A 57,671-nucleotide genomic window follows, 5' to 3' on the forward strand; every position below is an offset into this window, starting at 1 on the left:
GGTGCAGGAGGTGTCGTCGCCCTCGGCGGGGATGAGCGGGGCCTCATCGAAGGCGCGGCCCGTGTGGGGATCGGAGCACAGGTGGTTATCCATGGTCTCCACGGTGCCTTCGACCTGTGGATGATTGAGGGCGTAGGTCGTGGAAAAGTCCGGGCTGGTGTGCTCAGTGAGCGCGCTGGTGGGGCGGAGGATGAATAGTCCCGCGAGGGTTGCGAGGGCCGTGATGGCAAGAAATCCTAGGAGCCCCGTGCGCCACGGGCTGAGATTAGTCATGCCTACTATTGTGAATGAGTTTCATAATAAAGAAAAGTATTGCTGACGCGATCAACAAGTTATCCACAGGCTGGCGGCGGCGCCGTTGTGCGGTGCGGGTGGGGCGTTTAGCGTTGCTGGCATGAACCTTGTGGAAGCGCATCTTCGCAGCCAGGCGGCGGGCATCGAGCTCGTCGCCGGCGTTGCGGGGTTCAGCTTCGAGCAGCTGCGGGCGTGGGGTCCGGAGTCTGTGGCGCGTTCTTTGCTGGCGCTTTTCGACGTCTACTTTGCCTCCACCGCCTTCACCCGCAAACAGGCGCGTGCGGTTGCGGCCGCCCGTGCCAATGGGCACGACCTTCCCACGTTGCTTCTCATTGAACGCTTCGCGGGAAGGCTGAAGAAACAGCGCCAGGCGTGGGATCTGCGCATTGAGCTGTGCGGAATCACTGGCGATGAGAAGGCCGTGGCCCGCTATGCGCGCAAGCGCATTCGCGAGCTCAGCCCGCCGACCACGCCGAAGCCGGGCGTGACAATTCGCCGGGGTAAGGAGCTGTCCAAGCTCACGCTCACAGCCCCGGCCGCGCTCATCGAGGACTTGCGCCCTAACTTCGATGAGGACGATCCGGTAGGTTCCTTCACCGCCGCGTTCCGCGAGGGGCGCCTCGCCCGCCCCGTGGCCCAGACCCTCGCCGTCATGGAGCTTCCCGAGTACGCCACAATCTTGGGCCGCTTGGGCGACCCGTCCACCCCGCGCCCCGACTCCGCCGCGCCCGCTGCTGACGGCACGCCTCCTACCCAGCCCGCCACCACATCTACCCTGCGCCCCGACTCCACGGGTGCCATGCCTCCCACCAAGTCCGCCGCCGCGTCTAGTGCTTCTGACGAGCCTGCCAGCGATGAGACATTCGGGCACGACATCAGCGACCCCGCGGCGCCGGACCTCGGGGATATCGTGATTCAGCTCTCCAACGGCGCGAAAATCACCGGCCAAGAGCTCATCGAGCGGGAGCTCGCCGAAGAAGGCCTCGTCATGCTTGTCGACCGCGTCAAAGGCCCCGTGGAACTCCACCGCACCCAGCGCGTTGCCTCGGAAAAGCAGCGCATCATGGCCAGCGGTGAGCAACCTACCTGTGCCTGGGACCGGTGCCTGTGCGGCGCCGATTACTCTCAGATACACCACATCACAGAATGGCGAAAAGGCGGCGAAACGAACCCCGAAAACCTCACCCCGCTGTGCAAGTACCACAACGCCATCAATGGCTTGCCGGGTCGGGGCCGCATCGTGCGCGAAGACGGCAAAATTAAATGGGTGCCGGCTGGGCCCCGCGATCCGCGGGAACCGGCGCATCCGCACCGCGCGCCGCGCGCCCAGCGCATCCGCGAAAACCGTCAAGAAACAGTAAGCACCGTTGCGAGCCCTAGCACAAGCCGTCGCGCCCAGACCGCAAAGCCGGCCGAATCACGGACATCCACACGTTCCGAGCCGGGAAGCCCCGCCCCGCCGGACTGATAACACCGGCCGGTGAGGGATTCTGCATGCACGTTTGTGTTGTGCTTTCTTTGCGCCGTGGGCCCTATCGCGCGAAGTTCAGGTATCGGCTGTGCTACTGGCGGTAGCTCACCAGGAAGTTGCCGAGTCGCTCAATCGCGTTCTCCAGCTGCGAGGCCCACGGCAGCGTGACCACGCGGAAATGATCCGGCGTGGGCCAGTTAAAGCCGGTGCCTTGCACCATGAGGATTTTCTCGGCGCGCAGGATGTCGAGCATGAGCTTCGAGTCATCGTGAATCTCATAGACCTCTGGGTCCAAGCGCGGGAAGCAGTACAGCGCGCCCATCGGTTTCACCACGGACACGCCGGGAATCTCGTTGAGCTTCTCGTAGGCAATGTTGCGCTGTTTGAGCAAGCGCCCGCCCTCACCGGTGAGTTCATAAATGGACTGTCTTCCGCCCAGCGCGACCTGAATCGCGTGCTGCGCCGGCACATTCGGGCACAGGCGCGTGCCCGCCAACAAATCCAAGCCCTCGATGAAACCACGCGCATGGGACTTCGGGCCTGTCAGCACCATCCAACCGGCACGGTAGCCGGCCACGCGGTAGGCCTTCGACAAGCCGTTAAACGTAATCGTCAGCAAATCCGGCGCCAGCGAGGCAATCGAAATGTGCTTCGCACCGTCATACAGAATGCGGTCATAAATCTCATCCGCCAGAATCAGCAGGTTATACTCGCGCGCCACATCCACGATTTTCTGCAGGGTCTCACGCGAGTACACGGCACCCGTCGGGTTATTCGGATTAATGACCACAATGGCCTTGGTCTTCTCCGTTACTTTCGCGCGAATATCTTCAATGGACGGATTCCAATCATCCTCCTCATCGCACAAATAGTGCACCGGCGTGCCACCCGCCAGCGACGTCGCCGCCGTCCACAGGGGGTAGTCAGGGGCGGGGATGAGAACCTCGTCGCCGTCGTCAAGCAGCGCCTGTGTCACCATCGAAATCAGCTCGGAGACGCCGTTGCCCAAGTACACGTCATTGACGTCGAAGCTGGGGAAATCCTCCAGCTCATAGCGGGTCACAATCGCGCGCCGCGCCGGGATAATACCCTTCGACGTGGAGTAGCCCTGCGAGGTCGGCAGCGCCGCAATCATGTCGCGCATGATGACATCCGGCGCATCGAAACCAAACACCGCCGGGTTGCCGGTGTTGAGCTTCAGAATGCTGTGCCCGTCGAGCTCCATGCGCTCGGCTTCCGTGGAAACCTCGCCGCGAATATCGTAGGCAACGCCCTGTAGTTTGGTGGATTGATCAAAAATCCGGTTGTGAGTCATGCCGGATATGTTACTTCTGGTTCCACTCTTTCAGCTTGCGTTTGGCAAGATTCATCGCATCCCCGGTAATTTCACTTGCTTGGCGACGCCTCTCCGCCCACTGCGCCTGCTCCAACGCCCGCATCTGTGCGCGTTCTTCAGCGCCGGCGGCCTTGAGCTCGCGCATGCGCTGGCGCTCAATCTGCCGCGCGGAGGGCTGGTGCCAGGACTCGGGGCCCACCTTGGCCACGTACAGCATGATCCACAACGCGGGGATGAGGAAAAGCAGGCCGGTGCCGGTGAGTGCGGCGGTGGCCCCGGACAGGGTGGCGAAGGATGCGATCGCTCCGAACAGTAGCCCGAGGGAGCCAACCAATGCGGTGGCCAAGCGGGGTTTCCGGGTTGACTGGTAGGCGCGCGCGACGTCGCCCTGGGAGTAAATCTTCAGCTCGCTGCTGGCCTTGGTGGGGATATCCATGAAGACTTCTGCCAGCTCGCGGCGGGTAGTGGCGCGCATGACGGCGTCGGTGCGGTCCTCAAACTCATCCATGGTCAGGCGGCCTTCACCCAAGGCCTGGGCGAGGTCGTTGACGGCGTCGGTCCGTTCGGCGTCGGAAAGCCGCATGCTGAAGGGATTAGTCACGCCCTATATTCTAGCAGCCCTATTCTTCCGCCTTGGCGGGCTCTTTTCCGCGCACGAGGCTGGAGAGGAACGGGAAGATTGCAACGGTGAGTGCGCCGCCGGCGATGAAGATGGAGGCCATTTCACTATCGACGATGCCCGAACCCACCGCAAGCGTCATCACCGCCACGATGATGGGCAGGCCGGTCGCCGCGTAAAGGGCCACCTGGATGCGCTCGCGGGTGGTTTCGACGTCGGAGCCGGTCTGGTGGATGTTCTCGCGCAGGAACACCGGCAGGCCGCGGGTGACCAAGATGAGCAGCGGAATGCCGAGGACCTTGAGGGGTTCGTCCACGATGACTTTCCAGTCAATCGCCATGCCAGAGACCACGAAGAAGACGGGGATGAGCATGGAATAAAAAACGACGTCGAGGCGGTTCTCCAAGCCCTTATGGAACTCATCGGGAATGATGCGGTTGAGGATGATGCCCGTCGCGAAGGCGCCTAGGACAATGTCGAGTTCGAATACCGCCGTCACCGCCATGAGGATGGCCAGCATCAGGATGATGAGGCGCATGATGGTCTGATTGGTGGAGCCCGCCCCGGAGATGAAAGCGTCCTTGAACCACGGCATGAGGGTAGTAATGGCGAAGGGCATGACGGCGACGGCCACGGCAATGCCGATGAAGGCGAGAAGAATCAGCATCGTTGTCCACGTGGAGCGTGTTCCCAGCAGGAGTGCCATCGCGGTAATGGGCGCGACCTCACCGATTGCGCCGTGGATAACCACGGAATCGCCTACTCGCGTGCCCAGGAGCTTGTCCTGTTTGAGCATCGGCGTGATGGTGCCCAGGGCGGTGGAGGTCAAAGCGATGGCCATGACGATGGCGCCGGGGATGTCGTCCATGAGGAAATAGGCGCCGACGCCACACGCCACCACGCAGAGGAGCCACGTGGATAACCCTGTGGCGGCTTCCTTCGATTTCAGGGCGGCGAGGTCAATTTCGAAACCTGCAAGCAGGAAAAGCGCACCAACGCCAAGCTCCTTGAGCATCCCGATGCCGGGGTCCTCGTGGGCCAGGCCCAACATCGACGGGCCGATGAGCATGCCGAAGAAAATAAGCAGCGCCACGGCCGGCATCTTCTTGCCAAGCGCATGGGACACCAACGGCGCCAGCAGCGCCACCGCCATAATCCATGCGAAGGACACCAGCGAGTCGGTGTAATTATTTTCGCCCGAGGCGAGGACGTAGGTCACGTCAGATTGCATGGAGTAGAGCGTACCTGTGCGAAACCAGGCATGCCTAGCTCACGCGGCGCTGCTGTGGTTGACGTCGCACTAGTCTTTGCTTTCCGACGCCCCCTCTTCCGACACGCCTGGCGCCTCCGGAGCCTTCGGCACGGCGCCCGCGTTTGGTGCACTCGGTGCTGTTGGTGCAGGCGGTGCCTTCGGCACCGAAGGAGTATCCGTGGGTGCTTGCGGTGCGTTTGGTGCAGCGGGGGCACTGGGAACGCTCGACGCTGGTGCCGCCGGTGCACCGGGAGCGCTTGGCGTTGTTGCAGCCTTGGGTGCCGCCGGTGCAGTCGGTACAGCTGCAGCGTTTGGCGACGATGGTGCACCGGGCGCCTGGGGTGCGGCTGGTGCCTGCGGTACAGAGGCTGCGTTCGGTGTCGGAGTGTGTGCAGATGGAGCTGCGGGTGCGTCTGGCACGGACGGTGCGGTAGGTGCTTTGGGAGCACTCGGCGCTGTAGGAGCGGTTGGAGCTCCTGCGACATGTGGCGCAGCTGGGGCCTGCGGTGGACTGGGAGCTGTTGGAGCAGATGGACTCTGTGGTGCACTGGGAGCAGAGGGCGCTTGTGGCGCAGATGGAGTCGAGGGTGCTGCAGGCGTGTTCGGCGCGCTGGGGGCAGTCGGCGTTGATGGTGCCTGCGGTGCAGCGGATGGAGCCGTTGGCGCGCTCGGCGCGGCAGGGGACGTTGGCACTGCCTGTGGTGCGCTGGGCGCGGCAGGTGCTTGCGGTGCGCTCGGCGCAGACGGAGCTGCGGGCGCGCTGGGGGCAGTCGGAGGTGTCGGCGCCGCAGACGTACTTGGTGCAGCGGTGGGGGCCTGCGGAGAGCTTGTTGGGGCAGATTCCGCAGCGAGTGTTTCCGGGGAAGGTGCGGTGGAATCTTCCACGGGCAGGCGGCGGGGAGTGTCGAGGAAGGCCTTCTCGCGCGGGGCGGGAAGGTCGCCGGAGGGGGCAATGGCGTCGCGAAGCATGAGCGCCACATCGCTGACCTGTGTCTGCGGCGCGATGGACTTCACACCACCCGTCAGCATGACATTGCAGAACGGGCAGCCCGTCGCAATCTGCTCGGCACCGGTCGCCACGGCCTGCTCCGAGCGGAACTCGTTAACTCGCTTGCCCTGGTTTTCTTCCATGAACATGCGCGCGCCACCGGCACCGCAGCAGAAGGCCTCGTCGCGGTTGTGGTCCATCTCCGCCAGCGTTGCGCCGGTCGCCTCGACGAGTTCACGCGGCGGGTCGAAGACCTTGTTGTGGCGGCCCAGGAAGCACGGGTCGTGATACGTGACGGGTCGGCGGTTCTCCGGGGAACGCGGCACCGGCACGAGCAGCTTCTCCCGCACCAAACGGTTGAGCAGCTGCGTGTGGTGCAGCACATCAAAGTGGCCGTCGAAATCGGGATACTCGTTGCGGATCGTGTTGAAGCAGTGCGGGCACGTCGTGATGATTTTGCGCTGGCCTTTGGGGACGCCGGCGAAGGCGTCGTTAAGCGTGGCAACATTCTGCTCCGCCATCACCTGGAACAGGAACTCATTGCCAGCACGGCGCGCCGGGTCACCGGTACAGGTCTCGCCCGTGGCCAGCACACCGAACTTCACGCCCGCAGTGTGCAGCATGTCCACCACCGCGCGCGTCGTGGCGCGGCCCTTGTCGTCGTACGCACCCGCGCAACCGACCCAGAACAGGTACTCCAGGTCCGAGAAATCAGTGGCGTCCTCGCCGATGATCGGCACCTCAATGCCGTCGGCACGCGCCTCATCGATCCACGCGCGGCGCTCCGAAGCGTTGCGCCCCCACGGGTTGCCCTTCGTCTCCATGTTCTTAAACAGCCCGGTCAGCTCCGACGGGAAGTCGGACTCCGCCAGCACCTTGAAGCGACGCAGGTCCGCCACGTGGTCGATGTGTTCGATATCCACCGGGCACTGGTCAACGCAAGCACCGCAGTTGGTGCAGGACCACAGGACGTCATCATCAATCGTGCCCGCCATCGCCAGCACGTTGAGCCCCTCATGCGGGTTGTAATTATCCAGCGCGCTCTGGCGCAGGTCCATCATGAGCTTCTTCGGGCTCAGCGGCTTCTCGGTGTTCCATGCGGGGCACAGGTCCTGGCAGCGGCCGCATTCGGTGCAGGAGGAGGCGTCGAGAAGCATCTTCCAGCTTCCCGGTTCGAGGTCCTCCAAGTCCGGCGTGGGGAGAGCGCCCAGCGCCTTCTCGCCGTCGGCGTTGCGCTGGAAGAAGATGTTGAAGAACGCCAGGAAGCGGTGCCACATCACGCCCCACTGGAAATAGTGGGCGATGCACGCGATGAACACCAGGCCCGTCAGCAGCTTCACCAGGGCAAAGAATTGCACCATGCTTGGCGGCGCCGGCAGCACCCCCGCCACACGCATCGTCAAGAAATCAGCCCACGGGGAGCCACCGCCGTACGTGGCGATGGCGGCGGCCTTGACGGCGAGCATGCCGAGGCCTTCGAGGAAGACGATGGCCTCCACCAGGCGTGCCGGGAAGACCTGCGAGTTGTAGAAGCGGCTGCCGCGATCGGTGTGGCCGAGTTTCAGGCGCACGCCGATGAGGAAGCAAATGCCGAGCACGGTGCCGATGGCGAGGACCTCTTCGATGAAGTGGTACACCGGCCAGTCGCTGAGCCACGGCCAGCCCTTATCGGGCGCGAAGGTTTGAATATAGGCCTCGAACCACACGATGGCGCCAAAGAGGAAGCCCACCATGACGAGCCAGTGCGCGGCGTTGACCAGCGGGCGGCCTTTGAAGTGGGTATGGCCGAAGACTTCGATGAGCACGCGACCAAGGCGCGCCAGGGGCCGGTCGGTACGGTTCAGCTGCGTGGGCCCGCCGGAGCGGATAAACCGAAACAGCGCCGTGAGGCGGTAGAAAAAGTACAGCCACACCGGGATCGATGCGGCGATGGCAACCCAGCCGAACATGCGCGCTCCTTTAATTGCTGCTGTGCGTGCCTCCTACCTTAAATCCCCCGGCCCCAAATCAGTGAGTCAGCATTCAGCTATCATCTTGAGGGCTAAGAATTCAGGAGGCGTTGTGGGCAGAATCAATGTTCCGAAGGCCGCGGTGGGCCTCGTTGCGGGCTTCGCAGCATTCGGAGTGGCCGGAGTTGCGGTTGCGCAGGGCGGTCTGACGGCGAATCTGGCGCTCTCGGGTACGTTCTTCAACGTCAACATTCGTCACTTGGAAGGCGATGGCTTTTCCTTGTTTGTGGATAGCGACAAGAAGGGCGAGGAGGATGTTCCCACCGCGCGGCTGAAGATGGAACACGCCGTGGCCTCGGATTTGTGTCTTTATGTCACCACTGACCTGCCTGCGGTGGGGGAGTCCACGCTCGCGCTCAAGGCGAAGGGCGATAACAGTGTGGAGGCCACTGGTCTCCTCGTTGGTGCGTCGAATATCGAGGGCTCGCTGGTCATGCAGGACGCGAACGTGGGCATCGACGCCAGCCAGCTGTCCCAGTCGGCCGACCCGGGGACGTGGGGCCTCTATGCCAAGCAGGTTTCGCTGACTGCCGACGACGTGCGCGCCACCTCCATCGGCGCGAAGACGCTATCCGCAAAGAATGTGGGCGTCTCTGTGGAGCGGGGCCGCGGCAATGTCTGCTGATCACGCTAGGGATTCCGACGCAGCACTGCATGGAGCAGAAGCGCCGGATTCTCTCGATGTTGACCAGGCTGTAGCTCCCGCGGCAGCCACAGGCGGGGCGTGGGGGCGGTTTAAGACGTGGCGCGCCGGGCGGCCGTTTATTCCGGGGCTGCTGCTCATTCTTTCGGGCATCGTCATCGCTATGCCGGCCTACTTCACGGTGCAGATCTCGGACCTGCTCGTCATGATTTCTACCGTGTCGGGTGTGTCCACCCTGCTTATCGGGGCGTTGCTGGTCATGTTTGGCCTTGGCGCGTGGTTCCGTCCCACCACTGCGACGTACCTGGGGGTACTGGGCATCATCGTGGCGGTCATTGCGCTTCCCACCTCCAACTTGGGAGGCTTTCTCATCGGTTCGCTACTCGGCATCATCGGCGGCGCGCTGACCTTGGCCTGGGAGCCTAGCGATGGCTAAGCTCCGTCGTTTGCGTTGGCATCAGAGCGTGGTTCGCCCTGCGCGCGTGAAGGTCGGGGTAGCCGTGCTCAGCGCGCAGATCCTGGTGAGCAGCGCGGGACCAGTCGGGGCGCAGGTTGCCCCAGCGCAGCCTTATTTTTCCACCGTGCGAGCGGACGAGGTGACTCTGACGGGGAACGTGAAAGCCACATTGGGTACGATGCCCGCCCGAGACGGCGAGGTGCGCGTTATCGAGCTCACCGGCGAGCGCCTTGCCGTGCGCAACCTTGCCATCACGCTGCCGGGCAACGCCGGCGATGGGCTGCTCACCACCGGCGGGGCCATAACGACGGTGGAGCCCGCGCGCATCGTGGCGACGTCCCTGACCTCCACGCCCACCGTCGAAGGCGCGCGCACCGTGCCCGTCACGGCAGACCTCACCGGCGGTGACATTCATGCCGTCCTCGACCAGCTCGGTATACCCCAGCCGAATCCTGTCCCAGACGCCGAGCTTCCCGACGCCCTCATGGAACACCTCTCCCTCACCGACGTCACCCTCGAGTTAGCAAACCTCACGGGTGACACGTTCTCGGCCCCGATAATGTCCGTGACGGTCGACTAGCGTTAGTCCTCGCGGAACTGGTGGAGGCGCCAGTAGGCGCCTTGGGCGTCGAGAAGCTCGGCGTGGGTGCCTTGTTCGACGATGCGGCCTTCTTCCATGACGATGATGAGGTCGGCGTCGCGAATCGTGGACAGGCGGTGCGCGATGATGAAGGACGTGCGGTCCGCGCGCAGCGCATTCATGGCCTGCTGAACGAGCACCTCGGTGCGGGTATCCACTGACGAGGTGGCCTCGTCGAGGATGAGCAGCGCCGGCTGGGCCAGGAAAGCGCGCGCGATGGTGATGAGCTGGCGCTCGCCGGCGGAAATCGCGCCGCCATCCTGGTCAATCTTGGTGTCATAGCCATCGGGGAGGGAATGGACGAAGCGGTCCACGTAGGTGGCCTTCGCGGCGGCGATGACCTCCTCGTCGGTGGCGTCGAGGCGGCCGTACCGAATGTTGTCCATGATGGTGCCCTCAAAGACCACGGCGTCCTGCAGCACCATGCCCACCTGGGAGCGCAGCTCGCGGCGCGAGATCTGCGCGGTGTCCACACCGTCGAGGCGGATGGTGCCCGAATCGATGTCGTAAAAGCGCATGATGAGGTTGACCAGCGTGGTCTTGCCAGCACCCGTGGGGCCGACAATGGCCGCGGTCTGGCCGGGCTCCACGCGCAGGTTGAGGTCCTGGATGAGCGGCTTGTCGGGGTCATAGGAGAAGTCGACGTCGTCGAACTCCATGAGCCCCTTCGCACGCCCACCCAAGCGGGAGGTGGACTCCTCGGCGGGCTCTTCCTCGGCGTCGAGGAATTCGAAGACGCGCTCTGCCGAGGCCACGCCCGACTGCACCTGCTGCATCATGCCGCCCAGCTGGCCCAGCGGCTGGTTGAACTCGCGCGAGTACTGGATGAAGGCCTGCGCGCCGCCCAACGTCAGCGTGCCGGAGGCCACCTTCAACGCACCCAGCACCGCGATGACCACGTAGGACAGGTAGGAGATGAACTGCATGATCGGCATCATCATGCCCGCCAGGAACTGCGCCAGCGAGGCGGAGCGGAACAGCTCCTCGTTGCGCTTATCAAAATCCTCCGTCATGGAATCGATACGTCCGAAGACAGTCGCCAGATCGTGGCCGGAAAAGGCTTCCTCGACCTGTCCGTTGAGATCACCGGTGGCTTTCCACTGCGCCTTGAACTGCTTCTGCGCGCGCGAGCCAATCACCGCGATGACCACCGCGGTCAGCGGCAGCGCCAGCAGCGCCACGAGCGCTAGCTGCCAGGACACGGTGAACATCATGACCGTGATCCCGATGACCATGAGCAGGTTGTAGAACAGCTGCGAAATGGCCTGCTGCAGGGCGGACTGGATGTTGTCGGCGTCGTTGGTGGTGCGCGAGAGGAGGTCGCCGCGCGACTGCGTATCGAAGTAGTTCAGCGGCAGTGCGTTGAGTTTGGCCTCGATGCTCTCGCGGAGGTCGAAGACGATCTTCATGACCATGGAGTTGAGCAAGTAGCCCTGCCACCACTGGAAGAGCGAAGACACCACGTACATCGCAATCACGATGCCAATAATCGTGCCCAACGTGGAGAAGTCGATGCCGAAGCCCGGGTTCAAGTCCATGGCTGAGGCCATGTCGGCGAACTTATCCTGCCCGCCCGCGCGCAACGCCTCGATGGCCTGCTCCTTGCTCATCCCAGCGGGCAGCTGGCGGGAAATGACGCCGGAGAAAATGACGTCGGTGGCCTTGCCCATCACCTTCGGCGCGGCCACGGCGAGGAACACACAGATGATGTTCATCGCCGCAATCGCAAACAGCTGCACCTTAAACGGCGCAAGCAGACCAAAGAGGCGCTTGGCGGAGGGCCAGAAGTTCTTGGCCTTGCGCGGGGCGTTCTCGCCGGTCTTCTCCTCGATCTCGGCAGTGGTGTCTTCACTCAACGTAGCGTTATCCTGCTCAGCCATTTATGCCACCTCCGAGGTCTTCTGGGATTCCACAATCTCGCGGTACGTCTCGGAGGACTCGAGCAACTCCCCGTGCGTGCCGCGGGCTACGACGCGCCCGGCGTCCATGACCAAAATCTGGTCGGCATCCACAATCGAGCTCACGCGCTGCGCCACGATGATGGTCGTTGCCTTGGCGGTGTACTCGCGCATTCCGGAGCGCACCGCGGCATCCGTCAGTACGTCGAGCGCGGAGAAGGAATCATCAAAGAGATACACCAACGGGCGGGCGACGAGCATGCGCGCGATGGACAGGCGTTGGCGCTGGCCGCCGGAGACGTTGGTGCCGCCCTGCGCGATGTGCATGTCGAGGTCCTCAACAAAGTCAGCTTGCGCCACGCGCAGCGCGTTCCACAGCTCCTCGTCGGTGGCCTCCGGCGCACCCAGGCGCAGGTTGGAGGCCACGGTGCCGCTAAACAGGTAGGGCTTCTGCGGGACGAGTCCTACACGCTTGACGACGTCCTTCCGCGCCATGTCGGCGATATCGGTGCCGTCGAGAAGCACTCGGCCCTCGGTGGGGAGGTAGAGGCGCGGGATGAGGGAGAGCGCGGTGGTCTTGCCGGAACCGGTCGCGCCGATAAGCGCGGTGGTGGTGCCGGGGGTGGCGGTGAAGGAGACGTCGTGAAGCACGGGCGCCTCGGCGCCGGCGTACTGGAAGGAAACGTTGTCGAATTCGACGACGCCCTCGGAGCGCTCCGGGGTGTGGGGCTGGTCCGGCTCGGTGATGGAGGGCTCGTGCTCGAGGACGTCGGTGATGCGGCGCGCGCAGATGACCGCACGCGGGAGGATCATCGCCATGAAGGTGCCCATCATGACCGCGGCGAGGATCTGCAGCAGGTACTGCAGGAAGGCGGTCAGTGAGCCGACCTCCACGAGGCCCTCGTCCACGCGGTGGCCGCCGAACCAGAGGACCGCGCCCGTGGCCACGTTGAGGATGACGGTGATGATGGGGAACATGAGGATGAACAGCTGGCCCACCTTGAGGGAGAGCTCCGTGAGGTCGCGGTTGGCGGTGCGGAAGCGCTCGGCTTCGTGCTCCTCGCGGGTGAAGGCGCGGACGACGCGGATGCCGGCGATTTGTTCGCGCAGGGTGCCGTTCATGACGTCGAGCTTGCCTTGCCAGGCGCGGAAGAGCGGCATGAGCCGGACGATGATGAGGGAGATGGCGGCGAGCAGCACGATGACGGAGACCGCGACGAGCCAGGACATGCCGGCGTCTTCGCGGATGGCCATGATGACGCCGCCGATGGACATGATCGGTGCGGTGACCATGAAGTTGAGCATCATCATGTAGACCATCTGGATCTGCTGGACGTCGTTGGTGCCGCGGGTGATGAGGGTGGCGGTGCCGAAGTTGCTCATGTCCTCGGCGGAATAGCGGGTGACGCGGCGGAAGATGTCGGAGCGCAGGTCGCGGCCCAGACCCATGGCGGTGCGGGAGCCGAACCAGATGGCGGCGATGGCGGTGAGGACTTGGACGAAGGCCACGATGAGCATGATGCCGCCGGTGCGCCAGATGTAGTCGATGTCTACTTGGGCCACGCCCCGGTCGATGATCTTCGCGTTGAGCGAAGGCAGGTAAAGCGTTGCCGCGGTGGATAGCGCCTGGAGGAGCAGCACCGCGATGACGTAGCCGGTGTACGGCTTGGAGCGGGATAAAAGGATGCGAACGAGTTCCATGTGCCAGCGTTTCGTGCGTGTTGGCGGCCGCGCCGGGCCGCTGGAGAGCATTGACCGCGCAAGTCTATCCCGCTAGACGCGAGCGCGTCTAGCGTGGGTATCGGCAGCAGGCTTCCCTTATGGCTGCGCGAGCGACTAGCTCGCGCGCTCGCGCGCCCGCGCGCTAGAAGCAGACCGGCGCGCGCTGCGCCTGTGCCGTCACGGCGGCCCAATCCTCGACGTCGTCGATGGGGCGGCAGAGGCCTTCCCATGTCGTGATGGCCACGCCGCGGGCCATGAGCTCCAACAAAACCAGGTGGCGGTCGCCGGAAGCGGAGAGCTGGTTGAGGTCCGTGTGGTTGATGTCCGCGTCCGGTCCAGAGCCCACGCGGACGTTGCCGATGAGTCGCAGGCGCGGCGTCGTCCCCTTAGGGCACGGCGAGGCGGCGGATTCCGCGCCGGACAGTCCCGCGAAACGGCGCAGCAAACCAAACGGCGCGGGGCGCTCGCAGTAGAGGTCCACGCACAACCCGGCTTTGATGAGCCGCTCGGCGGTGGAGAGTGCTGCGGGGCCGTCCCCGACGATGGCAACACGCTGCATGAGAACCCCTTCAGTTCGCTAGAAGTAGACTATCCAGTCTGTAAATCTAGTCCGCTCGGTTCATTCTGGCTAATTTTTATTCTTCCTAGTACCCAAGCTCACAGCCCTCGCACCCCTCTGTGGGGCTGCGCACAAGCCCAGCTGCCTTTAATGTGAGGAGCCATGACCGAATCAACTAACTTGCTGGACCGCGGCGACTACCGCGACCCCAGCATTAGCCCCGAAGGCACCCGCGACACCGCGCCGCTCGAGCCTGCCGTGGCCCAGCGCAACCAGGAACTCGTCGACGAGTGGGCCGATAAGCTCTACGATGCCTCCGCCGAAACGATTACTGAGTGGGCCGCCGAGCACGCGCCGGGCCGGCTTGCCGTCACGATGTCCATGGAAAACACCGTGCTGGCCGAGCTCGCGCACCGCGCCCACTTAGACGCCGACCTGCTCTTTATCGACACCGGCTGGCACTTTCCGGAGACGCTTCAGGTGGCGGGGGACGTCGCCAAGCGCTATGCGGACCTTCCCTTGGTGCGGGTCCTGCCGATTCTGAGCCCCGAGGAGCAGGACAAGATTTACGGCCCGCGCCTGTATGCGCGCGATGTGGCGGCGTATAACCGCATGCGCAAGGTGGAACCGCTCAACATGGCGATGGACCCGTACGTCGGGTGGGTCACCGGCCTGCGCCGCGCCGATTCCGAGCACCGCGCCACCGCGCCGGCGCTGAGCTTGGACCGCACCGGCCGGCTGAAGATTTCCCCGATTATTACCTGGGACCTCGACGACACCGACGCTTATATCAAGGAACACGATCTCATCATCCACCCCCTCACCCTGCAGGGCTACCGCTCCATCGGCTGCGCGCCGTTGACCTTCCCGGTAGGCGAGGGCGAGGATGCGCGCTCCGGGCGCGTTTTCGCTGACGGCAAGACAGAATGCGGGTTGCACGAATAATGACTCTTTCACCACACCTTAAAGACTTAGAGAACGAATCCCTCCACATCCTGCGCGAAGTCGCCGGGCAATTCGACAAGGTAGGCCTGCTCTTTTCCGGCGGCAAGGACTCCGTCGTCGTCTTCGAGCTCGCCCGCCGCGCCTTTGCGCCCGCTACCGTTCCCTTCGAGCTGATCCACGTCGATACCGGCCACAACTTCCCGGAGGTCATCGACTTCCGCGATCAGCTCGTCGCCGAGACTGGCGCGCGCCTGCACGTCGCCCACGTCCAGGATTGGATCGACCGCGGCGACCTCCAGGAGCGCCCCGATGGCACCCGCAACCCGCTGCAGTCCGTGCCGCTGGTGGAGACCATCGCCGAGCGCGGTTACGACGCCGTCCTGGGTGGCGCGCGCCGCGACGAGGAACGCGCCCGCGCCAAGGAGCGCATCTTCTCCATCCGCGATTCCTTCGGCGGCTGGGACCCGCGCCGCCAGCGCCCAGAGCTGTGGGATCTTTACAACGGCGGCAAGATGGCCGGCGAAAACGTCCGCGTCTTCCCCATCTCCAACTGGACCGAGTCCGATATTTGGGAGTACATCGGTGCGCGCAACCTGCAGCTTCCCTCCATCTACTACTCGCACCAGCGCGAGGTATTTAACCGCAACGGCATGTGGCTGACCCCAGGTGAGTGGGGCGGCCCGCGCGAGGATGAGCCGCTGGAGACCCGCACCGTGCGCTACCGCACCGTGGGGGATATGTCCTGCACCGGTGCCGTGGAATCCACCGCCGCCTCGCCCGATGAGGTGCTCGCGGAAATCTCCATTTCCACCCTGTCCGAGCGCGGCGCCACCCGCGCCGATGACAAATTGTCCGAGTCCGCCATGGAGGACCGCAAGAAGGAAGGCTACTTCTGATGACGACTACCCTTGCGCCGAATGTTGGCGCGCTCAAGCAGCGCGATACCCTGCGCCTGTGCACCGCCGGCTCCGTTGATGACGGCAAGTCCACCTTCGTGGGCCGCCTGCTCTACGACACCAAGTCCGTGCTCGCGGACCAGGTGGAATCCATGGAGCGTTCTTCTGCCGACCGCGGCTTCGATGGCATGGACCTGTCGCTGCTTGTCGACGGTCTCCGTGCCGAGCGCGAGCAGGGCATCACCATCGACGTGGCCTACCGTTACTTCGCCACCGACAAGCGCACTTTCATCCTCGCCGATACCCCGGGCCACGTGCAGTACACGCGCAACACGGTCACCGGCATGTCCACGTCCCAGGTGGTGGTGCTGCTTGTCGACGCCCGCAATGGCGTCGTCGAGCAAACCCGCCGCCACCTCAACGTTGCCGCGCTTTTGGGCGTGCGCCACGTGATTCTGGGTGTGAACAAAATCGACCTGGTGGACTACGACGAGGCCACCTTCCGCGCGATTGAGGCGGAGTTCAACGAGGTCGCCGCGCGCCTGGGCATTACGGATTCGGTGGTCATCCCGATTTCTGCGCTCAAGGGCGATAACGTGGTGGAACGCTCCACCAACATGGATTGGTATGAGGGCCCGACGGTCCTCGAAACGCTCGAGACCGTCCCCGTGGCCACCGGCCGCGCCGATGACCTGGACCTGCGTTTCCCCATCCAATACGTCATCCGTGAGCACACCACTGACTACCGCGGCTATGCCGGCCGCGTGAAGGCCGGGCACGTGGCGGTGGGGGATGAGGTGACCCTGCCGGGCGGGCGGACCTCGACGGTCACCGCGATCGATACCACCGATGGCCCGCTTGGATCCGATGAGGCGGCGCGCGCCGGCGATTCCGTGGTTCTGCGGCTGGCCGACGAGATCGACCTGGCCCGCGGTGACCTCATCGCTGGCACTCAGCGCCCGGAGGAGGTGCGCGAGTTCGCCGCCACCGCGGTGGTCTTGACGGAAAAAGAGCTGCGCGCGGGACAGATGGTGAAGCTGCGCTATGGCACCGCGCTGGTCAAGGCCCGCGTGGCCTCGGTCGATCGGGTGCTGGATTTGGATGGCGTGGCCGATGTTGAGGCCCCGGAATCCGCAGCACTCAACGACATTGCTTTCATCACCATCCAAACCCAAGCGGAGCTTCCCGTGGAGAACTACGCCGCCCGCGGCGCGGTGGGCAATTTTCTGCTCATCGATCAGTCGAGCGGCAACACGCTGGCCGCGGGCTTTGTGGGCCAGCGGCTGCGCTAACGGTTGCGTTGCGGCGGCCGAACCGCCGCACTTAGCTTCCCGGCGGGACGTCGCCAGACATGATGACCTTCTGCTGGCCGTCGTCCCAACGGAAGCCCGCATTCGTTTCGCCGGTGTGCCCCGCATTAGATTCGCCCTCGCGCGGCCAGTGGTAGGTCACGGCGATTTCGTTCCCGCTGACCTGCTCTACGGTAGGGAAGAAGCCATAGGGCTCAGCGGTGGCGGTGCCCAAGTACTCGCCCTTGTGGAAGAGCATGATGTGATAGGGCGAGGAGGACGTTCCGCGCTCGATGCTGATGGTCTGCCAGCTCAGCTCCGCGCAGGGATCGAACTGCGAGAAATCCACCAGCGTCCAGTTGTTGTCATTCCACGGTGGAACCGTGCCAATGCCTGATTCATAGGCCGCGTGGGCGTCGATATCCTGGCAGGATTCCGCATCGTCTGTAGGGGACTCGGCGGGCAACGTCGGCGAGGCACCCGCGGCCGGCGACGATGCAGCGGGGCCCTCGGCGCCCTCTGCGTTATCCGGAGTGCTATCCGTTGCGCTGCTCTGCACGGAATTGAACATCGGCGAGTCCGCAGAATCCTGCGCCGCGTTGTCCTGGGAACAGGCGGCCAGCGGGAGGCAGATAAGGGCAGCGCCGATGAAGGCGGACCTAAACATTGATGTTCCTTTCCTAGTGTGTGCGCCTCATATAGGGCGCACGACTAGCTCTATCTTATCTAGCCCATCGGCGGAACATCGCCGCTCATGATGACTTTGTGCTGGGCCTCGTCCCAACGGAAGCCGGCGTGTGTCTCTCCCGTCGGCGCGGCATTGGCATCGCCCTCTTGTAGCCAGTGATAGGTTACGGAAATCTCGTTGCCATTGACCCGCTCCACGCTGGGGAAGAAGCCATAGGGCTCGGCGGTGGCGGTGCCGATGTACTCGCCGTAGTGGAAGAGCATGATGTGGTGCGGCGAGGAGGCCGTTGCACCTTCGATGGAAATGGTCTGCCAGCTCAGCTCCGCGCATGGATCGAAGTGGGAGGAATCAACCAGAGCCCAGTTGTGGCCATTCCACTGCGGGACTTGGGCGATGTTGTCGTTGAAAGCCGCGTGTGCGTTTCCTGCCTCGCAGACTACGGGGCTGGCTTGGGCTTCTTCGGGGCTGCTGCAGGCGATAAGGGGGAAGCACAGCAGTGCGGTTGCGGCGAATACTCGTGGGGTGAACATGGTGTTCTCCTTTCTGAGGTCTCGGTGTGGTTCCAGACCCTACAAGTGGCCGCAACGCTCAGAACAGAGATGTGGAGAGCATTCCTCGGGCCACCGGGTAGTCTCGCAGGCATGGAGAATCTTTCTGGTCGTACCTTGTTCGTCGCCGCCGTGGACGCTGAAGCCGCGCATGTGCCTCAGGGAGCGCCGCTGCTCATCACGGGTATTGGTACGGTGCCCGCCGCCATCGAGCTGACGGCGGTTTTGGCCTCAGCGCAGCAGCTGCCGGAGCGCGTCATCAATATCGGTACCGCGGGCGCGCTTCGCGACGATCTCGCTGGCGTCTTCGAGATCTCGCACGTTCGCAAGCACGACTTCCACTTGGAGGTGCTCAGCGACGTCTCTCGTTATCTCCTCCCCGAGGTCATTGAATTAGAGACCTCCGGAAAGCTGCCCACTGAGACTCTGGCGACGGGCGATTCCTTCATCTCGGACACCCCTACCCGCACGCGCCTTGCCCAAGATTCCGCGCTGTGCGACATGGAGGGCTACGCCATCGCCGCGGTGTGCCGAAAGTTCGGTGTGCCGTGCACGTTGCTCAAGCAGGTATCGGATACCGCGAATGAGGAATCCTACGGCTCGTGGGCTTCGGTGCTCGATCGCGCCGCGGAGGAGCTGGCCGTCGCTTTTGGCACGGTAACCGCGGACTAGGCCCTCGACACGGAAACTGCCCTAGCTGACAGAGTTATGCCCCGCCATTGAAGCGGGAGCACTGGTTTTGGCAGATAGGGCAGTTATACGGCCAGGGAGAGCCATGAAAGCTGCGCTGCAGCTTTGGCTAGCGGGCGCTGCTGGCTTCCAGCTTCTCGTAGAGCTCCATGACGGTGTCGTGGCCCTCTGACGTAGAAATCTTGATGTTCTTGGCTTCGATTTCGCCGGCGCGCAGGCTGGCCATTTCCTGGTGGTAGCGGAAAACCACGGCAATGGTGGCCGCCACCGGGACGGCCAGGAAAGCGCCGATGATGCCCGCCAGGGCGGAACCCACGGTCACGGAGAGCAGCACCATTGCTGCGTGCAGTCCCATGGCCTTGGACTGCAGCATCGGCTGGAGCACGTTGCCCTCCACCTGCTGGACAATGATGATGAGGGCAAGTGCCAAGAGGGCCTTGGTGAGGCCATCTGAAACCAGCGCGATGATGACGGCCAAAGCACCCGCAGTGACCGCACCGATGACTGGGATGAAGCTGGCGAAGAAGGTCACCACGCCGATGACGAGAGCCAGCGGAACCTGGAGGACCCAGAGGCCGAGGCCGATGAGGAGGCCGTCGACAGCCGCGACGGCTGCTTGTGCCTGAATGAAGCCGGACAGCGTATTCCACACGCGAGTCAGCAGCTCAGTGGCGTGCCAGCCCGCGGAGTAGCCGGAGTAGGTGCGCAGCCACGGCAGGAACTTATCGCCGTCCTTGAGGATGAAGAAGGCGACGAAGAGCATGATGGCGAGCGCCATGGCGATGGAGCTGGCCATCGATACACCGGAAATCACCCCGGTGGCGATGTTGGAAGCTTGGCCCTTGAGGAAAGCCATGGCGTCATCCAACACTTCCTGGACCTTCGCTGCATCAATCTCAATGGGCAGGTCCTTGGCCATATCGACGAGCTTGTTCAAGCCGCCCTCAGCTTGGCTGACCAGGGACGCACCCTGAGAGGAGACCACTGGGGCCATTGCTGCGAACACGCCGCCGATGATGGCCAAAAAGCCCAGCAGCGTGGTGATGGCGGCCAGCGCGCGGGGGAACTTGTGCGCGCGCAACCAGTTGGTCACGGGGAAGAGCACCGTGCACACCAGGATGGCCAGGATGACCGGCAGCAGGCCTACCCAGATGAACTTCAGCAGGTAGCCGGCTAGGCCGACGCCCGCCACCACGATGATGAAGATCAAGCACACCTTGGCCAGGGAGATGGCGTCGCGCCCGAGGACGCGGGACTTGTCATCGGTCTTTGACACCGGGAGGGCGGCTTCTTCGCTGATGGGCTTCGCAGCAGCGGACTGTTCTGCGGCTTCAGAAGCCGCAGTGGACGCCGCCGCGTCAGAGGCCGTGGAGGGCTGGGGGTCGGTGCCCGGGCGGGCACCGTCACCATTGTTGTTTCTCATGCGCTCCATCTTCTCATATGAGCGCAGAAACGAGCTATGCGCGGATGCTGCTTACCTGGCGGATGATGCCAAAGCGGTGCATCGTCACCGAGACCGCCTGCTCGAGGAGGAAGGGCAGAAGCTCGCGGCGGCCATCGGCCAACACCGGCTGGTCCAAGACCACGGAGTTGGATTCCACCGCTGCCTCAAAGAGGCCCGGCTCCACGGAACCAACGACGCGCACGCGGCCCGACTCCAGGCGAGCGACCTCACGGGCGAAGGTTTCTGCTTCCACGGCGTCGACCTTAAAGCCCAGTCCACGCAGCTCCGCAGCCTTCTCCGGGGCGGCGCTGAAGCGCACCGGGGAGTCGGTGCGGGTGGCGGCGAGGGCGAGGCGGGAGACGTCGCGAAGCGCGGCGTCCGAGGCGATGCGCACCTGCAGCGGGGTCAGCACCGGGCGGTAGCGGAAGACGTTGGCCTCGCAGACCAGGCCGGAGCGGTCGTGCTTGCGGCCGAACTCCTGCTGCCAGGCCAGTTCGTCGAGCTCTGCTGCGCGCCACAGCCAGGCGGTGTCCTCCTCCGAGAGATCGAGGTCACCGAAGGCACGCAGCTGGGCCGCCACCGGCTGCGAGATATCCACGTCGAAGGGGCGCAGCGGGCCCTCGGACCAGGTGCCGAACTGCGCGACATAGTTCGGGCCGCCGGCCTTGGCACCCGGGCCCATGACGGATTGCTTCCAGCCGCCGAAGGACTGGCGTTGCACAATCGCGCCGGTAATACCGCGGTTGACGTAGGCGTTGCCCACCTCCACGCGCTCGAGCCAGTAATCGATCTCATCGTTATCCAGCGTGTGGATGCCGCCGGTGAGGCCGTAGCCGGTGGAGTTCTGCCACTCGATGGCCTCCTCCAGGGTCTCCGCGTGCATGATGCCAAGCACCGGGCCGAAGCACTCGTTGACGTGGAACCAGGAGCCGGGGCGCACGTTATCGCGAATACCCGGCGACCACAGGGTGCCTTCCTCGTTGAGCTTCTTCGGCTTCACCAGCCACTTTTCACCCGGCTCCAGCTGGGTCAGGCCGCGCAGCAGCTTCTCGCCCGGGGCTTCGGCCAGGCCGTTCATCGTCGTCGTGATGTCGTAGCCGGGGCCGGTGATGAGGGTCTCGACGGCGTCGACAAGCTGGGAGCGCAGGCGCTGCGACTCGCCGGCCGCGCCCACAAAGATAACCAGGGAGGACGCCGAGCACTTCTGGCCGGAGTGGCCGAAGGCGGAGAGGTACAGGTCCTGAATGGCCAGGTCCGGGTCCGCGGACGGGGTGATGATGAGCGCGTTCTTGCCGGAGGTCTCCGCCATGATGTTGAGCTCCGGCTTCCAGGAGCGGAAGAGCTTGCCGGTATCGGAAGCGCCTGTGAGGATGACGGCGTCGACGTCGCCGTGGGAGACCAGAGCGCGGCCGGCATCACCCTCGTCGGTGAAGACGAGCTGGACCAGATCCGGGTCGAGGCCTTGTGCCTCGAGGCCGGCGCGGAAGGCGTCCACGACGAGCTTCGCACAGTGCACGACCTGCGGCGCAGGCTTAATGATGACGGCGGAACCCGCAGCCAGGGCGGCCGCGATGCCGCCGGTGGGGATGGCCACCGGGAAGTTCCACGGCGGGGTCACCACGGTCACGCGGTAGGGCGTGAACTCGGCGGCGTAGTTCTCCAGCAGGCGCGCGGACTGCGCGTAGTAGGTGCAGAAGTCGATGGCCTCGGAGATTTCCGGGTCGGTCTGCGTGACAGTCTTATTGGCCTCGTAGGCGGCCACGGAGATGAACTCGCCGCGGCGGTTGGCCAGCACATCGGCCACGGCCTCGAGCGCGCGGGCGCGGTCCTCGGCAGGACGGGAGCCCCACTCGGCGCCGAGCTCAGCGGCGCGGGCCACGTGCTTGTCGACGACCCCCGTATCCGTCACCTCGTCCACCCCGTGCTCGCCCGGGTCGCTGGCCAGCGCCTTAAGCGCCCACTCGCGGTTAGCCTCCAGGGCTGGGTCGGTGTCCGGCTCGTTGGCGAAGCGCCCGGTGCGCGGTGCCTGGCGGCCGGCTGCCTGCTCGGCCTCCTCCAGGCGGTTTTGGGTGCGGCGCGGGCCGGCGAAGGTATCCCAGCGCTGCGCGACGGCCTCGCGGAAGACCTCCTCCTGGTCCTTCAGCGCCTGCTCCTCCGGGGCGAAGAGGGCGTAGAGGAAGTTCTGCGGAGCGGAGTTCTCCTCCAAGCGGCGCACCAGGTAGGAGACGGCGACGTCGAAGTCCTCCATGTGCACCACCGGGGTGTAGAGGATCTGGCGGCCCTCGAAGGCCTCGCGGACCGCGGTCTGCTGGGCCGGGGACATGCCTTGGAGCATCTCGGAATCCATCATGCGCATCACGCCGCGCTTGGTGCCCAGCTTGTAGGCAAACGCCGCGGTGTAGAGGTTGTGGGTGGCCACGCCGATGCGCACGCAATCGGCGAACTCGGGGCGCAGGATGTAGTCGAGCAGGCGGTAGTAGTTGGCGTCCACCTCATCCTTGGTGGCATAGGGCGCTGCCGGCCAGCCGTGGATCTCGCCCTGGACGTGCTCCATGGAAAGGTTTGCGCCCTTGACGATGCGAATCTTGATGTGGGAGCCGCCCTCGGCCACGCGCTGCTTAGCGAACTCGGCGAGGTGCGTCAGAGCGTCGAAGGTATCCGGCAGGTAGGCCTGCAGCACGATGCCGGCCTCGAGGTTGATGAACTCCGGCTCGCTGAGCAGCTCGGTGAACAGGCGCACGGTGAGGTGGAGGTCGTGGTATTCCTCCATATCCAGGTTGATGAAGACCTTGTCCGGGCGGCGCGCGGCGGCCTCGTACAGCGGGCGCAGGCGCTCCTTGAGGCGGACCAAGGAACCCTCGATATCCCAGGGGTTGAGCTGGGCCACCATGGAGGAAGCCTTGACGGACACGTAGGTCACGCGCGGGTTCTTGATGAGCTTGAGGGTGCGCTCAGCGCGGGAGCGCGCTTCCGCATCACCCAGCACGGCCTCGCCGAGGAGGTTGAGGTTGAGTTGCTCGCCGGACTCGGCGGCCTTGTCCAGGGTCTTGTTCAGGGCATCGCTCTCAGCGTCGAGGACCAGGTGGCCGACCATCTGGCGCATGCGCATGCGGGCCAGCGGCATGACCAGGTTGGGCAGGATCGGGCCGAAGAAGCCACCCAGGCCCACCAGCGATCCGTTGATGAGGCCGAGGAAGGAAGCATCGTAGGTGGTGGTGACGGACTTCAGTGCGTGGGCGGCTACCTTGTCATCTTCGGGGCGCATGACGCGGTCGACGAAGTCCATGGTGAAGGCCACTCCGTCCGGGTTGCGCAATAAGTCAGCGAGCTGTTCTGTGGCCGGATCCTGTTCGTCGGCAGTGGAGGCGAGCCAGGAGTGGGCTTGGGCCGCGGCGGCGTCGATCAGCGCGGCGTCGATGTCGGTGGATTCGGGCACGGGGGTATGAGCATCGTTAGTCATGGATTACAACCTTTATGGGTCTCAAGGCACACTGGTACAGCCTTATGGAATGCGGAAAGAACACAAACTATCGAGTCCAGCAGTTGCTCAAGCTCTGTGCGGCGCTGATTAGCCTGTCCAGTTTGTGTGATAAGAGGGCTTACTTAACGTTGGCGTGCACAACTGGAGGCCGGTCGGAAGAACGACGCTGTCTAATGAAGTAAGCATTCATATGTGACCACCCTTCTTGCGTGGGGAAACGGCCAAGCGGTGGCTTGGCCGGGCCAGCGAAAAATAGGCGCCTTTAACATGGTCCGCCACACAGTGGGTGCAGACATGTAACCCATCTCGCTTATATGAAAGCTAGCCCCTTATGTTGGGGTGAGTCAATCCCACAGGTGTTGTTTTGAGGGGAGGTTGCTACCCCCGTGTTAGTGACTGAGATACTCCGTGAGATCTGTCGCGATCTTCTGTGCGCCCATTGGACCTAGGCCGAGTGCCCACGTATCGTCGCTGACCTCGATAGCATGGCCGTCTTTAACCGCTGGAAGCTGCTGGAACGCCGCAGTGGAAATGGCGGTGTCTTGGCCGGTGGCGGAGGGATCTCCGTAGCTGCAGTAGAAGATGTAGTCGGCGTCCGCTTGGTCAATGTTCTCCGGTGAGATTTCTGCAGCGAGCTCTTCGATGTCCTGGTTGGCGGGGCGGGCGAGGCCGGCGTCATCAAGCACCGTTCCAATGAGTGAAAGGCGCCCGTAGAGGCGTACTTTGCCCGGCATGAAGCGCAGAATGGTGACGGTGGTGTCTTCGCTAGCTGGCCCGTCCTTAATGACCTTCTTTACTTCTTCGATCTTCTTGTCGTAGTCGGCCATGACTTGTTCGGTGCGCTCTTCCTCGCCGAGGGCTTCACCGATCAGGTGGAAGTTTTCTTTCCAAGTGTACCCAGGGCGAATCGAGAAAACGGTAGGCGCGATGGAGCTGAATTGGTCATAATACTTATCCATGCGCAGCTGCGAGCCGATGATGAGGTCCGGTTGTAGTGAGGCGATCTTTTCCATATTGACTTCGTTGATCGTGCCTACCGTTTCGATGTCACTTGCTTTGTCGGCCATGTAATCGGGGACGGGGTTCTGACCCTTAGACGTGGTCATGCCGACTGGCTTCATGCCAAGGGCAAGGACGGAGTCGAGCTCGCCGCTTTCGAGAACGACTACTCGTTGAGGCTTCTCTTTGAGCTCGGTCGTACCACGGGCATGTGTGACGGTGCGGGGGAACTGGCCGGGAGCTGCATCGCTGCCAAAGGATTGGGTCTTCTCTCTGGCTCCAGCAAAGCCCTCGCCACCAGTTGCCACGGAGTCATTTCCTGCGGCGGAGTTGGATTTTCCTGTTTCCTTCTCTGCTGGAGAGGATGAGCTGGACCCGCCGGTGTTTGAATCGGCGTTTTCGAGGCTGGCGCAACCGGTGAGAGCTAGCGCTGCGGTAAGGCCAACAGCGGTAAGGCGGAGGAGTGGGATGTGAGACGCGATTTTCTTTCGAGTAGTCATAAAAGGTAGCCTAACCTAAATTAGGTCAAGCTAAGGAAACGTGAGCGTATGAAGGTGTTTGGGTGGTGTTGGTGATTGAGCAGGGGGTGCACACCGGAAAGGGAAATACTCGGCGTCTTGGTCGGGTAGTAGTTGCTGGCCTTGCCATTCTCTGTATCGGCGTGGGGCTGTCGCTGGCGTTGGGGGCGCGCAGCATTCCTTTCAGTGACGTGTTGGCCGCCCTTCGAGGTCAGCCTGGTATAGCTTCCTCGATCGTGTGGGAGAGGCGGCTTCCCCGTACTCTCGTGGCCGTTTGTGCGGGCTGTGCTTTGGCTCTCGCTGGTGCAGTTCTGCAGATTATGACGCGCAACCCTTTGGCAGATACCGGAGTTTTCGGGATTAACGTAGGCGCCAGCTTGGCCGCGGCCATTGCTCTGGGCTGGTGGGGGTGGCAATCACCTTTTGCTTTTTCGCTCGCAGCCATCATCGGTGCGGCAGTGACCATGCTGCTGGTCACCGCGGTAGGGCGTGGCAGAGCTGGCGATGTTGATCCGCTGAGACTGATTCTTGCAGGTGTAGCCATCGGGGCGGTATGTGAAGGGCTTTCCTCCGCTCTCATCCTGGTAGATCCGCACTCTTTTGCACGTATCCGCGCGTGGGTGACGGGCTCTGTTGACGTGGCCTCGTGGACACCGGTGGCGATTACAGCCGGCGGGTTAGCAGTTGGTGTGGTGCTGCTGATTGCCTTTGCGCGCCATTTGCCGCCCCTTGCTCTGGGGGATGACGTTGCGGCGGGTCTCGGTATCAACCTCAAACTGACTCGTTTGGGACTTGTCGCGGCGGTAACAGTGTTGGCTGCTACCGCTACCGCAGCGGCGGGGGTGATTGTATTTGTCGGATTAGTCATCCCGCATGTTGTCAGGCTGTGCGGGATATATGAAGAACGGGCACAGCTTGTCGCCGCTGCCGTGGTGGGGCCTTTGTTTTTGTTGGGAGCCGATATTGTGGGGCGCTACCTCACTGCTGCTGAGTTGCCGGCTGGCGTCACGGTGTCGCTCATTGGTGCCCCAGTATTGATTGCGCTGTCCCATCGCGCTGGAAGGAGGCTGTGATTGTGAGCGTGAGAAGTGTTTTGTCCTTTACGGGCATTGTGATCGTCGCGCTGGCTATTGCTGCCTATTCGCTCTTCTCGCCTGGTGCCGGGCAAGAAAGCGCAGCGTTGTGGTCCGTGGCTACGAATCCCAATAGCACTGACTTTGCGGCCACCGTCGTGTGGCAATGGCGTGCTCCGCGGGTGGTTGCTGCGATTGTCGTAGGAATGTGTTTGGGCATAGCGGGCGCCATCTTTCAGATCCTTACTCACAATCCTCTGGGGTCGCCCGACATCATCGGGTTTAATACCGGTGCCTATACCGGTGTCATCGCGGTTTCCTTGGCGGGCTTTAGCTCCGCGTTCAACATTGCGCTAGGCGCATTGGTGGGTGGGGCTCTCACTGCGTTACTCATCATGGGGCTTTCATTTGCAGGAAGGCTTACGGGAGCAAGACTGATTGTGGTGGGGATTGGAGTGACGTTCTTTCTTTCAGCAATAAACAAGTGGTTGATTCTTAGCGGTGAGTTGGAGCAATCCTTAGGCGCGGCGACTTGGGCTGCTGGAACATTGAATGCTGTGTCCTGGGCACGAGTTATTCCATTGGGGGTGCTGGGAGGCGCGGCGTGCGTCGCTGGGTTGCTGCTGCGTGGCTGGTGCGACGCGCTTGCCCTGGGGGATAGCGCGGCGAGTGCGTTGGGGTTGAACGTGAGTCGTGCACGTGTGGTGATGGTTCTGGTTGGCACAGTTCTTGTCGCTGTATCGACGGCGATAGCGGGTCCAATCTCATTTATCGCCCTCGCGGCCCCGCATATGGCTCGGTTGCTCTCGCGTCCAGACAGGACACCGGTGTTGCTCTCTGGAGTCCTCGGTGCTCTTTTCTTGCTCGCTGCCGACTTAGCAGGGCAGCGACTGTTTTTCCCAATTACTCTGCCTGCCGGTCTTATTACGGTGTGCGCCGGTGGCATCTATCTGGCGGGTCTGCTGCTGTGGCAATCCCGAGCTGCCGGAATGAAAGGTCAGTAAAGTGAACCAGCAAAAAGTATGTGACGGTGCGCCGAGCGTGCGGGCTGAGGGGGTGAGCATGTCCTACGGGAGGACTGCCCCGCTAATTCTCGACTCGGTGGATGTGTCTTTTCCGGCCGGGAAATTCACTGCCATTATCGGTCCCAATGGTTGTGGAAAATCCACTTTGGTCAAGGTGTTGGCGCGGTTGGAAACACCGAACGCGGGCGCGGTGCGCATTGGCGAACAAGATGCAGCCGCATTCTCTCGGCGAAGCTACGCTCGGCGCGTCGCCGTGATGTCGCAGCAATCCATAGCTCCCGAAGGGATCAATGTCAGGGAACTGGTCGCGCGCGGGCGCTTCGCCCACCAAGGATTTATGGGGTGGAGGAGTCGGGAGGACGAGCGTGCTGTTAGTCGCGCGCTAGCAAAGGTAGGCCTTGAAGAACTGGAGACGGCCGAGGTAGCGGCGTTGTCTGGTGGTCAGCGTCAGCGTGCTTGGCTGGCTATGGCCCTCGCCCAGGAAACGCCTGTGCTCTTCTTGGATGAGCCAACGAGCGCTCTTGACATCGGATACCAGCATTCCTTCATGCGGCTGATGCGACAGCTGGCAGGAAACAAAACCCTCATTGCGGTCATTCATGACTTGGCGCATGTATTGCGCTATGCGGATCGCGTCGTGGCGATGAAAGATGGAAAGGTGTGGGACGCGGGCGTGCCGCGCGACGTCATTACCCCTGCCCTTATTGAGGAACTCTATGGGCTGACAGTCCGCGTTGTAGATGTGGACGGTGAGCCAGCAATCGTCCCTGTGGGGTGAGTTTCCGCCAAACCGGTTTTGTTTTCCCAGCGTGTGGGCGGTAATTAAAAAAAGTTGAGTGGATCGGGAACAACTTTGGGTTTGCCCGCGTTGTGTAGGTTGAGTGACCGGCGCTCAGGTTTGGATGACAATGGGTGCCGCTTCTGTTAGAGTTCAACCCTGAACGCGGCGGAAGTTGAGTCGCGCACTATCAACTTAAGAACAAACCCCAACAAGCAAGGAGAAAAGATTATGGGACGCGCAGTAGGAATTGACCTCGGTACCACCAACTCGGTCGTATCCGTTCTGGAAGGTGGCGAGGCCACCGTTATCGCTAACTCGGAGGGTTCCCGCACCACCCCGTCCGTCGTGGCTTTCGCTAAGAACGGCGAAATCCTCGTCGGCCAGTCCGCTAAGAACCAGGCGGTCACCAACGTTGACCGCACCATCCGCTCCGTCAAGCGCCACATCGGCACCGACTGGACCATCGACATTGATGACAAGAAGTACACCCCGCAGGAGATTTCGGCCCGCACGCTCATGAAGCTCAAGCGCGACGCCGAGGCTTACCTGGGTGAGGACGTTACCGACGCCGTTATTACCGTCCCGGCTTACTTCGAGGACTCCCAGCGCCAGGCCACCAAGGAGGCCGGCCAGATCGCAGGCCTCAACGTCCTGCGTATTGTTAACGAGCCGACCGCCGCTGCACTGGCCTACGGCCTGGAGAAGGGCGAGCAGGAGCAGACCATCCTGGTCTTCGACCTTGGTGGCGGTACCTTCGACGTCTCCCTGCTGGAGATCGGTGACGGAGTGGTTGAGGTTATGGCTACCGCTGGTGACAACCAGCTCGGTGGTGACGACTGGGACCAGCGCATCGTCGACTGGCTCGTGGATAAGTTCAAGGCTTCCCAGGGCGTTGACCTGACCAAGGATAAGCGCGCCGTCCAGCGCCTGCGCGAGGCTGCGGAGAAGGCCAAGATTGAGCTGTCCTCCTCCCAGTCCGCCAACATCAACCTGCCGTACATCACGGTGGACGCGGAGAAGAACCCGCTCTTCCTGGATGAGACCCTGTCCCGCACCGAGTTTCAGAAGATCACCCAGGACCTGCTGGACCGCACCAAGGAGCCGTTCAACCAGGTTATCAAGGATGCTGGCCTGTCCCTGTCCCAGGTTGACCACGTGGTTCTCGTCGGTGGCTCCACCCGTATGCCGGCTGTGTCCGACCTGGTGAAGGAAATGACCGGCAAGGACCCGAACAAGGGCGTGAACCCGGACGAGGTCGTGGCAGTCGGCGCTGCTCTCCAGGCAGGCGTGCTGCGCGGTGAGGTCAAGGACGTGCTGCTTCTCGACGTCACCCCGCTCTCCCTCGGCATCGAGACCAAGGGTGGCGTGATGACCAAGCTCATCGAGCGCAACACCACCATCCCGACCAAGAAGTCCGAGACCTTCACCACGGCTGATGACAACCAGCCTTCCGTGCAGATTCAGGTCTACCAGGGCGAGCGTGAGATGGCTTCCGCCAACAAGCTGCTCGGCTCCTTCGAGCTCGGCGGCATCGCCCCGGCACCGCGCGGCGTACCGCAGATTGAGGTCACCTTCGACATCGACGCCAACGGCATCGTCTCCGTCTCTGCTAAGGACAAGGCCACCGGCAAGGAGAACACCATCAAGATTCAGGATGGTTCCGGCCTGTCCCAGGAGGAGATCGACCGCATGGTCAAGGATGCCGAGGCTCACGCCGAGGAGGACAAGAAGCGCCGCGAGGAGCAGGAGACCCGCAACCAGGCGGAATCCACCTCCTACCAGACCCGCAAGTTCATGGATGAGAACGCCGACAAGCTGCCGGAGGACCTCAAGACCCGCGTGACCGAGGCTGCCGATGCCGTCGATGAGGCCCTCAAGGGTGATGACATTGAGGCGATTAAGTCGGCCGTCGAGAAGCTCGGCACCGAGTCCCAGGAGCTGGGCAAGGCTCTGTACGAGGCGCAGGCTGCTGAGGCAGGCGCCGAGGGTGCCGCTGCTGGCGAGACCGCTGGTGACCCGAACGTCGTCGACGCCGAGGTTGTCGACGAGGACGACGAGAACAAGGAGAAGTAAACCATGACCTCCCCTCAGGACCCAGGCAACCCGGCCAATACCGACCCTGAGGCAACCTCCGCTGAGGCTGCGGAGGCTGCCGCCGCCGAGGCTGCTTCTGCCGACGGTGCCGTGGATGACGCCACGGCGAACACTGCTGAGGCGCAGGCCGATGCTGCCACCGCGAACACCGCTGAGGCAGAGGCCGCGGTTGAGGATGCCGCCCGCGACATCACCGAAGAAGCGGCCGCTGGTGAGGACACCGTCGCAGAGAATTCCCTGGAGGCTCAGCTGGCTGAGCGCACCGAGGACCTGCAGCGCCTCAACGCGGAGTACACCAACTACCGCCGCCGCACTGAGCGCGACCGCCAGGCCGTGATCGAGACCACCAAGGCCAAGGTCCTGGCAGACTTCTTGCCTATCCTTGATGACCTGGAGCTCGCACGCCAGCACGGTGACCTCAACGAGGGCCCGCTCAAGGCCATCGCGGACAAGCTCACGGGCGTGCTGACCAACAACCAGCTGACCCCGTTCGGTGCCGAGGGCGATGCCTTCGACCCCGAGGTGCACGAGGCAGTTCAGGACCTGTCCACCGGTGACGAGCAGGTCATCGGCACGGTTCTGCGCCGCGGCTACACGGTGGGCGAGCGCGTTGTGCGCACCGCCATGGTGATTATCGCCGACCCCGCCGAGTCAGCCGATGCCGCTGACGGTCCGGACAGCCCGGATAACGCAGAATAGGCATCGCAGGTGGCGTCAGGGTTTGAGTATTCCTTGGCGCCACTGTTCTTTTCACTACTTAGTTAGCATTTTTACTTAGCAAAAAATCTTTAAACCCAACCGATTAACGATTCTCCTGAAAGGAGGAGATGCCCAGTGAACGCTAAGCCAGAATGGGCAGACAAGGATTATTACGCGGATCTGGGGGTCTCCTCATCCGCTACCGCTGAAGAAATTAAGCACGCGTACCGCAAGCTGGCCCGCCAGAATCACCCCGACGCCAACCCGGATAATCCCGCGGCGGCGGAGAAATTCAAGCAGGTGGCCGAAGCCTATGATGTGCTGTCTGATAAAGCTACCCGCAAGGACTATGACGAGTTCAAGGCCATGATGCGCGGCGGCGGCTTTGGACGGAGAGGAGGCGCCGGGTTTCCCGGCGGGTTTCGATCCACGCACATGGGTGGACCGGGTGCGCAAGACTTCGACCTCTCGGACATCTTCGGAGGATCCGCTCGAGGAGCGTCTCAAGGCGGCGGTCTGGGGGATATCTTCGGTGGCGTTTTCAACCGCGGCGGTGGTGCTGGCCACACAGCTCGGCCGTCGCGGGGGGCCGACGTCGAAACGCACATAACCCTCGACTTCCGCGAGGCGGCCAAGGGGACCACCATCCCGCTGCAGTTGAGCGGCGAAGCCCCCTGTACCACGTGCCACGGTTCCGGCTCGAAGACCGGCAAGCTGTCGACGTGCTCGACGTGTGATGGCACCGGGTTCACCTCGGAACAGCGCGGCTCCTTCGGTTTCTCGGCGCCGTGTACCGACTGTGGGGGCACCGGCCAGCGCGCGGAGGATCCGTGTGTGGATTGCTCTGGCACCGGAACGGTACACCGCACCCGCTCGATTACGGTACGTATCCCCGCCGGGGTCATCGATGGGCAAAAGGTGCGCCTGGCTGGCCAGGGCGAAGCGGGGCCGAACGGCACCCCGTCCGGCGATCTCTTCGTAGCGGTCACGGTGAAGCCCGACAAGGTCTTCACTCGGGAAGGCGATGACCTACACGTCACCGTCCCCGTCTCCTTTGCGGAGCTGGCCTTGGGTGACACCATTACGGTGCCGACCCTCGATTCGCCCGTGCGCGTCAAGGTACCGGCGGGAACGCCCGACGGGCGCACGCTGCGCGTCAAGGGCCGCGGCGTAGTCAAGCGTGGCGGCAAGGCCGGCGACCTCATGGTGACCGTGCAGGTCACCGTGCCCTCCACGCTGGATGCCGCGGCCTCCTCGGCGCTGCGCAGCTACGCACAGGCGGAGAAGGACTCCGGCTTCGATCCGCGTGCTGGCTGGGCCGGCAACACGGTGACACGCTAGAAGGAGGTGTGAGATGAGCAAGGACGACACAAATCGAACCGATGCGGCCCAGCCCAAGGCGATGTACGTCATCTCTGTTGCCGCGGAACTATCCGGCATGCACGCTCAAACATTGCGCACCTATGACCGGATGGGGCTGGTCTCCCCAGCCCGCACCTCCGGGGGTGGGCGCCGCTATTCCGAGAGCGACATCGAGCTCTTGCGCAAGATTCAGACGCTCTCGCAAGATGATGGCGTGAATCTGGCCGGCATCAAATCCATCATCGAACTGACCGCGGAGCGGGACCGCCTCGCCGCCGAGCGCGATGAGCTGCAGGCGGAGGTCGAGCGCCTGCGCAGCCAAGCGCGGCCATCGCGCGGCGAGCTGGTTCACGTACCGCGTTCTACCTCCGTGGTGATGTGGACGCCGCGGCGCAACCGCCGCCGGGACAGCTAGGCACTTCCCCCTCCTTCAGGGAGGGGGTTCTTTTCGTTTTGAGCCAGTCGGCCTGAGGCTCCGCACTCTTCACTTGATAAGTGCCCGAGTTGCCAAAGATCCACGGGCCAGAGCAGTTGTGGGCATGATCTTTGGCAACTCGGGCACTTTTTCTGGCGGCAACCGTCCAGAAGAAAAAGCTTTCCCTGTAGAAAACGTGAGTTTGTTGAAAAATAGCGCTACACTCGCACCCAACGTTGTGTGGCCTGTCACATTCCTTGGAGAATGTGTCCAGTGAACCACTGGTGAAGGCGCAACGGAAACCCTTAAGACAACAAGAAAGGTGCGATGACCATGACTTTGTACGCTAACCCCGGAACCGCAGACGCCATCGTCAACTACCGCGAGCGCTACGACAACTACATCGGCGGCGAGTGGGTACCGCCGCTCGACGGCGAATACATGGACAACATCACCCCGGTTACCGGTGAGGTCTTCTGCCAGGTTGCCCGCGGCAAGGAGGCGGATATCAACCTGGCCATTGACGCTGCGGAGAAGGCTTTCGAGACCTTCGGTAAGACCACCCCGGCAGAGCGCGCGCTTCTGCTGCACCGCATCGCTGACCGCATCGAGGAGAACTTGGAAAAGATCGCCGTCGCGGAGACCTGGGAGAACGGCAAGGCCGTGCGCGAGACCCTCGCCGCCGACATCCCGCTGGCGGTCGACCACTTCCGCTACTTCGCCGGCGCCATCCGCGCGCAGGAGGGCCGCCTGTCGCAGATTGACCAGGACACTGTGGCTTACCACTTCCACGAGCCGCTGGGCGTTGTGGGCCAGATTATCCCGTGGAACTTCCCGCTGCTCATGGCAGCGTGGAAGATCGCGCCGGCGCTGGCTGCGGGCAACACCATCGTGATGAAGCCCGCCGAGCAGACCCCGGCCTCCATCCTGCTGCTCATTGAGATCATTGAGGACCTCCTGCCGAAGGGCGTGCTCAACATCGTCAATGGTGTAGGTGAGGAAGCAGGCGTGGCGTTGTCCACCTCGGACCGCATCGCCAAGATTGCCTTCACCGGCTCCACCCCGGTGGGCAAGATCATCAACAAGGCGGCTGCGGACAAGGTCATTCCGGTCACCCTGGAGCTCGGCGGCAAGTCGCCGTCTATCTTCTTCGCGGACATCATGGACAAGGACGATGCTTACCTGGAGAAGTGCGTCGAGGGCTTCGTCATGTTCGCCCTCAACCAGGGTGAGGTCTGCACCTGCCCATCGCGCGCGCTCATCCACGAGGACATCGCGGACAAGTTCCTGGAGATGGCCGTGGAGCGCGTGAAGAAGATCAAGATCGGTCACCCGCTCGACACCGAAACGATGATGGGCGCGCAAGCATCCCAGGAGCAGATGGACAAGATCACCGAATACCTCGAGATCGGCCCGAAGGAAGGTGCGGAAACCCTCATCGGTGGCCACGTGAACAAGGTGGAAGGCCTGGAGAACGGCTACTACATTGAGCCGACCGTCTTTCGTGGAACCAATGACATGCGCATCTTCCGCGAGGAAATCTTCGGTCCGGTGCTCTCCGTGGCTACGTTCAAGGACTTCGAGGAAGCCATCCAGATTGCCAACGACACCAACTTCGGCCTCGGCGCCGGTGTGTGGTCGCGCCACCAGAACACCTGCTACCGCGCCGGCCGCGAAATCCAGGCCGGCCGCGTGTGGGTCAACCACTATCACGTGTACCCCGCTCACAGTGCCTTCGGTGGCTACAAGGAATCCGGCATCGGCCGCGAGAACCACCTCATGATGCTCGCTCACTACCAGGAGACCAAGAACATGCTGGTGTCCTACTCTGAGGAGCAGGCTGGCCTGTTCTAATACCTGCTGGCTATGGCCCCCAGACCCCGCAGAAATGCGGGGTCTTTCCAATAGGAGCCATGATCGCCCGGTAGCCCGCTCGCGCCCGGCACCGCGGTGGCGCCGAAGGCAGGGGAGGAGGGATCTGGGCCGTGGATGCCGCCGCGCGGTCCGGTGGTGGCGGCGATCGGATCCTCGGCGTTGCGTGCGCTCCAAACCCGGCCGTGCAGTTGCGAGGCGTGAGCCACGGAGGCACCCGGGCTGCCGACGAGAACGACGTCATCCGCAACATAGTCCTGCTGCGCAGCCTTGCCCGCCACTACGGAACCATAGGAGTAGCCGATCACCATGTGCTGGGCACCAGGGAAGCGTTGCCGCAGGGCACGCTGGAAGCGGATGAGTTCAGTAGCGCCGCGGCGCGCCGGCTCCTCGTGTGCCGCGCGGGACAGCGACGAGGGAGCAGCATAGCCAATCCACGCCACGGCGGGCCCGTGCGTGGCGTGGGCGATGGCGCGGGCGCGCTCCACGGCGGTGGGCCAGCTGCCAGGCTCGGAGGAGCCGACCCCGCTCACAAACGTGCTGACTTGGGCCGCGTGCGTGCCGAGATTCTCTGGGTCGACGAGCACCACCAGCCGTCCGGGACTGGCCTCCAGCACGGTGAGGTCCGGATTAGCTGCAACCAGGGAGCGGACCTCCTCGCTGGCCATGGTCAGCTGGACCTCGTGCAGCTCTTCTAGCGATAACTCGCTGAAATCCTCCAGGCGAGTCGGCGGCTCACCCAGCTCCGGGGTGCACAAGGCGCTCAGCTGACGGGCGCAGGCCCAGTCGAGGGCATCGGCCAGCGTGTCGAGGTGCCCCAGTACCGCGCTGACGGGCTCCGCTAGAGCGGGAACCACAGCGAGCCGAAGGGCGCGGGCGCGCAGGTGTTCAATCTGCTCCATCAACGGCGCATAAAGGCTCACGATGCGTGCCGCCACGCGCATCTGCTGCGCCGGCCCCCGCAGTGCATCGGTGGCGCTGTGGAGGGTGCCGCGCGCTGCGTCTGCGGCCGCCCCAGAAATCGCTAGCGCTACCCAATGATGGTGCGAGGCATCGATATATCGGGACAGCTCAACGGCGTAATCCTCCAAACGGTAAGCTTCCGCACGCAATGCCGCTGCTGCGCTCATTGGGTGTCTCCCAAGAAAGAAGAAAGCTCCACATCGACATCCTGGGCCACACCCACGAAGCGGTCCAGCTCCTCCAATTGTGCTCGCCGCGCACTCTCGCTGAGCCTTCGTAACTCCTCCCACCGCGCGCCGAGAATCTCCAAAGCACGTGCGGTCCGGGGAGGCTGCCGCACGGAGGGCAACGCGGTGGGGGAGGAATGGTCGAAGAGTGAGCGGATCTGCTGGCGGGTACCGCGGTCAATGGCGAGATGGTTCATAGCATCGAGACTGCGCCAGCAGCCCACCCGCAGTAAAGGACTGCGACACTGAATCCGCGAAATCTGTGGATAACTAGTCCGGGCTCGTCTACCGTGGGCCGCATGAAGGTAGCAGCAGTTCAATTGACCAGCACCGGGGACGTTGAAAAGAACCTCGCCGTGGCGCTCGACAAGATCCAGGAAGCCGCGGATAACGGCGCGCAGCTCATCGTCCTGCCGGAAGCTACCACCCAAAGCTTCGATTCCGGGCGCCTCGATACGAACGCGGAGGGGCTCGATGGCCCCACCGCCACCGCGGTGCGCGCCCTAGCGGAAGAACTCGGCGTGTACGTGGTCCTGGGAATGTTCGCCCCGGCGGATACCGTCGAGCGCGGTGAGAAAACCATCAACCGCGTGGCGAACGTCGCGCTCATCGCTGGGCCCGGAGTCCTCAGCGGCTACGAGAAAATCCACACCTACGATGCCTTCAAATACAAGGAATCCGATACCGTCCGGCCGGGTGAATCACTCGTTACCTTCGAGGCCGGGGACCTCACCGTGGGCGTGGCCACCTGTTATGACATCCGCTTCCCCGAGCAGTTCAAGGAACTCGCCCGCCGGGGCGCCCAGCTCATCGTCGTGCCCACCAGCTGGGCGGATGGCCCGGGCAAGCTGGAACAGTGGCGCCTGCTCAGCGCAGCGCGGGCTCTCGATTCCACGACGTACATCCTGGCGGCTGGCCAGGCGCGCCCCGGCGGCGAGGCCAAGGCTGGGCAGGCCTCCGGGCCGACTGGTATCGGGCATTCCGTCCTCGTGGCACCGGACGGCACACGCCGTGCCGAGGCCGGCTACGAGCCGGAAATCCTCTACGGTGAGGTGGACCCAGACACCGTGGCAAAGGTCCGCCAGTCCCTCCCCGTCCTGGACGCCTAAGCGCTTAGGCCCACTGGGATTTCTTCCACGCCGCCCAGGCTTCCCAGTCATCGCCCCAGCCGTCGAGCTCCGCAGCGGAGGCCGCCCACTCGTGGCCACGCTGCCAGCTATCCGTGGTTATTGCCTCCTCTTTAACGCCGCCCGAAAGCAGGGCCGCTTGGGCTAGTTCAACGCGGTCGGCGGGACCAATGAGCACGAAGCGGCGGTCGGTTCCCTCAGCGAGCACCGGGTCCATCGGCTCCTTGGCCACTACGGGGGCAAACCCGTGGGCCGCTGGTTGTGCGCCGAGCAACCAGGGGTCCTGGTCATCCCGGACGATGTGGCGCAGCTTCAGCTTCGGAACCAAGGCCTGCAGGTTAGCCTGAAATTCTGTGTCATAGTGCTCACCTGGCGAAGGTGCTGCGGCATAGACCTGGAGGCCGGAGGGAAGGCCGTTCGCTAGGCCGTCGAGAAGCAGCGCCCGCGCGCCCGCCCAGCCGGTACCGAAGGAAATCAATGTCGTCGTGTCATCCAGTCGCGGCGGCTCACCGGCGGGCGCGCCCAGCGTCCACCAATCACCCGGCTGCGCCTTGGCCAGCATGGAGGAGGCCTCACCGGCCAGCGCGAGGTGGAATGTCAGCTGTCCTGAGTCCTCCGGGGGTGCCGCCGGGGTCAGCGGACGCCAGGTGCCGGGCGTGAGCTGAGACGTCACCGGGACGTGCTGCCCTGCGCGGTAATCCAGCGCCACGCCCGATTCCAACCGGACCACTGCGGTGCGCCGGTTCGGCTTGTCAACAGCCACCACCTGGGCGCTGTGGGCAGGGGGAACACCATCCGAGTCCGCCTCCTGCGCCGCGGCGCGCATGATGGAGCACACCTGGGAAATGGTGCGCGTGGCGACGTCGTACTGATACGGGGTGAGCCCCAGAACCTCCAGACCGTGAACGAGCGATGCCTCGAATTTCGGATAGACCTCAGGGGGGAAACCGTGGCGGCGATGATCACGGCCCATGCGTGCCAGGCGCTGAGCGACGTCCCCCTGTACCTCATCGCCCTCCACATTCTCCAGCACCCACGCCAGCGCCGGGGCCATGGAGGGGTGCGTGTCCTTCATCGACAGGGCAAAGACTTGGCGGGACTCGGCCACGGTGGCGAAAAAGTGCCTGTGTACTGCATCGCGATAGTCTTCCGCGTGGTTGCGTAGGTGCTCACCCAGTTCCCTCATGCCCGCCCATCCTAGCCCCTGGGGGTAGAGCTACATCACCCTAGGGTTATATGCCAGGGGTGGAAAAGCGGGAAGGGAGTTGTAGTGTAATCAACGGATCATTTCCCGAAAGAGGGTGAGTCTCGTCTCAAGGACGCCGCCGTGGGCGGCATGGAAGGAAGTTTTCGCATGGAAGAATTCTCTGCGTTCACAATCATGACCGACGTGGGCTGGATTTCTTTGCTCATGGTTATCGGCAACGTTCTGCGCCACCAGATCAAGTTCGTGTTTCAGGATTTGCTCTTGCCTGCCCCCATCACGGCAGGTCTACTCGGCCTGCTCTTAGGCCCTAATGTCTTGGGCTGGATCGGTTTCTCCGACAATCTTGGTGATTACACCTCGCTGCTCATCGCCGTAGTCTTCGCCTCCATGGCCTACTCTATGGAGATGGGCGGCAACATGGGCAAGGGTGCCCGCAATATGTGGGGCTACTCCACCATGATGTTCACCGGCCAGTGGGGCCTGTTCATTGTTTTGGGTCTTCTCCTGTTCAAGCCGGCCTTCGACACCCCGGACTGGTTCGGCATGATGCTGCCCGTCGGCTTCACGGGTGGCTTCGGTACCGCGGCGGCTGTTGGCAGTGCCCTGGAAGGCGTGGGTGCAGATGCCGCAGCCTCCCTAGGCTTTACCTCCGCGACCGTGGGTACGCTGGCCGCCATCATTGGCGGTATCGTCGCCGGTAACTGGGGTATTCGTAAGGGCAAGGTCTCCCACGTTCCGAAGGAGCTTCCGGAGGAACTGCGCCGCGGCTACATCTCGCGCCTGGAGGATCGCCCCTCGCTGGGCCGCGCTACGACGAACCCCTCCGCCATCGAGCCCATCACCCTCCACGTGGGATTCATCGCCCTGACCGTGATGACCGCCTATGGCATTAACAAAGGGATCGCCTCCGTGTGGGAGAACGTCTCCATCCCGCTGTTCGCTATGTCCATGGTTGTGGGCCTGCTCTTCCGTGCAGTGATGAACATGGTGGGCGCCAAGGATTACCTGGATAAGGACACGGTGAGCTCGGTGTCCGGTGCGGCAACCGACTACCTCATTGCCTTCGGCGTGGCCGCCATTGTGCCGGCCGCCGTGGCCGCCTACTGGCAGGCTCTTCTCCTGCTCTTCGTCTTGGGCACCATTTACTGCGCATTCTTCCTCATGTGGTTCCCCGCCGAGTTCTTCGGCGAGCGCTGGATCGAGCGCGGTATCTTCGGCTGGGGCTGGGCCACGGCTACGGTGGCTACCGGCATTGCGATCCTCAAGATCGTGGACCCGAAGCTCAAGTCCGGCACACTGTCGGAGTATGGCATGGCCTACATTGGCTTCGGCCCCTTCGAGATCTCCTGGACCATCATCGCGCCGCTGTCGGTGATGTACGGCTTTACCGCCGGCTTCGGCTGGATCTCCCTGGGTATCGCGGTGGTTATTTACCTCGTCTTCAAGTTCAGCGGCATGATGCCGCCGCGCGGCACCATCTTCAAGGAAGGCATCGGGCACGTCGGTTCATCGAAGTAGACGCTGACCTGCTAGCACGTGAAAACCCTCAGCCTTATGGCTTGAGGGTTTTCTCGTTTTAAGCAAGTCCTGAGTAGTAGTGCGAAATGAATCTCAGCTTGCATTGCTCTTGTGAGAAGAAAAAGGCTAAAATTCAGGAAGCTGTCAGCGTGGCGCTCTCGCAGCCTCTCTTTTTCTTTCCCTCAGTGTGCGCAGGCTTAGGAATCCATATGCATTTTCTTTATGAAGACTCACCTCGTGAGGTCATCCTCGAGTCTGCTCTTCACATTGGCGCCGCGCAGGGTGATGAGGCAATTACCGTGGAGTCGGTGGCGAGGCTCGCGGAGGTTACTCCCGCCGAGGTTCGCGCGGAATTCTCGGATCGTGAGCAGATCGTTGCCGCCATCCCGGACTATGCCTCCGAGCGCAAGGTCAAGTTTTTGGAGGAGACGCTCGACGCCGCTCCTGGCTACGCTGATCTGTTCACCAAGCTGACCACCTTCACGGAGGCCTATTACGAGTACGCCGAGCGTGAACCGGAGCTTTTTCGCTACCTGTTTGAGCAGAAGGGCTGCGTCTTTGAGGATGAGTGGCAGTCCCTCTTGCAGGGAAACAGATCGGGCAACCGCGCGCTGGATCTGATCTATGACAACATCGCGCTCATCGCGGACGATGCACAGCTTGAGGTCGGGCCGGACGTGTGCCCCCAGACCTTGGCAAAGTTGAGCGTTGCCAGCTGGGCCACCGTCCACGGCATGGCCCACTTGAGCGTCCTTGGCGTGCTGCGGCACCAGCATTCGGTGGTGCGGCGCTTTAACCTGCGCGAGGTGTGCAAGGCGCTCATTGGAACCCTTTTTATGACGGCCGAGACGTTGGAGCTTCCTGATCTGCGCCACCCGATGCAGGAGTACCGCGCACTGCTGAGTGGCTTCACGCCGGACCGGGACCTTTCCCTGGACATTACCGCCATCGAGGATCTGACAGAGCTTCCCGCGGAGCAGGCCCGCGCGGCCGTCGTGGAGCGCGCCATCCAGCTGGCGGCGTGGGTTGGCATGCAGTCGGTGACCATCGAGAACGTCGCCGAGTACTTCGGTGTTTCTGATGTTTTCGTCGCCTCTCTGGCGGACAATGACTTCGTTCTACGTGAAACCGTCGAGCAGGAGACCGACCGTGAACTCGTGGACGGCATCCTCTACCTCTTGGAACGGCAGCAGGAGGGGGCCTCGGCCGTCGATAAGCTCCTGTGCGTAGCGGTGGCCTATTTTCATTACGCGGTGGAGCATCCAGAGCGCTACAGCGCCTGCATCGGTGCAGCGTCTGGCTCCGTTGTCCCGCTGAGTGAGGACGGCGAGGAGCAGACCCAGATGAGCGAATCCTTCGCGCTGCTGATGCGTTTTGCCCGTGAGGCCCTGCGGGAAGCCGGCCACGAGCCGGAGGACCGTCTGGTCTACATCAAGAACTTCATCCTGTGGGCCGGTGCCGACGGCATGTGTCACCTGGCCTCGGTAGGTGAATTCCGCAACATCGACCTCGACGAGAAGTGGTCGCTCTACTACTCCGTGGCGGCCGTCGTCTTAGCATCGTTTAAGTACGGCCTTCCCCAGGAAGCGGCGGTAGCTAACCCCTAGCCCTGCCCACTGGCACCGCGGGCAATCCCTTGCAATCCGCGCCGCGCAGAAAGCCTCGCGGCGCAACGTCTGCGTGTCGTCATCGACATGCCTTGTGCAGGGACCCCCTGACTTCCCTTATTGCCAATGTAGTGCGGACCAATCCCACCCCACCGCCGAACCCCACCAAGCAGCAGCGCCAAGAACAGCGCCAAGAGTGGCGTTGCTTACCCGCCCCTGGCCTCAGTCGGGCAAAAAGACGCGCACCGTAGACTTGAGCGGACCATGCTCAACCCGGCGGGGGTGAAAGATCTAAAAAAGTTCTAGTTGAGTGGAACAGACTCAAGTTCTGTAGCGTTATAGACAGTGAAGCTTCCTTCCCTGCTGTAGCCGCAGGGAGGTTTGGATAAATAGTAGAAACGGAGAAACACAACAATGAGTTCTTTTAACCCCACCACTAAAACTCAGGAGGCCCTGCAGCAAGCGCTGCAGACGGCCTCCGCCAACGGTAACCCGGACATCCGCCCGGCACACCTCTTAGCAGCCATCCTCGAGCAGAAGGACGGCATTGCCGCCCCGGTGCTCAAGGCCACCGGTGTGGACCCGGAGACGGTTCTCAAGGAGGCGCGCCAGCTTATCGACGCCCTCCCCAAGGCCGAGGGCGCCAACATGGCGAACCCGAACTTCAACCGCGACGCCCTCAACGTCCTCACCCGCGCCCAGGAGCTGGCCGGTGAGCTCGGCGATGAGTTCGTTTCCACCGAGGTTCTGCTCGCAGCTATTGCAGGCTCCAAGTCTGATGCTGCTGAACTGTTGACCTCCCGCGGCGCTACCTATGACGCACTCAAGGGCGCTTTCCCCTCGGTGCGCGGTGCGGCCAAGGTGACCTCGGAGAACCCCGAGGAACAGTTCCAGGCCCTGGAGAAGTACGCCACGGACCTCACCGCCCGCGCCCGCGAGGGCAAGATTGACCCGGTGATTGGCCGCGATCAGGAGATCCGCCGCGTGGTCCAGGTTCTTAGCCGCCGCACGAAGAATAACCCGGTGCTCATCGGTGAGCCCGGCGTAGGTAAGACCGCCATCGTGGAGGGCCTGGCCCGCCGCATCGTGGCCGGTGACGTACCGGAATCCCTCAAGGGCAAGACGTTGCTGAGCCTGGACCTTGGCTCCATGGTCGCCGGCGCGAAGTACCGCGGCGAGTTCGAGGAGCGCCTCAAGGCCGTCCTCGATGAAATTAAGGCTTCCGACGGGCAGATCATCACCTTCATCGATGAGCTGCACACCATCGTCGGCGCTGGCGCTACGGGCGAAGGCTCGATGGATGCTGGCAACATGATTAAGCCGATGCTGGCCCGCGGCGAGCTCCGCTTGGTCGGTGCTACCACCCTCGACGAGTACCGCAAGTACATCGAAAAGGACGCCGCCCTGGAGCGCCGCTTCCAGCAGGTCTACGCCGCCGAGCCTTCCGTGGAGGACACCATCGGTATCCTCCGTGGCCTCAAGGAGCGCTACGAGGTGCACCACGGCGTGCGCATCCAGGACTCGGCCTTGGTCTCTGCTGCGGAGCTCTCGCACCGCTACATCACCAACCGCTTCCTGCCGGATAAGGCCATCGACCTAGTCGATGAGGCTGGCTCCCGCCTGCGCATGGAGATTGACTCCTCCCCGCAGGAGATTGATGAGCTGGAGCGCGTCGTGCGCCGCCTCGAGATTGAGGAGCTGGCCCTGAAGAAGGAATCGGACGCGGCCTCGAAGGACCGTCTGACCGCCCTCCAGCAGGAGCTGGCTGATGAGCGCGAAAAGCTCGGTGAGCTCAAGGCCCGCTGGGCCAATGAGAAGAAGGCCATCGATGACGTGCAGACCATCAAGGAACAGCTGGAGGATCTGCGCCGTCAGGCAGAGATTGCGGAGCGCGATGGTGACCTAGCCCTGGCCTCCGAGATCAACTACGGCAAGATCCCGCCGCTGGAGAAGGACCTGGCCGCCGCCGAGGAGAAGGCCGCGCAGCAGCACAACACCATGCTCAGCGAGGAAGTCACCCCGGACACCATCGCGGAGGTCGTCTCCGCCTGGACCGGCATCCCGGCCGGCAAGATGCTGCAGGGAGAGACCGAGAAGCTGCTCAACATGGAATCCGTGCTGGGACAGCGCGTGGTGGGCCAGAAGGAAGCCGTCACCGCGGTTTCCGACGCCGTGCGCCGCGCCCGCGCCGGTGTGGCTGACCCGAACCGCCCGACCGGTTCCTTCCTCTTCCTGGGCCCCACTGGCGTGGGTAAGACGGAGCTGGCGAAGGCTCTGGCGGACTTCCTCTTTGACGATGAATCCGCCATGGTACGCATCGACATGTCCGAGTTCGGTGAGAAGCACTCCGTCGCCCGCCTTGTCGGTGCCCCTCCGGGATACGTGGGCTACGATGCCGGCGGCCAGCTCACGGAGGCAGTGCGCCGCCGCCCCTACACGCTGGTGCTTTTCGACGAAGTTGAGAAGGCCCACCCGGATGTCTTCGACGTGCTGCTCCAGGTGCTCGATGAGGGCCGCCTGACCGATGGGCAGGGCCGCACCGTGGACTTCCGCAACACGGTCATCATCCTGACCTCGAACCTGGGTGCCGGCGGCACCAAGGAAGAGGTCATGGAGGCCGTCAAGCGCAGCTTCAAGCCGGAGTTCATCAACCGCCTTGATGACGTCGTGATGTTTGAGCCGCTCACCTCGGATCTGCTCTCCGGCATCGTGGACATCCAGCTCAAGGGCTTGGCCGAGCGCCTGTCCGGCCGTCGCCTGACGCTGCAGGTCTCCGACGCCGCCAAGCTGTGGTTGGCCGAGCGTGGTTATGACCCGGCCTATGGTGCCCGCCCGTTGCGCCGCCTGATCCAGCAGGCCATCGGTGACCAGCTGGCCAAGAAGTTGCTGGCCGGTGACATCGTGGACGGCGATACCGTGCACGTCGACGTGGCCGACGGTGGCGAGCACCTCGAGCTAGCTGCCCGCACCGACTAAACCGCTTCAATCGTTGAGCGCCAATGGCGCTCAACGGTCGCCAGCACCCACTCATGCCCCTATCATCTAGGGGCATGAGCATTTTGATCTCCCCTCACGAGTTGAGTGAGAAGATTTACCGCGGTGACAAGACAACCATCCTTGCCTCCCTCTGGGCTCCAGGGGAAGGCGAGGCCTTCAATCAATTTTCCTCCCTGCACATTCCGACCGCCCAGTACGCGGACGCTGCCTCTGCCTTCGTGGGCCTGCCCGGCTCCAAGGCCGGGCGCAACCCCCTCCCAAAGCCTGAGAAGATTCAAGAGTGGATCGATCATTGGGGCCTAGATGAAGACAGCGAGGTCGTTGTTTACGACGAAGGCCGCGGCCTCTTCGCCGGCCGTGCGTGGTGGACACTGCGCTGGGCCGGCATCCGCAACGTCCGCATTCTCGATGGCGGCCTGTCCAACTGGCGCGCCCAGTCACTGCCCACGCTGACCGGTCCCGGCAACTTGGGCATGCCCTCGGACTTTAAAGTGACGACGGGGTCAATGCCCACGGTCACCATCGATGAAGTTAAGGAACACGACGGCCTGCTTCTCGACGTTCGCACGCGCAACCGCTTCGCCGGCCGCCGCGAGAACCTCGACTTGAAGGCCGGCCACATCCCGGGCGCGGTTAACCTTCCGGAGCGCCTCTTCCACACGGAAGACATCACCGTGTGGAAGTCCAAGGAGGAGATCTTGGAGATCCTCGACGACCACGGCGTGACCAAGGAAAACGTGGACGGCGCCATCATCTACTCCGGCTCCGGCAACCACTCCGCGCTCACCATCGCCGTGCTGGAGTACGTGGGCTTTACCGGCCTGCGCCACTTCGTGGGTGGCTGGTCGCAGTGGTCAGCCAACCCGAAGAACCCGGTGGAGCGCGGCGACCGCGAGCACGTCTAGCACCCGCACCCGCTACCCAGGTGTGCGCCCAAACCTGTGCGTGACCAGCGCGTCAGCGCGGATCGGGCGCGCCGGGCGATTAGAGTCGATCAGTGATGCCTTTCGTACTCTTATCCCTAGCCGCCGTCGCGCTCGTGGCTGGTCTCATCGTGCTCTGGCTGGACCAGCGCCAGCGCACCGCTCTCTCCGCCGGCGACCCCGCTGACAACGCCGCTGCCGATACGGCTGACAACGCGGCAGTCGACGCCAAGCCGGTTGCCTCCACCCCGGAGCCCGAGCTCACCGCAGAGCCGGAACCCGTTGCTGAGCCCAACGAGCCCGAGGAGCCTGAAGAACCCGAGGAACTCACCGCAGAGCCGAACGAACTCACTGAACCGCAGGCTGCATCGCGCAGCTTTGCGGAGCGTGCAGAGCGCGCCAAGTACTTCGTGCCGGGCAGCGCCCGCCGCGAGCGCAAGGCCTTTGGCCAGCAGCGCGGCTGGGAGTACGCCAAGCATGATTCTTACCTGGCCGATGAGTGGAGCCGCGGCGCGGCCGCCCGCGGCCAGGAGCCCAGGGACATCGTGGCCGGAAACTTCCGCGGCCACGAGACCCTGCTTTTCGATATGGGAACTATCCCGGTCATGGCCATGCGCACCGGCGCGGCCTCCGATATCGTGGTTGATTTCCGCCGGGCAGGGGAGACAGTGGACAACTCGTCCGAGGATCTGGTGTACGTGCGTGAGGAGGAAGGGTTTGAAGTCTTCGCCTCCGATGCCGGCGTGGGCCAGCGCCTCATCGATCCTCGCGTCAGCGCGGCGCTACACCGCCTACCCACCGCAGTGACCGCCGTGTGGATGGAAGGGGAGTGGGTTCTTGCCCAAACCACCAAACATGCCCGTAGCGCGGAGTGGGAGGAGTTGCTGGAACCGCTAGCCCTGCTGGCTAATGCCGCCCGCGTCCTTCCGCCGCGCTCTGAGGCGACACAGGTCCTGCGCGTCGATGAACTCGACCCGAGCCGCGACATCCCGCAGCCCCCGCAGCCCGAACCTACCGGGCCTACCGCTGTCCCGGACCGCGATGATTCCCTCGATGCGCCCACCATCCAGCGACCCACCGAACCGGTTGTCATGCCGAGCCGCAGCACCAGCGAGGCGCGCGGCACCATTGACCACTCCAGCCTGGGTGCGGATGAAGTGGATGCGATTGCCGATGGCCGCGAACACCCCACCCCGGAGGACAACCAGGCCCGCCTGCCGCGCCGTTTCGACGGCGGCTCGTCCATCTTCGACTAACAGCAACTCCCAACAGCCCTCGGTGTGCCAGCAACCCTGGATGTGGCGGCCACCCGCGGGGAAGAGGGTAAACTACAGAGCGGATTTTTAAAGACGAGAAAGTCACAGACTTTAAGGAGCGAGCGATGAGCCTGGATCAGCAGAAGAAGCAACGCCTAGCAGAGCTGGTGAAGGAGCTGGCCGTCGTCCACGGCAAGGTCACGCTGTCCTCCGGCAAGGAGGCCGACTACTACGTGGACCTGCGCCGCGCCACCCTGCAGCACGAAGCCTCGCGCCTCATCGGCTCGCTGCTCCGCGAGCTCACCGCCGACTGGGACTACGCCGCCGCCGGTGGCCTGACCATGGGCGCGGACCCAGTCGCGCTGTCCATCATGCACGCCGATGGCCGCGACATCGACGCCTTCGTTGTCCGCAAGGAAGCCAAGAAGCACGGCATGCAGCGCCAGATCGAAGGCTTCAACGTCGAAGGCCAGAAGGTGCTCGTTGTGGAGGACACCACCACGACCGGTAACTCCCCACTGACCGCCGTGAAGGCGCTGCGCAAGGCCGGCGCCGAGGTCGTCGGCGTGGCCACTGTGGTGGATCGCAACACCGACGCCGGCGCAGCCATCGCCGCCGAGGGCTTGGAATACCGTTACCTGCTGGGCCTCGAGGATCTTGACCTTGCCTAAACCCGAGGAAGAGGCGGAGGCTAAAGGTCCCACCGAATGGAATGAGGGCCGCCACGGCGTCGGCCCCTGGGAAGGCCCGCTGCCCGAAGGCCCAGAAGCGGAGAAATACGATCCTGAGCTTCTCGCGGAGGGGGACCGCCGCAATGTCGTCGACGCCTACCGCTACTGGACGCGCGAGGCGATCCGGGAGGATATCGACACCCGCCGACATGCCCTGCACATCGCCATCGAGAATTTCGAGAACGATGCCAACATCGGCACGGTGGTGCGCACCGCCAACGCCTTTGCCGTCGATACCGTCCACATCGTGGGTCGGCGCCGCTGGAACCGGCGCGGCGCCATGGTCACCGACAGGTACCAACACCTCATGCACCACGCAGACGTGAACGAACTGATGGCCTGGGCGGCCGACCAAGACCTGACCGTCGTGGCCATTGATAACACCCCCGGGTGTGTGCCCCTAGAAACCGCGGAGTTGCCCGAGCGCTGCTTGCTCCTCTTCGGGCAGGAAGGCCCGGGGGTTAGCCCGGAGGCCCAAGATGCAGCAGTGATGACGTGTTCCATCGCGCAATTTGGTTCTACTCGCTCCATCAACGCGGGCGTGGCCGCGGGCATTGCCATGCATGCATGGATTCGGCAGCATGCGGATTTATCAAAAGCTTGGTGAGATCCCGCGCACTGTGTTTACATCTAGGTAACGAATTCACATTGTGAGAATGATGAGACAAAAGTGTTAGAGAAATGGTCCCACCGCGCCGACCTTGCGGAAACAGCCATCAATGAGCGCCACGCGCAAGCCGTGTGGGGCTTGCCCCGAACCAACCTTGCCGTGGTGAGTTGGCCACCCACCACCAAGGAATCACTCTTCGTCCACTGGCATTACTGGTGGCAGGCACACTACCTAGACTGTCTTGTCGACGCTGCCCTGCGCAAGAACACCAAGGCGCGCCGCACCCTCATCGCTAACACCATCCGCGGCGTCCACGTGCGCAATCTCCAGCCACTGACGAAGAACCGTTACTACGACGACAAGGCCTGGATGGCCCTGGCCATCGCCCGCGCTGGCGAGCTTAAGAAGATGCGCCCCCACAAGAAGCTGAGCAGCCTGCAGCACAACATCCGCGATGGCATCGACTCACAGGTGGGCGTGCTGCCCTGGCGTGAGGGCGAGACCTTCCTCAACGTCCCCTCCAACGGGCCGGGCGCCATCATGCTGGCTCGCATGGGCCGGGTTGAGGAAGCTCGCCATATCGTGGACTGGATCTATGACCATCTCATCGATGACGATGGCTTCGTCATGGATGGCATCCGCATGCGCATGGATGGCCGCGAGGTCGTCCGCGCCATCCACCCCTACTGCCAGGGCGTGGTGCTCGGCGCCTGCCTGGAAATCGTGCTGGCTCTGCGGGAGAAGACCGGCCTGCGCTCCGTGGAGGACATCGACTCTGTCCACGAGGCCGAACTCGCCGCAGACATGATGGACTACACGACCCGCATCCGCGGCCTGGTCCAAGCGGTGGCCACGGGCATGGCAACGTACACGGGCGTCATCGATTGGCAGACTGGCGACGGCGACGGCGGCCTGTTCAAGGGCATCCTTGCCCGCTACCTCGCGGACGTAGCGGTGCGCTTGCCGGGCGATTCACCGGCCAACCGCGCAACCAAGAAGCTGGCTGCTCGCCTCGTGACGGCCTCGGCGGAATCCGTGTGGGAACACCGCCTGGAGGTGGATGGTTTGCCCATCTTCGGCTCCGATTGGACCGCAGATGCGAAGCTGCCTCATAACTACGGTTTCGGCCCCTCATCACTGAGCCAGAAGATGGGCATTATCCGCGTGGCTGAGCGCGACTTGTCCGTTCAGTTGTCCGGTTGGATGTTGTTGGAGGCCTGCACACGGATTGTGAAGTACAAGTCAGAATCCAAGAAATAGCAGAGTTTCCCCAGGTGATCGGGGGATTCCTGCCCATGCGGAGCGGTGTTTAAGTGAGGTCACATCGCATCTCGCGGCGGAAAACCACAACTACAGGCATACTTGGATGTTGGAACGTGTTGTTTCGCTGGACGTGGGACGGCACGGCTTACTGCACAGCAACTCCAAAGGATGGAATTTCATGCCTATTGCAACCCCTGAGGTTTATAACCAGATGCTGGATACCGCCAAGAAGGGCGGCTTCGCATTCCCGGCAATTAACTGCACCTCCTCCGAAACCATCAACGCCGCACTCCGCGGCTTCGCCGAGGCTGAGTCCGACGGCATCATCCAGTTCTCCACCGGCGGCGCCGAGTTCGGTTCCGGCCTATCCGTGAAGAACAAGGTTGCCGGCGCCAAGGCACTGGCTGCCTTCGCTCATGAGGCTGCTAAGCACTACGGCATTAACGTTGCGTTGCACACTGACCACTGCCAGAAGGAAGTTCTGGATGAGTACGTGCGCCCGCTGATCGCCTTCTCCCAGGAGCGCGTTGACCGCGGCGAGCTGCCGCTCTTCCAGTCCCACATGTGGGATGGCTCCGCTATCCCGATCGACGAGAACCTCGTGATCGCCCAGGAGCTCCTCGAGAAGGCCCACAACGCCAACATCATCCTCGAGGTTGAGATTGGCGTCGTCGGCGGCGAAGAGGATGGCGTTGAGGCTAAGGCCGGCGCTAACCTCTACACCTCCCCGGAGGACTTTGAGAAGACCGTCGATGCCCTCGGCACCGGTGAGAAGGGCCGCTACCTGCTGGCCGCTACCTTCGGCAACGTCCACGGCGTGTACAAGCCGGGCAACGTGAAGCTGCGCCCCGAGGTCCTCGACGAGGGCCAGAAGGTTGCTGTCAAGAAGCTCGGCCTGGAGGAAGGCTCCCAGCCCTTCGACTTCGTCTTCCACGGTGGCTCCGGCTCCGAGAAGGAGAAGATCGAGGAGGCACTGCGCTACGGCGTCATCAAGATGAACGTTGACACCGATACCCAGTACGCCTTCACCAACCCGGTCGCTCGCCACATGTTCGCTAACTACGACGGCGTCTTCAAGATCGACGGCGAGGTTGGTAACAAGAAGGTCTACGACCCGCGCTCCTACCTCAAGAAGGCTGAGCAGGGCATGGCTGACCGCGTAGTTGAGGCCTGCCAGGACCTGCACTCCGTGGGCAAGACCGTGTCCAAGTAAACCCACTCCAGCCGGATGCCGCCGCTGAGCATCCACCGGCGCTAAGCGGCGGCACACCATCCCGACAAGCCACCCCCTTGACATCAAAGGGGTGGCTTTGTTCGTTCAAACCCGCCGCCAGAACGCGTAAAATACCGGAGTCATGGAAGCGCAAGAGTCATCGTCGAGTTCGTCGAGTACCGTCAAGCGTGTTCGCAAGACCACCCGCGAGCAGCTGCGGTTGGTGGATAAGTCCCTCAAGGCGCGCCTCACACGCATCCGCAACCGGCTCGTGTTCATGCTTCAGTGCACGATAGGCGCGGGCTTGGCCTTCTATGTTGCGCACGATTTCTTCGGCCATGCGCAGCCCTTCTTTGCTCCGATGGCCGTCATCATCATCCTTGGACTATCGGGCAGGGACCGCCTCAAGCGCGCCGTAGACATGTCCCTCGGCGGTGTTGTGGGAGTCTTGGTGGGCACGCTGCTTGTCGACGCCCTCGGGACCGGCCCCATCCACATGACCATCATCATCGGGTTGGCCCTGATTATCGGTTCTTTCTTCACTAGTTCGCAGCTGGTGAGCAACCAAATCGTCATTGCCGCCATCCTTATCGCCACCATTCTTCCCCCGGAAGAAATGGGCGGCATCTCCCGTGCCATTGACGCCATCATCGGCGCGGTCATTGGCCTCACGATGATCGTGCTGATTCCCTCCTCGCCCCTGCGGGCGGGCCGCTCGGAAGTCTCGAAAGTCTTGGGCATTACCTCCCTGGTCCTCTCCGACGTGGCCAAGGGGCTCGAAGAAAACGATCCTGAGACCATCACGGAAGCACGCGACGCGGTGCGCGGCACGCAGGATGACATCAACAACATGCTCAACGCCACCAAGGGCGGTGCGGAAACCGCACGCCTGTCACCGTTCCTGTGGAGCTCACAGCGCACGGTTCGCTCCTTGGAACGCATCCTCACGCCCGTCGACAACGTGGTCCGCGGCACCCGCGTGCTCTCTCGCCGAGCACTCGTTCTCGCCGAGGACGGCGACCAAGCCACGCCCGAGCAGGTCGAGATCATCGATGAACTCGCTGAAATCACGATGGAGCTATCCGATCTCTACACCCACCAAACAGCGCGCGAGCGCCGTGTGGATGAGGCGCATGCCATCCCGGAGATAGTCAAACGCCTACGCCAGCTGGGTGCGCGCTGCTCGATGGACGTTGCCGGCGAGGAGGCAGTCCTCTCCGCTTATGCCGTGCTCGCCCAGACGCGCTCCATCATCGTGGACCTTCTCATGGTGTGTGGCATGTCGCGGGAGTCGGCAGTTGCACAGCTGGTGCCCACCTCCAAGCACCCGGCCTACCCGCCGGAGGTCTGGGAAGAGGACTAGGTCTAAAAGGCCAAGCCTCAACTGTACGAAACTTGGGGGATGTGTGCTTCTGGCCAGCTACGCAGGGAATGCGAGGAGTGGTAGAGTCTTCCGCATACCGCCTAGGTGCACGGCAAAGTGCGCATGCGGTGAGGATTCGGTTTCGAGCCTAGTGCCCCTAAAGGTAATGCTGGCCGAATCCTCTTGTCGTTCTGGCCTAAAGATGTTCTGGCCTAAAGAGTCAGGCTAGGGTAACAAGCAGGTCTTTTGATGACTAGGGCCGCACGATCTGTAGGTCCCGCAGGTGGCGGTAGAAGGTCACGCGCTTGACCGGACGCTTGGCGCGGACTCCATCGACGCTGACGCTGAGCGACGGCCCTCCTGCCTGCACCGCCCGGCCCTGCACGACGCTGGCCGGGTCGAGTTGTCCAGGCTGTGCAGGCTTGCGCAGGCGGGCGAACAGCCCACGGCGCGGTGCAGTCTCGGCCTCAAAGCTCGTCACCGCCTTTGCCGCCACGATGCCCGGCGCATCCGTCATTGGTACGAGCTTTGCCCCGAAGACATCCTTCTCACGATCTGCGCGCAGCAGCACGGCATCGTCGACGATGATCTCCCCGGTGATCTCCTCATTCGACCATTCCGCAATCGTTGCCGAGCCCGCCACGGCGAGGCCCGCGTCATTGCGGATGAGCGGCACCGGCTTGACGGGCGCGGTCATGGCAAAGGAGAGCGCCTCCTCCATCACTGCTCCCTGGTTGCCGGGACCCTGGCGACCTTGGCCGGCTTCGCTCGATTTCAGGCCCCAATTCATCGCCGCCGTGGAGTGCTCCCCGGTGGGGACATACCCAACCTCGGCCCACAGGTAATCCGCGCGCATCATCCGGGTCAGCACCGCGCTGAGTGCGGCATCGCTGCCAATAACCACGATGCGCAAAGGCTCGCGCAAGTACTGCTTTTGGGGTGCTGGCCCCGGCTCACCGAGGTGGCTCACGTCCGGTTGCGCGGCAATCTCATCCAGCGATGGAGTGGGGTCTTCCGGCAGTATGTCCCTGGCCAGCGCATCAATAGCCTTCAGCTCCTGCCGGCTGGGGATCGAGGCGACGCGGAAGTGCTCAACGCGGATTCCGCTCTGTTGAGCCTTAGCGAGGGAATCGGCGTGGGCCTCAGTGAGATGGCCGCCGCAGTCTACAAGCGCACAGATCATACAAGAAGCATAGGAGCGTGAAGAGAGGTTCGCGAAAAAGGAGCGTCAGCGCCGCTCAACCAACGGCGCTTCCAGAGATTAAGTAGTGCACGTCACATCTGCTAGGTAGGCTCCATTACAACGCTTAACTCCAAAGCAACTCTCAACTTCTTAACACTTAACTTTTTCTTTGTCTGATAGCTGGAGGTATTCACCGTGTCCACCCGTATGGCAACCCTTGCGCTTGTATCCGCCGCTGGACTGTTGGTGAGTTCGTGCAGTTTCGGTGGGGGTTCACAGACGGAAGCCGAGGAACCCGCCTTCACCGAGGCCGCCGCCGCGTCCGTGACTAGTTCTACGAAGGCCAGCGCGACGACATCGTCGACACCGAGCAGCACTTCCTCCTCAAGTGCGAACGCCAACTGTGACGAGAAGAAAGACCTCGAGGACACCGAAATCAGCAAGGTCCTAGAGAATGAAGAAGCCTACGTGAAAGGCTCCACCGAGAAATTTGAGGACCTCACCATCGGCGAAGACGAGTATGACCCCTGCATGTTCCTCAGCTACGTGGTGTTGGAGGGCAAGTTCGATGGCGAACCCGTGAAGGTTCCCGTCTTCTTCGTCAACGGCAGGGTCTACGACGAGGATGCCCTGTACATCACGTCCTCCTCATTTGAGGTCACTGAGGATGGAGAGGGTTACACCTATGAGTCCAAGACTGAAGGAGACATTGTCGGCGTCGAAGGAAAGGTGTACAAGCGCCCAGGCACTGAGGCACCTTCGATGGAGAACTCCTTCGACGGTGTGAACTCGGATATCTTCTTTATCGACGTGAAATCGGAGCCCACCGACTCTGCAGACCTAGCTGAGGATGAGGAAGACCTCCGCGGCGAAACGCTGTTCGATATTTCTGCCGATGGCTGGAACTTGGTGTGCGGTATCGATGCGAATGAAAAGTCCATTGACTGCGCACATGGCGATGGCGGAGCCTGGGTCATCAAGAGCGATAAGACCAACCTGCCGGAAGATATGGAATTCGATGTGGTGAGCCTCCTACCGCTGGAGGGTGAAACCAGGTACAGCCAGGGTGGTGTTGACAACCTCCCAACTGACGGCAAGAAGATCGATAGCAACGGTCTCTACCGAATCGGCATCGATGACATTGAAGCTCAAATCGCTGTCGTTGACGATGGGATCATTATCAGCACCCCAAACAATTCGAGGCTGATGTTCACCAATGACACCATCTTCATCGAAGAGAAAGACAAGGGCGACGGTGCCAACTCAAACACCGAAATCGCGTAGTTGGGCTTGAACGAGGTTCGGGACGAACCTCTCCACGAAGGTGCCGGCGCATCAATTCCTGACGAGCTTGTCACAAACTCACCGCTGCACCGCTATGGCGGGTAAAGTAGGTGCGTATTTGACTTCAATAAATAGGAAGTGACACCAAACATGGCAGCGATCGTCATCGTCGGCGCCCAGTGGGGCGATGAAGGCAAGGGCAAGGCTACCGACATCCTCGGCGGCAAAGTCGATTACGTAGTGAAGCCCAACGGCGGTAACAATGCCGGCCACACCGTCGTGGTCGGCGGCGAGAAGTACGAGCTGAAGCTCCTTCCCGCCGGCATTCTTTCTGAAAACGCCACCCCGGTCCTGGGCAACGGCGTGGTGATTAACCTGGAGGCCCTCTTCGATGAAATCGATGGCCTCGAAGCCCGTGGCGCTAACGCTTCGCGCTTGAAGATTTCCGCCAACGCACACCTCGTGGCGCCCTACCACCAGACCCTGGACCGCGTGCAGGAGCGCTTCTTGGGCAAGCGCGCCATCGGAACGACCGGCCGCGGCATCGGCCCCGCCTATGCCGACAAGGTCGCCCGCATCGGTATCCGCGTGCAGGACATCTTCGATGAATCCATCCTGCGCCAGAAGGTCGAGTCCGCCCTGGACATCAAGAACCAGATGTTGGTGAAGATGTACAACCGCAAGGCCATCGAACCGGAGCAGGTTGTGGAGTACTTCCTAAGCTACCGCGAGCGCCTGCGCCCGATGGTTATTGAGGCCGAATTAGAGCTGAACCAGGCACTGGATGAAGGCAAGCACGTTCTCATGGAGGGTGGCCAGGCCACCATGTTGGACGTTGACCACGGCACCTACCCGTTTGTGACGTCCTCGAACCCGACTGCCGGCGGCGCCGCTGTGGGCTCCGGCATTGGCCCGACGCGCATTACTACCTTCCTGGGCATCATCAAGGCCTACACCACCCGCGTCGGTGCGGGGCCGTTCCCCACGGAGCTTTTCGACAAGTGGGGCGAGTACCTACAGACCACCGGCGGCGAAATCGGCGTCAACACCGGCCGCAAGCGCCGCTGCGGTTGGTATGACTCCGTCATTGCCCGCTATGCCACCCGCGTCAACGGTTTCACGGATTACTTCCTGACCAAGCTGGATGTTCTCACCGGTATTGGTGAGATCCCCATCTGCGTGGCTTACGACGTTGACGGCAAGCGTTACGACGAGATGCCGCTGACCCAGTCCGAGTTCCACCACGCCGAGCCCATCTTTGAAACCATGCCGGCCTGGGACGAGGACATCACCGACTGCCAGACTTTTGAGGAGCTTCCGCAGAAGGCACAGGATTACGTCCTGCGCTTGGAGGAACTCTCCGGCTGCCGCATCTCCTACATTGGTGTCGGCCCCGGCCGCGACCAGACCATCGTGCGCCACGACGTCATGCAAGACCAGTAAGGCGCAGGCCGGTCCGAGATAAACCAACCTTAGGAACCGTCTAGCAGCGACGGCGGCCCGTAGAAACAGCGCAACAACCACCGCCCCGTTTCTCCCACAGCATCGTGGACACAATTGTCGAAATACACGTTGTGGGGAGAGCGGGGCGGTTTGTGTGTCTGTGGCTACATTTGTGTGTTCAATACGCCCTGCTTGGCGACGCCTCCCGCAGCCCCACCTGACACAGCCCTGTATAAAACACCCCCGTTAGGAGTGCATTCCTGGGGCAAATGTTGCCAAAGTGACGACGTGAGCTATTTAACAACCTCATCCGCGTGTCGCAATCATGTCAAAAAGAGCAGGTCAAACATATGCTTCGTGTTGTTAGTGGCAAAAAGTTTGCATTCATAAAATTTTCAGGAATCCGTACGGTTTCTTTAATTCGTGCACGGAGTTAACATTAGGGACGAGTTTGTTCATAGATCCTTGGAACCTCTGACCTTCGTCCAAGGTGGCAGAAATGAGCTGCTCTCGGTTGCGTAAGCCGGTTTTACCCCTTGCGCGGTCACGCACCCCTAGCGTGATCACTTCTTTCAAGTCTTAAGGAAAGGGCTTCTTGGTATGAACAAGAAGGAAATCAAGCGTACTGCTGTACGCCGTCGCGGCACTACCATTGCTGCCGCGGCGCTCTCTATTGCTATGGTGGGCCCCTTCGTCCACGCAGTAACTCCAGCATCCCCGTTCGCTGCGGTTGCCAATGCACAGGACAACCAGCCGGCTGCTGAGGCTCCGGCAGCTGGTGGTGATAAGGATAAGGCCATCTACTCGCCAGGCCAGGCTGATCAGAAGGGCACCATCTCCGGTTCCGTGAAGGAGATTGTTGAGGCCAAGGTTGGTTTCGGTAATGTCCAGGATTCCGGTAAGGCGCTGAAGGGCGTCAAGATCTACGCCCAGTGGTACGAGGGTGAAAACACTCAGCACTCCTCGCCGGTGTACTACACCGAGTCTGATGCCAACGGTAACTTCACCATCAAGATGGGGCCGTACACCGATGCTCTCGGTAAGACCCGTCACTTTGATGCGGATGCATCTGCCGGCCTGACCACTGGTGATGAACGGGGCAAGCGCGATCAAAAGCGCGAGAAGATCCGTGTCTGGACGGAGCTTCCGGAGAACATGACGGATAAGTACCGTCTGGTGCACCAGCCGGCGGCTGGTATCTTCCCGGGCATCGGCGCAAACACGACGCCGACCACTCAGGGCGATGCTAAATGGGGTGGCAACAAGATCACCGGCATGACCATCCAGTACGCCCAGAAGGACAAACTGCCGCAGCATCTCCCAGAGAATAAATGGGCGGAAAGCACCGGCACTGGTGGTAACGAAGGTACCTACGCGGGTCGAGCTTTCTGGAACCTTGACGTTCTGCAGGGCGCTTTGAACCACAACACCGTGAGCGCCTTTGGCGGTAAGGACGTTCCTGCCGCTGGCATGAAGGTTGTTGGCTCCTACCTCACCGATGACGCGGTGAACAAGATTGAGGCGTACGCGAAGGATAACTTCGCGGGCAAGACGCTGCGCGGCAAGGGCTGGACCCCTGCTGATGAAGCTGGTTTGCAGAAGTGGATCAATGAGCAGGTGGCAGCGAATCCAGAAGGCTGGATCGCCGAGACAGTCACGACCACCACTGGTGCTAATGGTCGTTTCGCGCTGAAGTGGAAGGGCATTTACGGCAACTCCCACAACAGCCGTGGAATTGTTCCGGCAGATAAGGCCGGGAAGCTCGCAGGTTCCCCCGGTGAGGGACGTTGGACTAACGGTGCCTTGGATTCCAAGCACGTCAATATGCACTGGAGCTACGTCAGCATTCTCGGCAAGGATGGCAAGCCGCTGCCTGACAACATCGGTGCACTGTACCCTTGGGCTCTTGGCCAGTGGGCTGGCCCGGGCTTCGGTGCTGACTTGAATGCTGGTGCTAATGCGCAGCTCTTCGGTGGTGACGGCGCACTCATCGGTAACACCACTGACAGCTACACCGGCTGGAACATCGCGCTTGCTCCGCAGGCTTTG

General features: G+C 62.7%; 47 protein-coding genes (2 of these 47 cut by a window edge). 30 read left to right on the plus strand and 17 right to left on the minus strand.

Going from position 1 to position 57,671, the window contains the following annotated elements:
- On the minus strand, positions 1–273 hold the beginning of the coding sequence (locus HMPREF2565_RS08585; RefSeq protein WP_071407155.1) for a YibE/F family protein. 954 nt of this gene lie to the left of the window's left edge; the window shows 273 of its 1,227 coding nt (coding positions 1–273); it begins with the start codon at positions 271–273; the stop codon falls past the left edge of the window.
- 121 nt (positions 274–394) lie between these two features.
- Here HMPREF2565_RS08585 and HMPREF2565_RS08590 point away from each other — a divergent pair, with 121 nt between their 5' ends.
- Positions 395–1,762, plus strand: coding sequence for an HNH endonuclease signature motif containing protein (locus HMPREF2565_RS08590; RefSeq protein ID WP_071407156.1), 1,368 nt, complete (start codon positions 395–397; stop codon positions 1,760–1,762).
- 94 nt (positions 1,763–1,856) lie between these two features.
- Here HMPREF2565_RS08590 and HMPREF2565_RS08595 read toward each other — a convergent pair whose 3' ends face one another.
- From HMPREF2565_RS08595 to HMPREF2565_RS08610, 4 genes are all read right to left on the minus strand, one after another.
- Positions 1,857–3,080 (minus strand): pyridoxal phosphate-dependent aminotransferase, encoded by a 1,224-nt coding sequence (locus HMPREF2565_RS08595; protein WP_010188626.1) that lies wholly within the window; start codon positions 3,078–3,080, stop codon positions 1,857–1,859.
- Positions 3,081–3,090: 10 nt separating this feature from the next.
- The gene (locus HMPREF2565_RS08600) at positions 3,091–3,702 is read right to left on the minus strand and encodes a DUF1707 SHOCT-like domain-containing protein (RefSeq protein ID WP_371441009.1); all 612 of its coding nucleotides are present in this window, start codon (positions 3,700–3,702) and stop codon (positions 3,091–3,093) included.
- Between the two features lie 19 nt (positions 3,703–3,721).
- Positions 3,722–4,951 carry a cation:proton antiporter gene (locus HMPREF2565_RS08605; RefSeq protein WP_070517702.1) on the minus strand — a complete coding sequence of 410 codons (1,230 nt, stop codon included), beginning with the start codon at positions 4,949–4,951 and terminating at the stop codon, positions 3,722–3,724.
- Between the two features lie 69 nt (positions 4,952–5,020).
- Entirely contained in the window at positions 5,021–7,909 is a 2,889-nt protein-coding gene (locus HMPREF2565_RS08610; RefSeq protein ID WP_071407157.1) for a (Fe-S)-binding protein, read from the minus strand.
- A 112-nt stretch (positions 7,910–8,021) separates the two neighbouring features.
- Here HMPREF2565_RS08610 and HMPREF2565_RS08615 point away from each other — a divergent pair, with 112 nt between their 5' ends.
- Genes HMPREF2565_RS08615 through HMPREF2565_RS08625 form a run of 3 tightly spaced genes read left to right on the plus strand, consistent with a single transcriptional unit; the run spans position 8,022 to position 9,649 of the window.
- On the plus strand, positions 8,022–8,594 hold the full coding sequence (locus tag HMPREF2565_RS08615) for a DUF6230 family protein (protein WP_049154769.1): 573 nt from the start codon (positions 8,022–8,024) through the stop codon (positions 8,592–8,594).
- Positions 8,584–9,048: a DUF6114 domain-containing protein gene (locus HMPREF2565_RS08620; protein WP_232745439.1), complete on the plus strand. Its 465-nt coding sequence runs from the start codon at positions 8,584–8,586 to the stop codon at positions 9,046–9,048. Before HMPREF2565_RS08615 ends, HMPREF2565_RS08620 begins: the two co-directional genes overlap by 11 nt.
- Complete coding sequence (locus tag HMPREF2565_RS08625; RefSeq protein WP_232745435.1) at positions 9,041–9,649, plus strand: hypothetical protein; 609 nt, start codon at positions 9,041–9,043, stop codon at positions 9,647–9,649. Before HMPREF2565_RS08620 ends, HMPREF2565_RS08625 begins: the two co-directional genes overlap by 8 nt.
- 2 nt (positions 9,650–9,651) lie before the next feature.
- Here the strand turns inward: HMPREF2565_RS08625 and HMPREF2565_RS08630 are convergent, their stop codons facing one another.
- From HMPREF2565_RS08630 to HMPREF2565_RS08640, 3 genes are all read right to left on the minus strand, one after another.
- On the minus strand, positions 9,652–11,589 hold the full coding sequence (locus HMPREF2565_RS08630) for an ABC transporter ATP-binding protein (RefSeq protein WP_071407158.1): 1,938 nt from the start codon (positions 11,587–11,589) through the stop codon (positions 9,652–9,654).
- Positions 11,590–13,308: an ABC transporter ATP-binding protein gene (locus HMPREF2565_RS08635; protein WP_071407177.1), complete on the minus strand. Its 1,719-nt coding sequence runs from the start codon at positions 13,306–13,308 to the stop codon at positions 11,590–11,592.
- Positions 13,309–13,471: 163 nt separating this feature from the next.
- Positions 13,472–13,888, minus strand: a complete 417-nt coding sequence (locus HMPREF2565_RS08640) for a methylenetetrahydrofolate--tRNA-(uracil-5-)-methyltransferase (RefSeq protein ID WP_071407159.1) — start codon at positions 13,886–13,888, stop codon at positions 13,472–13,474.
- 162 nt (positions 13,889–14,050) lie between these two features.
- On the opposite strand from HMPREF2565_RS08640, the gene HMPREF2565_RS08645 reads away from it, so the two are divergent.
- From HMPREF2565_RS08645 to HMPREF2565_RS08655, 3 genes are read left to right on the plus strand one after another with little or no spacing between them, the layout of a single operon-like run.
- Positions 14,051–14,833, plus strand: a complete 783-nt coding sequence (locus tag HMPREF2565_RS08645; RefSeq protein ID WP_070510995.1) for a phosphoadenylyl-sulfate reductase — start codon at positions 14,051–14,053, stop codon at positions 14,831–14,833.
- Positions 14,833–15,729 (plus strand): sulfate adenylyltransferase subunit CysD, encoded by an 897-nt coding sequence (cysD, locus tag HMPREF2565_RS08650; RefSeq protein WP_010188641.1) that lies wholly within the window; start codon positions 14,833–14,835, stop codon positions 15,727–15,729. The genes HMPREF2565_RS08645 and cysD overlap by 1 nt, the downstream gene beginning before the upstream one ends.
- Positions 15,729–17,021, plus strand: a complete 1,293-nt coding sequence (locus HMPREF2565_RS08655) for a sulfate adenylyltransferase subunit 1 (protein WP_071407160.1) — start codon at positions 15,729–15,731, stop codon at positions 17,019–17,021. The genes cysD and HMPREF2565_RS08655 overlap by 1 nt, the downstream gene beginning before the upstream one ends.
- Positions 17,022–17,052: 31 nt before the next feature.
- Here HMPREF2565_RS08655 and HMPREF2565_RS08660 read toward each other — a convergent pair whose 3' ends face one another.
- The gene (locus HMPREF2565_RS08660) at positions 17,053–17,685 is read right to left on the minus strand and encodes an LppP/LprE family lipoprotein (RefSeq protein WP_070511000.1); all 633 of its coding nucleotides are present in this window, start codon (positions 17,683–17,685) and stop codon (positions 17,053–17,055) included.
- Positions 17,686–17,744: 59 nt separating this feature from the next.
- Positions 17,745–18,236: an LppP/LprE family lipoprotein gene (locus HMPREF2565_RS08665; RefSeq protein WP_070511002.1), complete on the minus strand. Its 492-nt coding sequence runs from the start codon at positions 18,234–18,236 to the stop codon at positions 17,745–17,747.
- Positions 18,237–18,347: 111 nt separating this feature from the next.
- Here HMPREF2565_RS08665 and HMPREF2565_RS08670 point away from each other — a divergent pair, with 111 nt between their 5' ends.
- Positions 18,348–18,926, plus strand: coding sequence for a nucleosidase (locus tag HMPREF2565_RS08670; protein ID WP_070511004.1), 579 nt, complete (start codon positions 18,348–18,350; stop codon positions 18,924–18,926).
- Between the two features lie 127 nt (positions 18,927–19,053).
- Here the strand turns inward: HMPREF2565_RS08670 and HMPREF2565_RS08675 are convergent, their stop codons facing one another.
- The 3 genes from HMPREF2565_RS08675 to HMPREF2565_RS08685 all read right to left on the minus strand — a co-directional run bounded on the left by HMPREF2565_RS08675 (position 19,054) and on the right by HMPREF2565_RS08685 (position 25,368).
- Complete coding sequence (locus tag HMPREF2565_RS08675; RefSeq protein WP_198531360.1) at positions 19,054–20,367, minus strand: AI-2E family transporter; 1,314 nt, start codon at positions 20,365–20,367, stop codon at positions 19,054–19,056.
- 34 nt (positions 20,368–20,401) lie between these two features.
- Positions 20,402–23,848 carry a bifunctional proline dehydrogenase/L-glutamate gamma-semialdehyde dehydrogenase gene (locus HMPREF2565_RS08680; RefSeq protein ID WP_071407161.1) on the minus strand — a complete coding sequence of 1,149 codons (3,447 nt, stop codon included), beginning with the start codon at positions 23,846–23,848 and terminating at the stop codon, positions 20,402–20,404.
- Positions 23,849–24,258: 410 nt separating this feature from the next.
- Entirely contained in the window at positions 24,259–25,368 is a 1,110-nt protein-coding gene (locus tag HMPREF2565_RS08685; RefSeq protein ID WP_046647137.1) for an ABC transporter substrate-binding protein, read from the minus strand.
- 161 nt (positions 25,369–25,529) lie between these two features.
- Here HMPREF2565_RS08685 and HMPREF2565_RS08690 point away from each other — a divergent pair, with 161 nt between their 5' ends.
- The 8 genes from HMPREF2565_RS08690 to HMPREF2565_RS08725 all read left to right on the plus strand — a co-directional run bounded on the left by HMPREF2565_RS08690 (position 25,530) and on the right by HMPREF2565_RS08725 (position 34,689).
- Positions 25,530–26,459 carry a FecCD family ABC transporter permease gene (locus HMPREF2565_RS08690; protein WP_232745446.1) on the plus strand — a complete coding sequence of 310 codons (930 nt, stop codon included), beginning with the start codon at positions 25,530–25,532 and terminating at the stop codon, positions 26,457–26,459.
- Positions 26,456–27,463: a FecCD family ABC transporter permease gene (locus HMPREF2565_RS08695; protein ID WP_232745432.1), complete on the plus strand. Its 1,008-nt coding sequence runs from the start codon at positions 26,456–26,458 to the stop codon at positions 27,461–27,463. The genes HMPREF2565_RS08690 and HMPREF2565_RS08695 overlap by 4 nt, the downstream gene beginning before the upstream one ends.
- A gap of 58 nt (positions 27,464–27,521) precedes the next feature.
- Positions 27,522–28,262: an ABC transporter ATP-binding protein gene (locus HMPREF2565_RS08700; RefSeq protein WP_256375072.1), complete on the plus strand. Its 741-nt coding sequence runs from the start codon at positions 27,522–27,524 to the stop codon at positions 28,260–28,262.
- Positions 28,263–28,493: 231 nt separating this feature from the next.
- A complete protein-coding gene (gene dnaK, locus HMPREF2565_RS08705; protein ID WP_046647140.1) occupies positions 28,494–30,338 on the plus strand; it encodes a molecular chaperone DnaK in 1,845 nt (614 codons plus the stop codon).
- A 3-nt stretch (positions 30,339–30,341) separates the two neighbouring features.
- Positions 30,342–31,058: a nucleotide exchange factor GrpE gene (gene grpE, locus HMPREF2565_RS08710; RefSeq protein ID WP_071407163.1), complete on the plus strand. Its 717-nt coding sequence runs from the start codon at positions 30,342–30,344 to the stop codon at positions 31,056–31,058.
- Between the two features lie 135 nt (positions 31,059–31,193).
- A complete protein-coding gene (gene dnaJ / locus HMPREF2565_RS08715; RefSeq protein ID WP_071407164.1) occupies positions 31,194–32,399 on the plus strand; it encodes a molecular chaperone DnaJ in 1,206 nt (401 codons plus the stop codon).
- A 13-nt stretch (positions 32,400–32,412) separates the two neighbouring features.
- Positions 32,413–32,835 (plus strand): heat shock protein transcriptional repressor HspR, encoded by a 423-nt coding sequence (locus HMPREF2565_RS08720; protein WP_071407165.1) that lies wholly within the window; start codon positions 32,413–32,415, stop codon positions 32,833–32,835.
- Positions 32,836–33,168: 333 nt separating this feature from the next.
- Positions 33,169–34,689 carry an acetaldehyde dehydrogenase ExaC gene (locus HMPREF2565_RS08725; protein ID WP_070821139.1) on the plus strand — a complete coding sequence of 507 codons (1,521 nt, stop codon included), beginning with the start codon at positions 33,169–33,171 and terminating at the stop codon, positions 34,687–34,689.
- Here HMPREF2565_RS08725 and HMPREF2565_RS08730 read toward each other — a convergent pair.
- Positions 34,686–35,837 (minus strand): alpha/beta hydrolase, encoded by a 1,152-nt coding sequence (locus HMPREF2565_RS08730; protein WP_071407166.1) that lies wholly within the window; start codon positions 35,835–35,837, stop codon positions 34,686–34,688. The two genes, HMPREF2565_RS08725 and HMPREF2565_RS08730, sit on opposite strands and share 4 nt — an antisense overlap.
- Entirely contained in the window at positions 35,834–36,094 is a 261-nt protein-coding gene (locus HMPREF2565_RS08735) for a hypothetical protein (RefSeq protein ID WP_049155037.1), read from the minus strand. Before HMPREF2565_RS08735 ends, HMPREF2565_RS08730 begins: the two co-directional genes overlap by 4 nt.
- 102 nt (positions 36,095–36,196) lie before the next feature.
- On the opposite strand from HMPREF2565_RS08735, the gene HMPREF2565_RS08740 reads away from it, so the two are divergent.
- Positions 36,197–37,006, plus strand: coding sequence for a carbon-nitrogen hydrolase family protein (locus HMPREF2565_RS08740; protein ID WP_049155035.1), 810 nt, complete (start codon positions 36,197–36,199; stop codon positions 37,004–37,006).
- Positions 37,007–37,010: 4 nt separating this feature from the next.
- Here the strand turns inward: HMPREF2565_RS08740 and HMPREF2565_RS08745 are convergent, their stop codons facing one another.
- Complete coding sequence (locus tag HMPREF2565_RS08745; RefSeq protein ID WP_071407167.1) at positions 37,011–38,210, minus strand: FAD-binding oxidoreductase; 1,200 nt, start codon at positions 38,208–38,210, stop codon at positions 37,011–37,013.
- A 168-nt stretch (positions 38,211–38,378) separates the two neighbouring features.
- On the opposite strand from HMPREF2565_RS08745, the gene HMPREF2565_RS08750 reads away from it, so the two are divergent.
- The 10 genes from HMPREF2565_RS08750 to HMPREF2565_RS08795 all read left to right on the plus strand — a co-directional run bounded on the left by HMPREF2565_RS08750 (position 38,379) and on the right by HMPREF2565_RS08795 (position 51,712).
- Positions 38,379–39,749, plus strand: a complete 1,371-nt coding sequence (locus tag HMPREF2565_RS08750) for a sodium/glutamate symporter (protein ID WP_070545877.1) — start codon at positions 38,379–38,381, stop codon at positions 39,747–39,749.
- A gap of 209 nt (positions 39,750–39,958) precedes the next feature.
- Complete coding sequence (locus HMPREF2565_RS08755) at positions 39,959–41,356, plus strand: TetR/AcrR family transcriptional regulator (protein ID WP_071407168.1); 1,398 nt, start codon at positions 39,959–39,961, stop codon at positions 41,354–41,356.
- A 414-nt stretch (positions 41,357–41,770) separates the two neighbouring features.
- Positions 41,771–44,332: an ATP-dependent chaperone ClpB gene (gene clpB / locus HMPREF2565_RS08760; protein ID WP_071407169.1), complete on the plus strand. Its 2,562-nt coding sequence runs from the start codon at positions 41,771–41,773 to the stop codon at positions 44,330–44,332.
- Positions 44,333–44,406: 74 nt separating this feature from the next.
- A complete protein-coding gene (locus HMPREF2565_RS08765; RefSeq protein WP_071407170.1) occupies positions 44,407–45,258 on the plus strand; it encodes a sulfurtransferase in 852 nt (283 codons plus the stop codon).
- A 95-nt stretch (positions 45,259–45,353) separates the two neighbouring features.
- Positions 45,354–46,532, plus strand: coding sequence for a type III secretion system chaperone family protein (locus HMPREF2565_RS08770; protein WP_071407171.1), 1,179 nt, complete (start codon positions 45,354–45,356; stop codon positions 46,530–46,532).
- Between the two features lie 125 nt (positions 46,533–46,657).
- Positions 46,658–47,203 (plus strand): orotate phosphoribosyltransferase, encoded by a 546-nt coding sequence (gene pyrE / locus HMPREF2565_RS08775; RefSeq protein ID WP_010188690.1) that lies wholly within the window; start codon positions 46,658–46,660, stop codon positions 47,201–47,203.
- Positions 47,190–47,870 (plus strand): TrmH family RNA methyltransferase, encoded by a 681-nt coding sequence (locus HMPREF2565_RS08780; RefSeq protein WP_371441010.1) that lies wholly within the window; start codon positions 47,190–47,192, stop codon positions 47,868–47,870. Before pyrE ends, HMPREF2565_RS08780 begins: the two co-directional genes overlap by 14 nt.
- A 63-nt stretch (positions 47,871–47,933) precedes the next feature.
- Positions 47,934–49,133 carry a glycoside hydrolase family 76 protein gene (locus HMPREF2565_RS08785; RefSeq protein WP_070682384.1) on the plus strand — a complete coding sequence of 400 codons (1,200 nt, stop codon included), beginning with the start codon at positions 47,934–47,936 and terminating at the stop codon, positions 49,131–49,133.
- A 181-nt stretch (positions 49,134–49,314) separates the two neighbouring features.
- Positions 49,315–50,349: a class II fructose-bisphosphate aldolase gene (gene fbaA / locus HMPREF2565_RS08790; RefSeq protein WP_071407173.1), complete on the plus strand. Its 1,035-nt coding sequence runs from the start codon at positions 49,315–49,317 to the stop codon at positions 50,347–50,349.
- A gap of 142 nt (positions 50,350–50,491) precedes the next feature.
- On the plus strand, positions 50,492–51,712 hold the full coding sequence (locus tag HMPREF2565_RS08795) for an FUSC family protein (protein ID WP_071407174.1): 1,221 nt from the start codon (positions 50,492–50,494) through the stop codon (positions 51,710–51,712).
- Between the two features lie 253 nt (positions 51,713–51,965).
- On the opposite strand, the gene HMPREF2565_RS08800 is transcribed toward HMPREF2565_RS08795, so the two are convergent.
- On the minus strand, positions 51,966–52,895 hold the full coding sequence (locus tag HMPREF2565_RS08800) for a hypothetical protein (RefSeq protein ID WP_046647156.1): 930 nt from the start codon (positions 52,893–52,895) through the stop codon (positions 51,966–51,968).
- Between the two features lie 195 nt (positions 52,896–53,090).
- Here HMPREF2565_RS08800 and HMPREF2565_RS08805 point away from each other — a divergent pair, with 195 nt between their 5' ends.
- From HMPREF2565_RS08805 to HMPREF2565_RS08815, 3 genes are all read left to right on the plus strand, one after another.
- Positions 53,091–54,179: a hypothetical protein gene (locus HMPREF2565_RS08805; protein ID WP_046647157.1), complete on the plus strand. Its 1,089-nt coding sequence runs from the start codon at positions 53,091–53,093 to the stop codon at positions 54,177–54,179.
- A 150-nt stretch (positions 54,180–54,329) separates the two neighbouring features.
- Positions 54,330–55,622, plus strand: a complete 1,293-nt coding sequence (locus HMPREF2565_RS08810) for an adenylosuccinate synthase (RefSeq protein WP_071407175.1) — start codon at positions 54,330–54,332, stop codon at positions 55,620–55,622.
- 600 nt (positions 55,623–56,222) lie between these two features.
- On the plus strand, positions 56,223–57,671 hold part of the coding region annotated (locus HMPREF2565_RS08815) for a YPDG domain-containing protein (protein ID WP_210385895.1) (this coding region is incomplete at its 3' end). Its footprint extends 1,143 nt past the window's final position; 1,449 of 2,592 annotated nt are visible.

Source organism: Corynebacterium sp. HMSC072A04, assembly GCF_001809235.1.
In the GTDB taxonomy this organism is placed as follows: domain Bacteria; phylum Actinomycetota; class Actinomycetes; order Mycobacteriales; family Mycobacteriaceae; genus Corynebacterium; species Corynebacterium hiratae.

Bases quoted from the DNA above. Each gene is read 5' to 3' on its own strand.
- HMPREF2565_RS08590 (WP_071407156.1), top strand. From the start codon at position 395: ATGAACCTTGTGGAAGCGCATCTTCGCAGCCAGGCGGCGGGCATCGAG.
- HMPREF2565_RS08595 (WP_010188626.1), bottom strand. From the start codon at position 3,080: ATGACTCACAACCGGATTTTTGATCAATCCACCAAACTACAGGGCGTT.
- HMPREF2565_RS08605 (WP_070517702.1), bottom strand. From the start codon at position 4,951: ATGCAATCTGACGTGACCTACGTCCTCGCCTCGGGCGAAAATAATTAC.
- HMPREF2565_RS08610 (WP_071407157.1), bottom strand. From the start codon at position 7,909: ATGTTCGGCTGGGTTGCCATCGCCGCATCGATCCCGGTGTGGCTGTAC.
- HMPREF2565_RS08620 (WP_232745439.1), top strand. From the start codon at position 8,584: ATGTCTGCTGATCACGCTAGGGATTCCGACGCAGCACTGCATGGAGCA.
- HMPREF2565_RS08625 (WP_232745435.1), top strand. From the start codon at position 9,041: ATGGCTAAGCTCCGTCGTTTGCGTTGGCATCAGAGCGTGGTTCGCCCT.
- HMPREF2565_RS08630 (WP_071407158.1), bottom strand. From the start codon at position 11,589: ATGGCTGAGCAGGATAACGCTACGTTGAGTGAAGACACCACTGCCGAG.
- HMPREF2565_RS08635 (WP_071407177.1), bottom strand. From the start codon at position 13,308: ATGGAACTCGTTCGCATCCTTTTATCCCGCTCCAAGCCGTACACCGGC.
- HMPREF2565_RS08640 (WP_071407159.1), bottom strand. From the start codon at position 13,888: ATGCAGCGTGTTGCCATCGTCGGGGACGGCCCCGCAGCACTCTCCACC.
- HMPREF2565_RS08645 (WP_070510995.1), top strand. From the start codon at position 14,051: ATGACCGAATCAACTAACTTGCTGGACCGCGGCGACTACCGCGACCCC.
- cysD (WP_010188641.1), top strand. From the start codon at position 14,833: ATGACTCTTTCACCACACCTTAAAGACTTAGAGAACGAATCCCTCCAC.
- HMPREF2565_RS08655 (WP_071407160.1), top strand. From the start codon at position 15,729: ATGACGACTACCCTTGCGCCGAATGTTGGCGCGCTCAAGCAGCGCGAT.
- HMPREF2565_RS08660 (WP_070511000.1), bottom strand. From the start codon at position 17,685: ATGTTTAGGTCCGCCTTCATCGGCGCTGCCCTTATCTGCCTCCCGCTG.
- HMPREF2565_RS08665 (WP_070511002.1), bottom strand. From the start codon at position 18,236: ATGTTCACCCCACGAGTATTCGCCGCAACCGCACTGCTGTGCTTCCCC.
- HMPREF2565_RS08670 (WP_070511004.1), top strand. From the start codon at position 18,348: ATGGAGAATCTTTCTGGTCGTACCTTGTTCGTCGCCGCCGTGGACGCT.
- HMPREF2565_RS08675 (WP_198531360.1), bottom strand. From the start codon at position 20,367: ATGAGAAACAACAATGGTGACGGTGCCCGCCCGGGCACCGACCCCCAG.
- HMPREF2565_RS08680 (WP_071407161.1), bottom strand. From the start codon at position 23,848: ATGACTAACGATGCTCATACCCCCGTGCCCGAATCCACCGACATCGAC.
- HMPREF2565_RS08685 (WP_046647137.1), bottom strand. From the start codon at position 25,368: ATGACTACTCGAAAGAAAATCGCGTCTCACATCCCACTCCTCCGCCTT.
- HMPREF2565_RS08700 (WP_256375072.1), top strand. From the start codon at position 27,522: ATGTCCTACGGGAGGACTGCCCCGCTAATTCTCGACTCGGTGGATGTG.
- dnaK (WP_046647140.1), top strand. From the start codon at position 28,494: ATGGGACGCGCAGTAGGAATTGACCTCGGTACCACCAACTCGGTCGTA.
- grpE (WP_071407163.1), top strand. From the start codon at position 30,342: ATGACCTCCCCTCAGGACCCAGGCAACCCGGCCAATACCGACCCTGAG.
- HMPREF2565_RS08720 (WP_071407165.1), top strand. From the start codon at position 32,413: ATGAGCAAGGACGACACAAATCGAACCGATGCGGCCCAGCCCAAGGCG.
- HMPREF2565_RS08725 (WP_070821139.1), top strand. From the start codon at position 33,169: ATGACTTTGTACGCTAACCCCGGAACCGCAGACGCCATCGTCAACTAC.
- HMPREF2565_RS08730 (WP_071407166.1), bottom strand. From the start codon at position 35,837: ATGAGCGCAGCAGCGGCATTGCGTGCGGAAGCTTACCGTTTGGAGGAT.
- HMPREF2565_RS08735 (WP_049155037.1), bottom strand. From the start codon at position 36,094: ATGAACCATCTCGCCATTGACCGCGGTACCCGCCAGCAGATCCGCTCA.
- HMPREF2565_RS08740 (WP_049155035.1), top strand. From the start codon at position 36,197: ATGAAGGTAGCAGCAGTTCAATTGACCAGCACCGGGGACGTTGAAAAG.
- HMPREF2565_RS08745 (WP_071407167.1), bottom strand. From the start codon at position 38,210: ATGAGGGAACTGGGTGAGCACCTACGCAACCACGCGGAAGACTATCGC.
- HMPREF2565_RS08750 (WP_070545877.1), top strand. From the start codon at position 38,379: ATGGAAGAATTCTCTGCGTTCACAATCATGACCGACGTGGGCTGGATT.
- HMPREF2565_RS08755 (WP_071407168.1), top strand. From the start codon at position 39,959: ATGCATTTTCTTTATGAAGACTCACCTCGTGAGGTCATCCTCGAGTCT.
- clpB (WP_071407169.1), top strand. From the start codon at position 41,771: ATGAGTTCTTTTAACCCCACCACTAAAACTCAGGAGGCCCTGCAGCAA.
- HMPREF2565_RS08765 (WP_071407170.1), top strand. From the start codon at position 44,407: ATGAGCATTTTGATCTCCCCTCACGAGTTGAGTGAGAAGATTTACCGC.
- HMPREF2565_RS08770 (WP_071407171.1), top strand. From the start codon at position 45,354: ATGCCTTTCGTACTCTTATCCCTAGCCGCCGTCGCGCTCGTGGCTGGT.
- pyrE (WP_010188690.1), top strand. From the start codon at position 46,658: ATGAGCCTGGATCAGCAGAAGAAGCAACGCCTAGCAGAGCTGGTGAAG.
- fbaA (WP_071407173.1), top strand. From the start codon at position 49,315: ATGCCTATTGCAACCCCTGAGGTTTATAACCAGATGCTGGATACCGCC.
- HMPREF2565_RS08795 (WP_071407174.1), top strand. From the start codon at position 50,492: ATGGAAGCGCAAGAGTCATCGTCGAGTTCGTCGAGTACCGTCAAGCGT.
- HMPREF2565_RS08800 (WP_046647156.1), bottom strand. From the start codon at position 52,895: ATGATCTGTGCGCTTGTAGACTGCGGCGGCCATCTCACTGAGGCCCAC.
- HMPREF2565_RS08810 (WP_071407175.1), top strand. From the start codon at position 54,330: ATGGCAGCGATCGTCATCGTCGGCGCCCAGTGGGGCGATGAAGGCAAG.